Consider the following 55,529-nt stretch of genomic DNA (forward strand, 5'->3'; position numbering starts at 1 on the left):
TTTAATCCCGTCGACGTGTTCGAAGCGTACCAAACGCTTAACCGTTGATCACGGTGATACGCGAACCCGCTTCACGCCAATTTGTCCACGCCACCTAGGTTAGGCTACCTTAGCCTGCTTCTCGAAGTCCATGGGGCTGAGATAGCCCAGGGTCGAGTGCCTGCGTGTCGGATTGTAGAAGCGCTCGATATAATCGAATACATCCGCGCGTGCCTGATTGCGGGAACGGTATGTTTTGCGAGCGATCCGTTCGGTCTTGAGCGAGGAGAAGAAGCTTTCCATCGCAGCATTGTCCCAGACGTTGCCGGACCGGCTCATCGAACAGGTGACGCCGTTGTGGGCCATCAGCCGCTGGAACTGCTCGCTGGTATATTGGCTGCCCTGGTCGGAGTGATGCAGGAGGGCATCCGGCTTGCCGCGCCGCCAGATCGCCATGACCAGCGCGTCGGTGACGAGTTGCGCGGTCATCGTGTCGCTCATCGACCAACCAACGACGCGGCGTGAGAACAGGTCGATGACGGCTGCGACATAGAGCCAACCTTGGGCAGTCCAGATATAGGTGAAGTCCGCCACCCACTTCTGGTTCGGCCCGTCGGCGGTGAACTGACGATCGAGCACATTGCCGGCGATCACCGATCGCTGGCCTTCGTCCTTGGGCAGGCCGCGACGCCGGGGGCGAGCCTTGAGACCATGCGCCCGCATCAGCCGTTCGACGCGGTGCAGCCCGCATGAAAGGCCTTCGGCCAGAAGATCGTGCCAGACACGGCGCGCGCCATAGGTGCGATAGCTGGAGATGAAGCTTGCACGGACCCGCGCGCCGACATCTTCGCCGCTGCGCAAACGCGCGCTCGGCGCACGCACCAGCCAGGCGTGGAAGCCACTGCGCGAGACCCCGAGCGCCTCGCATATCCACGATACCGGCCAGATCCCCCGGTGCTTCGCGATGAAGGCGAACCTCATATCGAGTCCTTCGCGAAGTAGGCCGCCGCTTTTTTTAGGATGTCGCGCTCCGCCTTCATCCGCGCCAACTCGCGGCGCAGCCGCTCAATCTCAAGCTGCTCGGGACGCAGGTTGCCGTGGCCGGGAAACGCCGATCCAGGGTCGCCTTCCGCTTCGCGGATCCACTTGCGCAGCACGTTGGCATGCACGTCAAGATCGCGCGCCGCCTCCGCTGCGGAAACGACCCGCTCCAATACCAGCTTCACCGCCTCGAGCTTGAACTCACGGCTGAACTTCCGTCGTTGCATCGTCACCCTCCGGTTCCAAAAACACCTTATCTCGGTGTCCACGAAACCGGGGGCAGCTCAATCAACCGTTAGTGGGACCAATAGCGATCTGGCTTAAGCGTCCAAGAACCGTTTGGAGCCGAGCAGCTTTTCTGCGGTTATGAAACAGCCATGCCGGCCCCACAGAAGGGGCCGGCATGGAAAGAATTAGAAGTTGTAGTTTGCGCGGATGCCGAAGTAGCGGCGTGAATTGCGCGATAGGACCTGGTTTACCGCTGTGGCGGGGCCGCCAATCAATCCACCCAAGTTCGACGCAAAGTTCTTGTCGAATAGATTGTTGGCAAACAAGGTAATGCGGTAGGCATCATCACGCTGGCGGATGCCGATACTGCTGTTCAGCACACCAAAAGCTTTCTCGACATAAAGCGGGTTCTGGAAAAGGTCGAAGTTGACACTTGTCTGGTAACGATAATCAAGCGTTACAAAGGCGTCGAAAGGCATCGATTCCATGAAGATGTCGTACATTGTCGAAGCCGTGAACATGAACCTCGGAGCATTGGACAGCCGCTTGCCTGCGAGATTCTGCGCCTGCGCAGTGCTTGGGCCTGCGCCGTCGATATCAAAGCATCCCTGACCGGCCGTTTGCCCGGTATAACAGTTGGCAAACGGGAATTCGGTTACCTTCGCATCAAGGAAGGTACCGGAAACATCAAACGAAAGGGCGCGGGTGGGCTTGGTCTGCAATTCGAACTCAATACCGCGCGAACGCAGCTTGCCCACGTTGTCGATCTGGAACTGGATCGATCCATCAGGTTGTACCACTGCCGATTGCGACTGGAAGTTGTTGTAGTCTGTCCAGAAACCGGTGATGTTGAACTGCACCTTGTTGTCGAGGAAGCGACTCTTCAGACCGATTTCATATGCTCGCGACGTTTCCGCTTTTACCGGATTGGCAGCGCGAAACGGTGTGAAGCCTGAGGACACGTCATAGCCTTGCCCCTTGTAGCCGGTTGCGAACGAGGCATAGACCATCACCCGATCTGCCACATCCTGACGCAGCGAAATCTTTCCGGTGACGGCATCATCGGAGGCGTTGCCGGTGCAGGTACTCAGGCAGGCGGCGTTGTTCGCGGGCGGGACTGCCGCTGGGTTAAGCCGCAGGAACGAAACGTCGATCTTCTCATGGTTGTAGCGGATGCCAGCATCCAGATGCGTCGTTTCGGCCAGATCGTAAGTGCCTTGCGCAAACGCAGCCAGCGTCTGAGTCCCAGAGTCGGCTACCCACCGGGCAAGCAGCGGACCAGAGGGACCGCGGTCGAATGAACGGTCGGTCTTTCCGTCGGCATAGAATGCACCAAGGATATACTGGAATGGACCAGGTGCCGTCGAAACCAGGCGCAGTTCCTGTGTAAAATACTTTGTGTCGTAGGGGCTCGTCTGGACAAGCCCTGTCGGCACGCCGAAAACGGGAAGGTTGATCTGGTCGGTATCGTCCTGCGTGTCGAGGCCCCACTTCTGGAAGCTGGTCACGGAAATCAGGTCGACACTGCCAAGGTCAATGCTGATCCGGCCACTGACGTTGGTCGACTGGCCCTTGGCGATGCCATCGTAGTTCTGGTTCAGGACATAGTTGTCCGGCCCAACGCGAACGCCGGCAAAGTTGGTCGCGATCGATGCACCGAAAACGGTGCCACCAGCCGGAAACGTGCGGACCGTGCGCGGCGTCGAGTTGCCTTCGGTCTCGGAATGTTCGGCCGAGATCGTGATTTTCACAGCGTCAGAAAGATCGGCGACAAGCTTGCCACGAATCCCCCAGCTCTCATCCGCGCCAAGATAATTGCCGGTGGCGAGATTCTTCACATAACCGCGGAAGTCACTGTAGAAGCCGTTGATGCGGAAGCCGACGTTTTGGCCCAGCGGTCCGGAAATGCCTGCTTCGACGCGGTATTCTTCGTCCGTTGTTGCCGAGGCGGCAATTCGACCCGACAACTCTTCAGTCGGGGCGCGCGTGACAATGTTTACGACGCCCGCCGACGCGTTCTTGCCGAACAGGGTGCCCTGCGGGCCGCGCAGCACTTCGATGCGCTCAATGTCAGTGAGAGTGGCAAAAGCCTGCCCTTGGTTGAGGATCGGCACATCATCGACGACGACCGAAACGGCAGGCTCAACGCCAATGCTGAACACAGAGGTGCCGATGCCGCGCACGTTGATGCTGTTGCCAGTGCGCTGCGTGCCCTGCGTGATGGTAAGGCCGGGGGCGACCTGCGCCAGATTTTCAAACTGGGTGATGCCCTTGTTGATAATGGCATCTGCTGACAACGCCGTGACCGAGACCGGAACCTGCTGCAGGTTCTGTTCACGCTTCTGCGCAGTGACGACGATTTCTTCGAGACCGGCTTCGGGCGCCTCCTGAGCATACGCTGCCTGGGCAAACGCCAAAGCCGACAAGCCAACAATCGTACGCGATTTCGTAAGCATCAGGAACCTCCCTATTTTACCGCTTTGGACAGGCCAATTGCACAACCGAGTTCAGCGTTCAACCGGAAAATTCATCTTACCGAATTTTGTACAAGTTTGTGGCTTGGGCGCCGACGCGTGTAGAGCGGTATGTGGTATAGACCGCACATTCTGCGCTAGTGATGTCGTCTACTCCAGACATTTCCCCGCGCATTCTCAATTGGATGGTTGTCGAGAAACGCTGATGACCTTCCCACTCCTTGTTGTGGTAAGGCCAAAACATCGCTAGTGGCCAATGGGCAGAGCAACTCCGAAAGACGAGGTGCAGAGGCGATGGGAATAGCAGAATGGAAATTGCAAAGCTGGCTGGCGTGTTTTTTGCAGTGCTTATTGCATTTGCCGCATCCCTTTCGCCAGCAGTTGCGCAGGCCGGTGGTGCGCAACATCAGATACTGATTGAAAGCGGCTTGATTGAGGGGACGGCCCTGCAATCGGGCGTAGAGGCCTATCTTGGCATCCCTTATGCCGCCGCCCCAGTTCATGAGTTGCGCTGGCGCGAGCCCGTGCCGCCAGCTTCATGGGATGGCTTGCGTCCTGCGGATACGTTCGCCCCGCAGTGCATCCAGCCGCTGCGCAACAGCAACGCCAACCAGTATTCCGGTGCGGAGACCATTTCCGAGGATTGCCTTTACCTGAACGTATGGACGCTTGCGAAACGCAAGAACGCGCCTGTCGTCGTGTTCATCCACGGTGGTGCGTTTTTTGTCGGTTCGGGCAGCACAGGAATCTATGAAGGGGAAGGCGTTGCCAGCCAAGGCGCAGTTTTCGTCAATTTCAACTATCGCCTCGGTCCACTGGGGTTTCTTGCCCTGCCTGAATTGAGTGCTGAATCGTCTGACGGCAGCTCTGGAAACTATGGCTTGCTCGATCAGATCGCGGCACTCCGCTGGGTTCAGCGCAACATCGAAAAATTCGGCGGCGATCCCGGCAATGTGACGATCGTTGGCCAATCTGCAGGATCAATGTCGGTACTGGCGCTTCAGGCCAGCCCACTGGCAAAGGGCCTGTTCCATCGCGCTGTCGGTATGAGCGGGGCAATGATCGGCGGACCGATTCGAATTCCGTCGCTCCAAAAGGCAGAGCAGGACGGAACCAAGCTCATGGCGGTATGGAAGGCGCAAGACCTTGCGCAGTTGCGGGCAATGCCGGCCGATCGGCTGGTCGTGCCGCGTGTACCGGGAGGTCCCACCACCGGCCCGGCGATTGATGGCCGTGTCCTATCCGCACCAATCCCCGAACTGTTTGTGCGCAAGATGCATAGCGATGTTCCGCTGATTTTGGGGTTCACTCGTGACGAGGCTCTTGGTGGTATGGGTGCGGTCAGTGGCCTTGCCGACTATCGCGAAAAGGCAAAGGCGCAATTCGGCAGCAAGGCGGAGCGGCTTCTCTTGCTCTACCCTGCGCACACGGATGCAGAAGCCATCACGCAAGCCCGCGCCGCAGATCGCGATGGGACGGTTGCTGTAAGCATGATGAACTGGGCATCGCTTCAAAGCACCTACGGCAGCGCACCGATCTATTCCTACGAGTTTGCGCGGCCACACTCATATGCTGAGGGCGTAAAGTTCTCGGATCTCGAACCGGCCACCGCGGGCGCATACCACACATCCGAAGTACCGTTCTGGCTCGGCACGCTCGAAGCATTCAACCGCTTTCGTCAAACGCGCAACTGGAGCGACGCCGATCGGGAAATGAGCCAGGCGATGGTGCGCGCCTTGGTGGAATTCGCGCGGACCGGCATGCCTGTCTTGCCGAAAATGGCATGGCCAAAGCTCACACAATCAAGGCCGCGCCTTGTCGAGTTTTCAGACTCTGTCGTGCAAAAGCCATGGCCTGAATTAAAAAAGCTGGATTTTTTCAAGGATTTGTATTCGAATTTCGCAGAAGGATCCGTTCAAGGCAATTGAGCGGCAATCACGATCTCGACCTACCATGGCGGCTTTGGCAGGGCGACGACCTTCACCCGTTGCGATGTCTTCAGACTCGTGAGTGCCGGATCACTGTCCTCATGGAGGTCAGATGGCCGTAATTATGCTTTGCCTCAATGTCAGGCAAAATTCGCGCAAATCTATCTGACCAAAAAATTGCGCATCCCTTGCAAAATTTCCAGGATTCCTGCAAAAATCGGACTTACCAAATTGAATGACGCCCGGAGAAGCAAAGATGCCCACCACATTGTCAGATCGGCACAGAATCGCGATCTTGCTTGCCGCGTCCGGTTTGGCGCTGTCCGGCGGGGTCAGTCCGGTTCGTGCACAAGATGGGCGCGCGGTCACCCCGCTTGATACCGGATGGAGATTCATTGCAGGCGATGTTTCGCAGGGCGTTGCGCCAGAAGCTGCCGATGTGGCGTGGCAACCCGTATCAGTACCGCATACGTGGAACCGCGTGGGATACTATCACCACGAGCTGGGCGGCACAAACTCGCAGGCCAGCGTGAACAAGCGGCAAGGCGTGGGCTGGTATCACCTGCGCTTTGCCACGCCTGCTGGCAGCGCGGGCAAGCGGCATTGGCTTGAATTCGATGCGGCAAGCCGTGTCGCCAAGATTTGGCTCAATGGAAAGTATCTTGGCGAACACCGCGGCGGCTTCTCACGCTTCCGGCTCGATGCAACTGCGGCAATGCGTGCCAGCGGGGACAACGAACTGGTGGTACGGGTTGACAACACCCAGCCCACGGCCGACGGCCCTACGGCAGATGTTCTGCCGCTGACCGGGGATTTCTTCGTCCATGGCGGGCTCTACCGTCCCGTGCGCCTTGTCACCACTTCGCCGCTGCACATCGACCTTGCCGATGCGGGCGGTCCGGGCGTCCGTGCCACAACCGCTTCTGCGACAGCGAAGGAGGCTGTTGTCGGGGTCACGGTTCGCGTTGCCAATGACGGCGTGCGCTCCGCCAAAGCCATGGTCAAAATCGCGCTCGTCGATCGCGATGGACGCGAGGCAGCGAGTGCAACCCTGCCCGCCTCTCTCGCCCCGGGCAAGAGCGGCGAAGTAACGGCGAAACTTACCGTGCCCAACCCGAAGTTGTGGCAAGGCACCGCCGATCCGTACTTGTACGATCTGGTGGTCCAAATCCTGGAAGTCAACGGACAAGTCACCGACGCCCTGCGCCAGCCCTTCGGCATTCGCACAATGGCTTTCGATGCGACACGCGGCTTCTTGCTGAACAACCAGCCCTATCGCCTCAAGGGCGTCGGCTATCATCAGGATCGTGACGGCAAAGGTTGGGCGATTTCCCGGGCTGACGTCGCAGAGGATGTCGCCACGATCCGCGAAATGGGGGCCAATACCATTCGCCTGACACATTACCAGCACGGGCAGGATATCCATGACCTGGCCGACCGGGCGGGCATCGTGGTGTGGGACGAGATCCCGCTGGTTTCGATGTGGACGCTGGGCGGCAAGCGGGAGCCTGATCCGGCGCTGGTGGCCAATGCCAAATCGCAGATGACCGAATTGATTCGGCAGAACCAGAACCATGCCGCTTCGGCGATCTGGGGTCTGGCCAACGAAGTGGACTTCGGCAACTCGCTGCCTGCCTTCCTGACTGGCGGTGCAGACGGCAAGGACCTAGATCCGCTGCCGTTGCTGGGCGAATTGCAAACGCAGGCCAAGAAGGAGGACCCTTCACGTCCGACGGCGATTGCGACGTGTTGCGAAGGCCGCCTGTTCGGGTCCGAAATCGAAATTCCGATCACCGCGCCTGCCGCCGATCTTGGCGGTGCAAACCGCTATTTCGGCTGGTATTTCGGTGCAGCAAACGACCTTGGACCGCATCTGGACGGATTGCGCGCCAAGCGGCCTCAACAGCCGTTGGCGGTGACCGAATATGGCGCGGGCGGCGCGCTGACCATCCACACCGACAACGTGCTAGGTGCTCCTGTGGATTCACGCGGGTGGGCGCAACCCGAAGAGTACGAAAGCTACATTCACGAAACCGCACTGGCGCAGCTCGATGCGCGGCCCTGGCTCTATGCCACCTGGCTGTGGAATTCGTTCGATTTCGCCACGACGGTCCGCACCGAAGGCGATGCGCAGGACATCAACACCAAGGGCCTGGTCGCCTACGATCACAAGACCCGCAAGGACGCATACTACTTCTACAAGGCCAACTGGAACCCGGCGCCGATGGTTCACATCACGTCGAAGCGTTACGCAGAACGCGCGTACCCGGTGACGGACGTGAAGGTCTACAGCAACACCGCCAGCACCGAACTTCTGCTCAACGGGCGTTCGCTGGAGGTGAAGCAAGATTGTCCGCAAAAGATCTGCGTGTGGAGCGCTGTGGCGCTGGATGAAGGCACCAATGCGCTTGTTGCACGGGGCTCGCACGCTGGTGGGGTGGTGGAAGACCGTGCCGAATGGACCTTATCAGCCAATACACGCCGCCATATGGTAATAGACGCTGGCACGCTGGTGGCTGGCAAGGGCAAGGATAGGGTGCTGGGTTCGGACAACTGGTTCGAAGGCGGAAGCGTTGGCTCGCTCGACAGCGTCGCCAACTATGGCAAGCCTTCGATCCCAGCAGATATCAGCGGAACGCAGGAGCGCGAGGCGCTCGCGTCCTATCGCACCGGCACATTCTCCTATCGCGTGCCAGTGGCAAATGGCCGCTATCGCATAACGTTGTGGTTTGCGACACCTTCGACGCAAAAGCCCGGTGTCTTCGAGGTGAAGATCGGCAAGAAGGCCGTGCTGCGCAGCTTCCAGCCCGCAATCCCGGCAGCAGGCGCGGTGGCCGAATCGAAGGTCTTCACGGTCAAGGCCAAGGGCGGCCTAGCACTCGATTTCACAAGCGGCACCGGCGATGCGCGCGTTTCGATGATCGAGATCGAGCGCCTGCGCTGATCCCGACAAGCCACGGAAAACAAACATGTTGAAGAAGCTGCCACTGCGCTGGTGGATCATCGGGCTCGTTACTTTGGGCACGATCCTCAACTACCTTGCACGATCAACGCTGTCGGTTGCCGCGTCCACGCTGAAGACCGAATTTGCGATGACGACCGAGCAGTACAGCTGGGTCGTGCTCGCCTTTCAGGCGACCTATACCGTGATGCAGACGGTGGCAGGATCTATGCTCGATACGCTCGGCACGCGGCTGGGCTTCTTTCTGTTCGCGCTTGGCTGGGCGTTGAGCAACATGGGCCACGCCTTTGCCACCGGCTGGATGAGCCTTGCGGCGTTTCGGGCCATGCTAGGTGCAACTGAGGCCGCCGCCATTCCGGCTGGCACGAAGACGGTGGCAACGTGGTTCCCACCGCGCGAGCGGCCTTTGGCCACCAGCCTGTTCCAGATGGGTACGAGCGTTGGCAACATGATCGCGCCGCCGCTGGTGGCGTTTTGCATTCTGGCGTGGAACTGGCAGGCAGCGTTCATTGTAACCGGCGCGCTCAGCCTTGCCTGGGCCGGACTGTGGTGGTTCGGCTACCGCGATCCGGCCGATCATCCGCGCCTTTCCGATAGCGAACGCGCGATAATTCAGGCCGATATGGCCAGCGAGCCGACCGGCAAACCGGCGACCAAGCGCGATGTCTTACGCAGCCGGTCCTTCTGGGCGATTGCCGTGCCCCGGTTTCTGGCCGAGCCTGCGTGGCAGACCTTCAACTTCTTTATCCCCCTCTATCTCGTCGCGGTGTGGCAGCTTGACCTCAAATCCATCGCGTTGTGGGCGTGGCTGCCGTTTCTGGCCGCCGATTTCGGCAGCCTTGCCGCAGGACTTCTGCCGCCTTGGTTGATGGCGCGGGGAAGTTCGCTGCTGTCTTCGCGCAAGATTACCATGACGTTGGGCGCGATGTGCATGGTGGGCCCTGCCTGCATCGGCCTTGCCACCACGCCGGGCATGGCCATCGCGCTGTTCTGTGTCGGCGGATTTGCCCACCAGATGCTGAACGGCGCGCTGATCACGCTGTGCGCAGATGTGTTCGACAAACGGACCGTGGGCACCGCCAGCGGCATGGCCGGGACCACGGCGTGGGTCGGCGGCATGCTGTTCACCCTGCTGATCGGGCAGAGCGCGGATTCGTTCGGCTACAACCCGCTGTTCGTGGCGCTGGCGGCGCTCGATATTCTGGGGGCGGTCGTGCTATGGATGCTGCTGCGCGAACGGAAGGCGGCGGCCTGAGGCTCAGCCAGCGCGCGGGGGCGAAAAGGACTGCGCAGGCGCATAGGTTCCGGAAATTTTCGCCACCGGTCGCAGCTGTCCAAGCAGCGGGAGTGCTGTCTGGCCTAGTTCTTCCAGAGCATTCAGCGCCTGCAGACGCGGCGGGAAGGCCAGCGCTGTGTCGGTAGCGATCTGGCCAAGGGTTGAAAGACCCGCGGTCTGGTTGCCAAGGCGACACGCAGCTTCTGCCGCTACCACGCGCACGGATGGCCAAGCGTCGGTATTCGCGGCTTCAAGCAGGGCCTCCAGATGGCGGCTGGCCTCATCCCCGATGACAAGCAATCCGGTGGCCGCCCAATAGCGGGCAACGCCGTTGGGATCGGACAATCGCCGCGCGAACAGGCTTGCCTATTTGCGATCGCCCCTTGCTGCCGATTGCGCCAGTAGCATGATCGATTTCAACGGATATGCCTTCAGGTTTCGCGTCTTCTCGAATCCTTCGGCGTCAGATCCCTCGGGGATGAAGCCGTTGTCGTTGGTTTGTACGATGTGCTTGTCGAGCACTCGGCGCAACTGGCGCAAAGTGCCAAGATGGCGGGTCTGGCCGACAAGATTGGTCATCTGGTCTGGATCACCGGCGAGATCGTAGAGTTCCTCGTAGACCTTCGGCTTGAAAAAGCGCTCTTGCGCATCGTTCAATCGTCCGGCCAGATGCTCGCGCTCGAGCGACTGGTATCTCTTGGTGATCCATTCGAAATCCACGCGCATGCCCAGCATGCGATGCGGCATGTAGTTGCGGATGTAGCGATACTGGCCGTCGGTTGCCGTACGCACGAAATCATAGCGCTCAACCATCCGGTTACGCATGCCAAAGGCGTAACGCGGCGCGCTCTTGGCGTGCCGCCCCATGAGCGCCTGCCCACGCATTGATGCCGGAGGCTGGATTCCGGCCAGCGAGAGTAGTGTGGGGGGAAGATCGATCAGGCTGACAGGGTCTTTCGCCACCGAACCCGGCGCTTGAGACGAACGATGCTGCCAACGCGCGGGCACATAGGCGATCAGCGGGACTCGCAGGCCTTCCTCATAGCAATAGCGCTTGCTGCGCGGCAGCGATCCGCCGTTGTCGCAGCAATAGAACACGATGGTGTCATCGGCGAGGCCTGCGCGCGCAAGATCCTCCAGCATCGCGCCCATTTCAGCGTCCATCCTGGCGATCAGACTGTAGTAGTTCGCAAAATCGGTCTGAATCTCCGGCGTATCGGGCAGATACTGCGGTATCGTGAACGGGCCGAACTGATCGGCGTTGGGCTGGCGCTGGAATTTCCGGGATTCATGCGTGGTCAGGCTAGTGAACACTTCCAGAAATGGCTTTCCCTCGGGCCCGTTGCGCCAGTGCGCCTTGGGACTGCATTCGTCCCAGATGACTGCAGGATCGACATCGCAGTTATAGTCTGTCTTGTCGGTGTTCGGGCAGTAATACCCCGCGCGGCGCATCAGATCGGGATAGGTGGCAAGTGTGGCGGGAAGGTGCGCATACGGGGAAGTTGGCATAGGTCCGCTCGAGTCGGATGCCACGCGTGGCCAGTGCATCAAGATTGGGCGTTCGCGCCTGCTGGTCGCCATAGGCACCCAGAAAAGGATTGTTATCCTCGCTGATCAACCAGAGGATGTTCGGACGACTAGGCGACCTGGCACTAGCTTGGGAAACGGCCGTCGAGAGCGCAACGCCCAAGGCGCCTTTCAACACATCGCGCCGGTTGTTTCCTACAAACCTTGACCCTTATTCGCTGTTTTCGGGTTGGAACGGCAGCGGAATCGCGCCGCGATTCATCACGCACCATCCGGCTAAGCGATGCCCTGCCATCACGGACTCGGCCATCGATGCGCCCCCTGCACGCGCGGCAAGAAAACCGCCGTTGAAGGCATCGCCCGCGCCGGATGTGTCCACGGGCTTGAGCACTTTGGGCGGCGCAAGCAAGGTTCCATCGGGCGTGCGCGCGCCTGCTGCGCCCATCTTCACCACCACTTCCCTGCAGCCAAGATCAGTCCAGTGACGAGCGACTTGATCTGCGGAGGTTTGGCCCGAAAGCGCACTTTCATCGTCCAGGGTCGGTAATCCAACCGTTGCGACCGCGATAGCGGCGTCCCGCCAGTGCTGCGCCTCGGCGTGATCGGGCCAAAGGCGCGGGCGGTAGTTGCCATCGAAAACCACCATGTTGCCGCGATCGGCCACCGTTCGCGCAAGGTCGAAAAGGGCATTCCTGCCCGCTTCCGGCAGAATTGCGATAGTAATCAGCGAAAAACCGAGAATGTCGGCCTGTGCGGCATGGGCAAGTGCCTGATCAATACCGTCGCGATCGAACATGTGCCGCGCTGCGCTTTCGCCGCGCCAATATGTGAAACTGCGCTCACCCGCCGCATCACAGGAAATGGCATAGAGTCCCGGATTGCGTACAGGATCGGTAAGGACGAGGCTGGTATCAAGGCCCTCTGCCGCCCAGCGCGCCTTCAAATCTGCACTGAACGGGTCGGTGCCTAGCGCGGTGAGATAGGCTGTCTCGAGACCCGCGCGTGCCAGATGGATCGCACTGTTGAGTGTATCGCCGCCATAGCCAAGATGCCAGCCGGGGCCGTCCTGCGACAGCTCCAGCATCGCCTCACCGACGAAAACGGCTCTAGTCAAACTACCAGTTCCACATTGTGCCGTCTTCCAGCCTTGCGACGGGGAGATAGGCGGGTTTGTAGGGGTACTTGGCGGCCAGCGCCTCGTCGATATCGACGCCGTGACCCGGGGTTTCGCCGATGAACAGTTCGCCCTTGTCGAACCAGTAGTCATGGGGGAAAACCGCGTCGGTTTCTTCGGTGTGGCGCATGTATTCCTGGATGCCGAAGTTGGGCACCCAGGTGTCGAAGTGGAGCGCGCAGCCCATCGTTACCGGCGACAGGTCGGTCGCGCCGTGGCAGCCGGTGCGGACCTGGTACATGCTGGCAAGATCGGCAATGCGGCGCAGGTGCGTCAGGCCGCCTGCGCCGACCACGGTGGCGCGGATGTAGTCGATCAGCTGGTTCTGGATCAGGTCCTGGGCGTCCCAGATCGTGTTGAAGATCTCGCCCACGGCCAGCGGGGTGACAGTATGTTGGCGCACCAGCTTGAACGCTTCCTGATTTTCGGCAGGGGTGCAGTCCTCCAGCCAGAACAACTGGTAGGGTTCGAGCATCTTGCCCAGATTGGCTGCTTCCTGCGGGGTGTAGCGATGGTGCCCATCGTGCAGCAGATGATGGTCGAAGCCATATGTCTTGCGTAGTTCTTCGAACAGCTTGGGCACATAGTTCAGCGCCTTGCGCGTGTCCCAGCCGGTGACCGAAGGCAGCGCTGCATCGGCGGGTTCGTAGTAAAGCTTGCCTCGGCCCACGCCATAGGCGTCCTTGACGCCGGGGACGCCGGCCTGTGCGCGGATCGCCTTGTAGCCCATGTCGATGTAGTGCCCGACCGCCTCGACCGTTTCGGCAATATCCGAGCCGTTGGCGTGGCCATAGACCATGATGCCATCGCGGCTGCGCCCGCCAAGCAACTGGTAAAGCGGCATACCGGCCATCTTGGCCTTGATGTCCCACAGCGCCATGTCGACCGCCGCAATCGCACGCATCGTGACAGGGCCGCGCCGCCAATAGGCACCTTTGTAGAGGTACTGCCAGATGTCCTCGATCCTGCGCGGGTCCATACCGATCAGGCAGGGCACGACGTGTTCCTGCAAATACGCAACGACCGAAAGCTCGCGCCCGTTGAGTGTGCCATCGCCAATACCGTAGACACCCTGATCGGTTTCGATCTTGAGCGTTACGAAGTTGCGGCCCGGGCACGTGACGATGACGCGGGCGGCGGTGATTTTCATGGATCGGTAACTCGCGCTGACTTTGACAATGTGGTAAGACCGATTGACGCCCTCATTTCGGTCTGTCAAGTTCGGCGAATTGGTATTACCAGAAAGTTTCCCTGAATGGCGCTTGCAGCTAACCTAAAATCGAACGATCGGCTTTATCAGGATCTTGCCCGTTCTTTGCTCGCCGAACTTTCCAGCGGACGATATCCTGTTGGTTCGCGCCTTCCGGCCGAGCGTGACCTTGCCCTGCGTTATGAAGTGAGCCGCCCCACCGTGCGTGAGGCGATCATAGCGCTTGAAGTGCAGGGGTTGGTCGAAGTGCGCATTGGTTCAGGTGCCTATGTCAAGCGCCTGCCGGGCGAGGAAGATCGCCCGGGCTTCAACGTTACCGCTTTTGAACTTACCGAGGCCCGGTTGCTATTTGAAGGTGAGTCCGCAGCACTTGCAGCGACGCAGGTGACTGATGCAGATATTGCGGAAATCGAGGTGCTGGTACAGCGCATCGCCGAAGAAAATCAGGACCCGAACGGCACGGAAAGTGCTGACCGTGAATTCCACCTAGCCATCGCGCGGGTCACACGCAACGTCGCAGTGTTCAACGCAATCGAACGCCTATGGGACTTGCGCGCATCATCGCCCGAAGCTGCGCTCCTGCACGAAAAGGCGCGGCACGCGAACGTCAAGCCGGTGGTCGAGGAGCACTCGGCGGTGCTTGACGCCCTGCGCGCGCGTGATCCCAATGCGGCCCGCGCCGCGATGCGCGCGCACCTGTCCGCCGTGCTCGAAGGCCTGCTTTTTGCCACCGAAGAACGGGCACTTGCCGCAGCGCGCAAGGCAACGCAGGCCCGCCGCGAACGATACGCGCGCGCCACGGCTTGAACACTCCCGTTATCCAAGCCAGAAATACGCGAAAGACTGACTGATGCCCCGCAATCTTGATCTTCATCCCGACCGGTTGCTGCCGGTCGAACCATCTGTGCGTGCGTTGGCGCGTGAACTCTATGCGCAGATCAAAGACCTGCCGATCATCAGCCCGCACGGCCACACCGATCCGCGCTGGTTTGCAGGCAACGAGACTTTCGGCAACGCCACGGACCTGCTGCTGGTGCCCGATCACTACGTCTTCCGTATGCTCTATTCGCAAGGCGTGGCGATGGAAGACTTGGGTGTGCGCAACAAGACTGTCGATCCGCGCGCGGCGTGGCGGTTGTTTGCGGAGCGCTACTGGCTGTTCCGCGGCACGCCCTCGCGCATGTGGCTCGATTGGGTCTTTGCCGAGGCGTTCGGCATGGGCGTGCAGCTTTGCGCAGAAACGTCAGACCTCTATTTCGACACGATCACCGAGATGTTGGCTTCGGACACCTTCCGCCCGCGCGCCCTGTTCGAGCGCTACAATCTTGAAGTGCTGGCCACCACTGAAAGCCCCGTTGACACGCTGGAGCATCACGCCGCCATCGGCGCCTCAGGCTGGAAGGGCCGCGTCATCACCGCCTATCGTCCCGATCCGGTGGTCGATCCTGAATTTGAAGGCTTCCGCGCCAATCTCGATACGCTGACCGAACTGACCGGCGAGGATTGTCTCACATGGAACGGTTACCTCGCCGCGCACCGCACCCGCCGCGCTTTTTTCAAAAGCATGGGCGCGACCAGCACCGATCATGGCCACCCGACCGCTGCCACCGCCAACCTCTCCGCAGCAGAAGCCGCAGCGCTGTTCACCCGCGTCATCGCAGGCGGTTGCTCTGCCGCTGACGCCGAACTGTTTCGCGCCCAGATGCTGACCGAGATGGCAGGCATGAGCATCGACGACGGGCTCGTCATGCAAATCCACCCCGGATCGTTCCGCAACCACAATTCTGCGGTGTTTGAAAACTTCGGGCGTGACAAGGGCGCGGACATCCCCACCCGCACCGATTTCGTTCATGCATTGAAGCCCCTGCTCGACAAATTCGGCAACGAGCGTGACCTCTCGATCATCCTGTTCACACTGGACGAGAGCGCCTATGCCCGCGAACTCGCGCCGCTCGCAGGCCACTATCCTTGCCTCAAGCTCGGCCCGGCATGGTGGTTCCACGATAGCCCCGAAGGCATGAAGCGCTTCCGCAGGATGACCACCGAGACGGCGGGGTTCTACAACACGGTCGGCTTCAACGACGATACCCGCGCGTTCCTGTCGATCCCCGCGCGCCACGACGTTGCGCGCCGCATCGACTGCGGTTTCCTTGCCGAACTGGTGATCGAGCACCGCATCGAGGATTGGGAAGCGGCCGAACTGGCGCAAGACCTGTCCTACAACCTCGCCAAGAAGGCCTACAAGCTGTGAGGCTTTCCGCAGCAGCGCTGGCCAACCTGCCTGCAACGGTCGCGCGTCCGCTCTATGACCGTGACGCCCAAGCCGTGGGCATCGTCCATTTCGGCATCGGCGCTTTCCACCGCGCACATCAGGCGTGGTATACCGATGCTGCGATGAACCTTGGCGACCGCGGTTGGGCCATCACCGGCGTTTCGCTCCGCTCCCCCGGCGTGGCGCGGCAGATGAACCCCCAAGGGGGCCTCTACACCGTGGCCGAGCAATCGGGCGAAGGCTCTACGCTGCGCATCGTCGGCGCGGTCCGCAATGCCCTCGTTGCCAGCGAGGAGCCGGACGCCGTCATCGCCGCCGTGGCCGCACCCGCCACCCACATCGTCAGCCTCACTGTCACCGAAAAGGGCTATTGCCGCACCGCCAGCGGCGATCTCGATTTCGAACAGGCGCATTCCCTCAGCTTCTACTACTTCGTCACGCAGGGCCTGCTCCGTCGCCGCAATGCAGGCCTTCCCGGCGTAACTTTGCTGCCATGCGACAACCTTGCCGACAACGGTGCCAAGCTAGAGCGCCTGATGCTGCAATACCTCGCCCGCCACGAACCCGATCTGGTCGCGTGGTTCGAGGCCCACTGCACCTGCCCATCGACCATGATCGACCGCATCGTTCCCGCCACCACCGACGAAGACCGCGTAATGGTGGCTGAAGCGCTCGGCCTGCAAGATGAAGCCTGCGTCGTCACCGAACCGTTCAGCCAGTGGGTGATCGAGGACAAGTTCGCAGGCCCCCGCCCCCGCTGGGAAGCCGTCGGCGCGCAACTGGTGACGGACGTCGCCCCATACGAAACCGCCAAGCTGCGCATGCTCAACGGCGCGCATTCACTGCTGGCCTATTGCGGCCTCAAGGCGGGTTACACCTACGTCCACGAAGCCGTGGCCGATCCCACCCTGCACCATCTGGCCGAAACGCTGATGCGCCACGACGCCGCGCCCACCATCACCCCTGCGCCAAACCAGAACCTTGCCGCTTATGCCGACGCGCTCATCGCCCGCTTCGCCAACCCCGCGCTCAACCACCGCCTCAGCCAGATCGCTATGGACGGCTCCCAGAAAATCCCCCAGCGCTGGCTCGAAACTCTCGCCGAAAACGCCGCGCAAGGTAGGCATTGCCCCGCGATACTGGACGGTATCGCGGCATGGATTCACCACCTCACCGATGCAAACGGAACGGTCGATGATCCATTCAGCTGCGAGCTTGTTAGTGCGATCGCTACTGGCGATCCGGTTGAAGCGATTTTTGGCCACGGGGGCTTGATGGCGGGGCAATGGACCGCAGCGGTCAGAGCACGCCGTGAAACATGAGAAACGGTCTTCAGATCATAAATCTCCGGCCGCATATGAAAGGGCAATATCACGATGGGTTTGCAGACTTTTCTAGCTACTCCAAATTGATGTTTTCCGTATTGGAGTGGCAAAACCGGGCAATCCGCAGCATCCGACTAATGGCGTTCACCCCACATTTGCTGACGGACGACAACTTTTTGTCTGAAAGCGGCCTTTGCCACGTCTGCTGTGAATGACGGCTAAGTCGAAGGGTTTCGGGCGCCGGCAGGCGTACGAAAGTCTTACAAGTACGACCCGCGTGGGGATCGGCGATTAGCTATGGGAATTTCGGGTTGGTGCCGTTGCGCTGGATTTCGCGACCGTCGGTGGTGTACGCCGCATAGCGACCAAATGGCGGACCGTTTGTCCGGAGTACGCAGCTTGGCCGGTGCTTTTTGCTGCCTTTCTGACGAACTGCAGGAGTATGATTGCCGTTGAGCGCAGACGCTCTGGTTTCCTGCCACGCTGCTTGGCAGGATGGATGATAAGCAGGCCATGCCGGATCATGGCGTGTTCTCCCGGGTCGGCGGTGCGGGCTGCGGCGGTGCACGCGGTTGGCTCCAGCGTGCGAAGTTTTCGTTGATGGTCATGTGCCCGCCACAACATGGGCATGGCGGACGATGGTCGGGCGGTTCTTCCGGTTCGGGTTCCACGGCCGGCACGGCAACGCCCAGCAACCTACGGGCGAGCGCCATGGCCTCCTTGTGTGTTGAACTGGCAAGCAAGCCGTAATGCCGGATGCGGTGGAAGCCACGCGGCAGGACGTGGATCAGGAAGCGGCGGATGAACTCGTCCGTCGCCAGCGTCATGACTTGCTGGCGTTCAGCACCATCGCGGCGGTAGTCCTTGTAGCGGAACGTTACACCGGCCTCGTCGAAGCCGATGAGCCGCTGGTTTGAGATGGCAACGCGGTGCGTGTAACGCGAGAGATAGGCCAGCACTGCCTGTGGCCCGGCGAAGGGTGGCTTGGCATAGACTACCCAGCGCTTTTTCCGGATCGGCGAGAGATGCCGCAAGAACGCCTTGCGCACGGCTAGAGCTTGCGGGACAGATCCGGGCGATCGATGGTGTGAGTGAAAAAGAAACGCAGCGCAGAAACGATACTGTTCATGGTCGGGATACCAATGCCCGCCTCGCGCTGTTCGACCTGGAATTGCCGGAGATCTTCTACGGTTGCAGTATCGGGAGGGCGCCCAAGATATGTGGCGAACCTCGCGACATGCCGCACGTAATCGAACTGGGTCTTCCGCGTGAACCGGCGCATGTTCATGTCTTCGATCATGCGCTGACGCAGGGAACTGGCTGGGGCATCAAGTTGAACATCGGCCATCATACGACTCCTTGGTTGAAAGGAGCCGAAATCGTCTGCCTACTTGGCCCAGACCTCAACTTAGGCTCAGGCCGCCGATCACTTGCCAAGCCTCAAAACAAGCGCCACTCCCGCGCCACCGGGTTCGTACTTGTCCCACTTCAAGGCATTCGACCGCAAGCGCGTCGCCGCGTTTGACGTGGTTTTTCCCCTTCGCCTCTCGTCGAATTTGGCAGTCGGCCCTTAAGACGAGGTTGCGAGCTAATTCTGATGCTGGGCTTCGAAACATTGGGCGCGTCACAAGGTTCGCGCTTCCGTTCGATTGTAGCCCCAAGGCAACCAGCAGCAACGGCGCAGAGCCGCTCACGGTCCGGATCCCTGATGCCGTGCGGATGACCGGGATCGGCCGGTCGAAGCTCTACGAGTTGATCGCCTCGGGCGACGTAGAGACGATCAAGATCGGTAGGCGCACGTTGGTGAAGGTCGATCTGGTATATGCGCTCAAGCAGGAAAAGGCGGCGAGTAAGGCTGGCCAGACTGCCGATCGGTTGCTCAGACTTGATTTAAACCGCAGTTTCATTGTCCAATCAGAGCACGTACTTCAACCTTAAAGCCTTCGAGATTGCTCATACCAGAGATTTCTTCAGCACTTTTCGGTCCAGCAGGTACGATCGAATTCAAGTTCGCACCTCCAGCTGTTCGGGCCCTTTGCCACCGTCCGTCGTGTCCCCAGCCATGGGGATACGCGACCACGCCCGGCAGGAGATCGTTGGAGATCTCCACGTCGACCACTATACGGCCCTGGGAAGTCGAAAGCTCAGCCTCGCCACCATCCTCGATGCCGCGTTTCACAGCGTCTTCGGGGTGCATCAGAAGAACTGCCCGATCGTTTCGGACCAGCCCGTCGACATTATGCATCCATGAATTGATCGAACGCAGCTTGCGCAGATTAATCAGTCGAAGCTGCGCCTTATCCGGGAAAGGCGTATGGCGAAGCCGTGCAATCTCGGTTGCGATCGACGAGTTCCAGAGATGAATTTTTCCGTCGACATGTCCAACGCGCTTGGTGAAATCGAAATCCCAACGGCTCCTCTCGATCAGTAGGCCATGCGGAGCATCGCGCAGACGAGCGAGGGATAGACCATGCTGTCCTTCGACCCCAGTACGTAATGCCGCATCAGCCATTTCGAACGGAGATGCCTGATCAAACGGATCGGCGCGGCCCATCCGCCTCGCCAGATCTCGCAGGATGTCGAATTCCATTCGCGCTTCGCCGACGGGAGGAATGACAGCATCAACGTGCTGAGCAAACGGCCTGACCATATGGTTCATGAAGAACAGATTGATGTCCTCGCGCTCAAGAGCAGTCGTTACTGGCAAAACGAAGTCTGCGTGGCGAGTGGTCTCGGTGACGTACAGGTCCAGCGCGACCATCAGGTCAAGTTGCGCGAAGCCCTTGGGTAGGTCGGGGCCGCCAGGCATGGACATAACTGGATTTGCCCCGACAACGAGCAGCGACCTTATCTGCCCTTCGCCCGGAGTAAGCATTTCCTCGAGAAAGGTCACGCTCGCCTGCGCGCCCCAGACACTGGGCAAGCCGCTGACGCGAGAGGGTATTGCCCCATGCCGGGCGCCCGGCGATATGCCGCGATACTGGGTGTCGCTGGCCGTGCCGCCATGGCCCCAACCATAGCCGCCCGGACGATGGAACTTGCCAGCGATCACGTTCAACATGTGCAAGAAGAGGTTCGTCAGAGTGGCGAATTCTCCGCGGCAGATGCCGATCCGACCCATCGCTGCAGCACGCGGGGCGGTGGCAAAGTCGCGTGCCATCGTCCGGATCGTCTCCGCCGCGATGCCACACCGTGCCGCAGCAACTTCGGGCGTGAGCCAGTCCATGGCTGCGGCCAGTTCGTTCATTCCGCTTGCGTGCGCTGCGATGAACGAACTGTCGATGAGGTTCTCGTCAATCAACGTGTTGAGCATGGCCCCGATTAGCCAGACATCACCGCCCGGGATCATCGGAACGTGTTCATGCTTGCGCGCGGTTTCAGTGTGGCGCGGGTCAATCACCAGCACCCGGCCCCGCTTTGCTATCTGGTCAAGATCCTCCTTGAAGCGGGGCGCAATTACCAGCGATCCGTGACTTACGAGCGGGTTGGAACCGAAGATCAAAAGGTGGTCGCATTCGGCAAGATCGGGAAACAGGAATGCGTGAGTGCCGAACATGAGTTCGGTGGCGAGAACGACCGAACTGATATCTTCTGACGCGGGGGAGTACATCCGGCTTGCTTCCATCGCGGTTTGGAAGAATGGCGCGGCAAGCGAACTTGGCCACCCCATGCTCGGCGGATTTCCGGCATTGACGGCGAAGCTGTTGGTACCATGACTTTCGATTGAGGCCGAAAGGCGCTCGGCGATTTCGTCTAGCGCTTCGTCCCAGCTGACTGCAGTAAACTCACCCGGCCCACCGACGCGCTTCAGCGGCACTGTCACGCGATCGGAATCATAGGCCACGTCTGCCAAGGCCGGGCCCTTCACACAGATGTGGCCCCTGCTGTGCGGATTGGCACGATCGGGCAGGATCTTGACGATCTTGCCGCCTTCGACCCGCGCGATCATGCCGCACAGAGCCTCGCAGATACGGCAGTAGGTAACATGATCGCCGTCCGCTCCGGGGACCCGCGTAATGCTTGTGCTAGCAGTCATAGACTCTTCCCAACATAATCCATCACTTTATCTATGTATCATAGATTCACAAGCGCGGTCGGGAATCTGAATGTAGGAAATTCGCGTGGTTGCCGGGAGGCACCTTTGCTGGCCTGGACCACTGAAGGCGATGACTGCATCTTGCGTTCTGGACAGGGGCTGCCCAAGGGGGGCATCATGGCAACGATGAAACAAAACACGCCTCGATCCCGGAAGGTCTCGATACGCGGCAAATCGCGCTCGACTGAAAAGGCTTCTCCTGCGCAGTCCAATCGCGCTGGACGCCCGGCTTCGCCTCTGATCACACGTGATGCAGCGGCAGAGGCGGCGCTGACCATCGTTGACGAAAAAGGCCTCGACGCCCTCAGCCTGCAGGCGGTGGCGCAGAAGTTGGGTGTGCGTGCCCCCTCGCTCTACTATCACTTCCGCGACAAGGAAGAGTTGCTCGTCAAAGTCTCGCGGTTGCTGCTCAAGAAGATTTCCAGTGAGCGGGACACCTGGTCCGACGACTGGGAGGCGCGTACCAAGGAACTTGCGTTGGCAACCTATCGGGTCACCATGCGCCATCCTAATGCCGCCCCCATTGCCCTGCGGTTCTTCCCGCGCGCGGTGGTGCAGCCGGCCTATGAGCGCACGCTGGCAAGCTGTCCGTACAAGCCGGAGCACCATATCGTGGTGCTGGAAGCGATCGAGCGGTTCACGTTTGGCTACACGATCTTTGCGGCAGCCGCTGCGAGCTTGCACACGCCGGCAACGCCTACGCCCGATCCCGAGACCTACCCGTTTCTGGCGCAGGCGTTGAAAGTGGCGCCAGGCAGTGACGAGGAGATCTTCACAGAAGCCCTGCAGGTCATTCTCGATGGCTTGCGGGTACGTTACGGCAAGGGCTGATCTGCCGAACAACGAAGGGCGCGCCGCCTGGCGCGCCCTTGTTGATTTGCGGCAGGTCAGAACTTGAAGCCAACTTCCACGAAGATTTCCCGCGGGTTGTCAACGAACGCCGACATGTCGGCCAAAGTGCCGCTCGTCGTCCCTGTGCCGGTGCCGCCCACGAACGGAATGTCGTTCGCAGCAGTGACGACAAGACGGTTGGTCAGGTTCCGGCCGATCACCGAGACAGTCCAGAGATCGTCCTTGCCCGACAAGCTCACCGAGGCGTCGACCTTGGCAAAACCCTTCTGGAAGGCGTCGGGACGAAGCGCGTCGGTGAAGTTGTACTTCGAGGTATAGCTGACGTCGCCATTCATCCGCAGTGACATCGTCTCGCCGATCGGTGCTTCGTAAGTGAAGCCAGCCCGTCCGGCAAAGTGCGGGGCCTTCGGCGGAGTACGGCCACTGTAGTTCTGGCCATTGAATACGCCGCCTGCAGGTAGCAGGTTGCACCCGTTGGCAATGGTCTGGCCGGGATAGCACTGACCGATGAAGTCACGATATTTTGCATCGTTGTAGGCCGCTGCACCGCGCAGGCTCAGCCCATCGATGCCCGGAACGCGCAAGTTGAGATCGGCCTCGACGCCCTGCGTGCGCAGCTTGCCTGCATTGCCCGCTGTCAGCGATACGGTGGTCGGATCGAAGAACTGCACCTGCAGGTCAGAATAGTCATAGCGATAGGCCGTCAGATTGAAGCTCAGGCGACGATCGAGCAGCAGGGCGCGCAGACCGATTTCGGCGCCTTCAGCAGTTTCAGACTTGTAGCGGCCTGCCGCGACATTCGAAACCGGCGTCAGGACCTGCGAGATGTTGAAGCCCCCCGCCTTGAAGCCCTGCTTGTAGGCGGCATAGAGCGTCAGGTCGGTGGAGGGCTTGTAGCGCAGGGTAACCTGCGGCGAGAGGTTACCTTCGTCATACTTGTCGTTGAGGGCAATTCCTCCTGGGAAGGCTGCGGCGAACCCGATGTGCGCAGGCAAGGAGCGCTGGTAGCTCTTGCGGCTTTCCTTGCTGTAACGTGCCCCGCCCGAAAGTTCGAGCTGCTGCGAGAGGTTCAGCGTTCCTTCGGCAAAGAACGAGAGCGAGTCGGTGGTAAAGCCATTGTCGCGCTTGAAGGTGGTGTAGGTGTTGTTGATCGGATCGAGCGGCAGCGGCGCGATGTAGGCATCGGTATTGAAGACGAACTTTCCGTGGGCGTAGAACGCGCCGAACAGGATGTTGAACGGACCGTCAAACTTTGACTGGAAGCGCAACTCCTCCGAGAACTGCTCGAAGTCGGCATACTGCGAGAATCCGGCGGGGTAGGACTCGCCGCTCACGTTGTTCAGGTCGGTCTGCCTGAAGTGATAGTAGCCGCTGACCGAGGTGACATCAAAAGGATCGCTTTCGATGGTCCCGGTGAGGGCCACGAACTGCGACTTGAAGTCTGCATAGAGCTTGCCGTCACGGGCAAAGCGATAGCCGGTTGTTGCCACCTGAACCGGGATGGCAGAGCTGTCGGCGCGTCCGTCGATGCGGCAATCTGTGTTGGGGCTGGTCGGGAAGACTGCGCCTGGAGCGAGCGTGGAGGGCAGGGGTGTTGTCCGCCCGCCGCCGCAGATGCGCTCCAGCGTGTCCGTGGGCCCGCCATCGACCACGCTGCTGAGACCCGCCTTGAGTTCGATCTTGAAACCGTCGGAGACCTGCGCATCGACAGTGCCTCGCAGGCCATAGCTTTCTGCAAAACCGCGCCGATCAGAATTGCGCGTGCGGAACTGGCCCGGGATGTAGTTGGTGTAGCTGGCCGCAGCCGTGTTCACGAAGGCACCGTCGCTTTTGGAATAGCGACCGGCCAGGCGGGCGCGAACGGTGTCGGAAACAGGCCCGGATACGAAGGCCTCCACATAGCGCTCGCGCGCCTTGAACCCGTAACCGCCCTTGATCCCTGCATGGAATTCGTTGGTCGGACCGTTGCTGGTCACGCTGATCAGGCCGCCGGTCGTGTTCTTGCCAAAGAACAGGGCCTGCGGTCCCTTGAGCACTTCCACGCCCTTGATGTCGAATTGCGGCAGGCTGATCTCGCGGCCGCGGCTCATGGCGATGTTGTCGATCACGAACGAGACCGACTGGTCGAACCCGGCGCTCAACGCGGTCGAGCCGACGCCGCGCAGGAACACGCTGGCCGAGGAACCCGAGGCGGCTTTCCCCGCGATCAGCGAAGGCACCAGCGTTGCGATGTCCGAAACGCGGGTAGCCTGATACTGGCTCAGCGTGTCGCCGGTCACGGCAGTGATCGCCACGGGCGCGTCGATCAGGCGTTCGGCGCGGCGACGCGCGCTCACGACGATCTCATCGGTCGTGGCTGCGTCCGCTTCTGCAGCAGCACTGGCTGCGGGTTGCGGTTCATCAGCTGCAAGCGCTGGAACTGCATGAACCAGCATGAGCGTTGAACCCATGGCCGTTCCAAGCTTCAGGGCAAGCAGTGCATTTCCGTATTTCATCTCAATTCCTCCCCAGTGTTCTTGATGATGGCCTCATCGGGCAATCGCTGATTGAAAACTAACAAAAGTAGATTTTAGGGCGTGGTTGGTACCTTCGGGTTGATGCCTCGTGTTCAGGCTGCGCGAGCCAGTCGGTCTTGAAGGATCAGATCGGCTGCGCGCCACGCCATGGCCATTGTCGGCCCCTGGGTGTTGCCCGCCGGGATGATCGGCATGATCGAGGTATCGACGATCCTCAGCGCCTCGACCCCGCGGACGCGCGTTGCCGGATCGACTACCGACGCCGGGTCCTTGCCCATCCGGCACGATCCCACGGCGTGGTATCCACAAGTGCCGAAGCGGTCGTAAGCCGCGAGGATATCGGCATCGCTGGCAAACGCCGGGCCGGGCATCGTCTCTTCCTCGATCAGTTCTGCAAGCGAGGGCTGTTCGGCCCAGCGCCGGACCATGCGTACGGCGTTGACCATCGCGCTCCGGTCTGCCCCGTTGGCGCGGTAATTGGGCTGAAAAGTTGCAGCCGTATCGGGATCGGCTGTCGTCGCGTGGATTGATCCGCGCGATGTGGGACGCAGGGGATAGACGACCACGTGCATTCCGGGAAAGCGTTCCACGTCCTGCCGGCTCTTGGCAAAATCAAACGAGAACGGAGCAATCAGCATTTGCGCGTCAGGCCGGTTGAGGCCCGGCATGGTGCGGAACCAGGCACCAAGTTCATATGCAGCCGACGACATCGGGCCGGTACGCGTCAGGTAATATTGCAGGACCGAGCGCAGCAGGCGCCAGCCTTTGAATTGCTTGTTCTGCGACACGTCCTTGCGCAGCTTCCACTGCAAGATCAGGCCCCGGTGCTCGATCAGGTTCTCGCCCACTTCCGGGCTAGCGTACACCAGCGGCACGCCGATTTCGGCCAACACCTCGGGTCGTCCTATCCCTGATCGCTCAAGGATCGCCGGGCTCGCCATCGCGCCCCCGCACAGGATCACCTCGCCGTGGCAAGGCACGATGCTGCGCAGGCCGCTTTGCATGATCTCGACCCCTCGCGCGCGCGCGCCGTCGAAAATCACGCGATCGACAGTGGCGTCGGTCAGTACGGTCAGATTTGGACGACTTTCAGCCGGGCGGAGAAATGCAGTTGCCGCACTTTGCCGCTTGCCCTTGTAGATGGTGCGCGGCGTCAGGCCGATGCCATCGCCGTTGTCCGGACAGTTGACGTCTACCTTGCGCGGAAGGCCGATTGCCTCACCAGCAGCGATCTGCGCTTCGGACAATGCATCGCGGATGGTTGGCATGGAGACACGCAGCGGACCGCTATTGCCGCGCATCTCGCCCGGGCCCAGTTCGTGATTCTCCAGGGCAGCATAGGCGGGTCCGATTTCGGCCCAGCTCCAGTCGCTGCTCGTCAGCTCTGCGAGGGCGTCGAAGTCTGCAGGCTGCCCGCGCACGTACATCATGCCGTTGATCGAACTCGATCCGCCAAGCACCCGCCCGCGCACCCAGGTTTCGGACTCACCGCCGGTGCACGCGTCCGGCTGGCTGGCGTAGGCCCACAAGTGCTTCGGGTCAGCCATGACTTTGGCGAGGCCCTTTGGCATGGCGATAAAAGGGTGAGTGTCGCGCGGGCCGGCTTCGATCAGGCAGACCCGGATTCGCAGATCGGCAGACAAGCGGTTTGCCAGCACGCATCCTGCTGCTCCGGCTCCTGCAATGACGTAGTCAAAGCTTTCCACTCGATCCTCTCACCTCGATGACCGCTTTGGCGACGGTCTATCTAATGGCAATAGGTTGCCACCACCGAGCGCTTTGTGCAAGGGTGTTTAAGCGCTCGGTTAGAAAATCTATTGTCATTAGGTTTATTCGCCATTAGCGTGAGCACCGACGCTAGAGAAAGCTGGCGAGGACCGGCTTCGGGGAAAGGGAGATCATGTCGCAGACAGTGTCCAGCGCCATCGCATGGTGGGCCCGCATGCGGGGGGATCAGCCTGCCGTCGTGCTTGCCGGCGAAGTTCTCAGTTACCGTACGCTACAGGACTGGTCCGATCGCGTGGCGGCGATGCTTGTGGGAGCGGGGGTCGAGCCTGGCGATCGCGTGGCCATCTGCTCCACCAACAGCCTTGCCTATGTTGCCCTGATCTTCGGCACGATTCGTGCCGGTGCGATCGTGAGCCCTATCAATTTCCGCTACAAACCGCGCGAGATCGCCGAGTTGCTGGAAACGACCGAACCGCGTCTTGTCTTCGCCGGGCCGGATCAGGTTGCCGCTTTGCGCGAGGCGGGGGTCTCCCCGCGCGACATGTCGATGGTCGAGGGCCTGCGCGAAGGGCGTCGCGCGACGGCTGCCTACGATCCCGAACCCGATTGGCCCGTCGTCATCATCGCCACCTCGGGCTCCACGGCCAAGCCGAAGGGGGTTGTCTTCACCAACCGGACGATGACCGCCTATGCCGCCAACTGGTCGATCGAAGAGCCATCCGCGCCGGCCGGGTCCAAAGTCATCACGATGGCCCCGCTCAATACCTCTGCGGGATTCGTCCAGCTGGTGCACTACACGATCGCCGGGTGCACGCTCTACATGGAGCCGCAATTCGATCCGGCGCGCGCGCTTGATCTGATCCAGCGCGAACGTATCACCTGTTTCGCCGCCGTGCCCGCGTTCTTCGAGTTCATCGCGGCGCGGCCCGAATTCGCGAATGCAGATCTTTCGTCGCTGAAGCTCGTCACCGCAGGCGGCGCACGGGTGAGCCGGCAATTGCTGGAAACCTACCGGGCCAAGGGCATCGTGATCCGCCAGATCTACGGCCAGACCGAAGTTGGCGGCAACGCCACGATCATGCCTGCACATCTTGCCATAGACATGCCGGAAAAGTGCGGTTGGGGCGGTGCATTCATCGACATTCGCGTGGTCCGCCCCGATGGCAGCGACTGCGCGCCAGGCGAACAGGGCGAGATCCTGATGCGCTCGCCCGGCATGATGATCGGCTACTGGCGCAATCCCGAAGAGACGGCGAGGGCCCTGCGAGACGGCTGGCTTTGGTCCGGCGATATCGGCGTACTCGACGAGAACGGACTGCTGACCTTCGTTGATCGTTTGAAGGACCTCATCATTTCCGGTGGGCTGAATATCTCCGCCGCCGAAGTGGAGCGCGTGGTCTGCGAATTTCCCGGCATACGCGAGGCATTGGCCATTGCAGCGCCGGACCCCAAGTTCGGCGAAACTCCGCTCGTCGTCTATCACGGCGACGCAGAAGTCGATGTTGCTGCGCTCATCGCTCACTGCGACGCCAACCTCTCCAACTACAAAGTGCCACGCTACGTGGCGTTTTCCGCCGATCCGCTGCCCCGGCTCGCCACGGGCAAGCTGTCCAAGCCCGCAGTTCGCGAACTCTACACAGATGCGCACCTGCGCCTGCCCAAGGTTCGTTGAACGCAGAACTCCGAGGAACCCATGACCAAAGCACCAAGCCAACTGCGAGTGATCCCGCCGCATGTTCCCGCCCATCTCGTGTTTGATTTCGATATCTATGCGGACGCGCGCGTAGGCAGCGATGTTCACCAGACCTATTCTGCCGCAATCGCCGATGCGCCGGACGTCTTTTGGGCCCCGCAGAATGGCGGGCACTGGATGGTCCAGCGCATGGACGCCATATCTGCCATCGCGACGGACCCGGAACATTTCTCGGTGCGCGAGATGCAGATTCCACGCGTCCCCAATCCGCCGTTCTTCATTCCGCTCAGCCTGGATCCGCCAGAAAATCTGCCGTACCGACGCGCCATGGCGCCGATGTTCGGCCCGGTAGCGGTAAAGGCGATGGAGCCGCGTCTGCGCGCATGGGCTGGTGAAATCATCGACGCGGCCCTGCAGAAGGGCACGTTCGACTTCATGGCCGATGTCGCCAAGGTTTTCCCCGTCAGCGTTTTCATGGAACTGATGGGCATGGATCTTTCGCGCCTGCATGAGTTCCGTGATCTTGCCGAGCGGTTCTTTGAGAACCAGAACGATGCCGCGCAGATAGAGGCTCTGAGCGGCCAGATTCTGGGCGTCATGAAGGCGTTGATAGACGAGAAGCGCAGTACGCCGGACGACAAGCTCATGAGCCATTTCATCCAGGCAGACATGGGTGGCGGGCGCACGATGAGCGAGGACGAAATCCTGGCGATGAGCTTCGTGCTGTTCCTCGGCGGCATGGACACGGTCACCAACGTGACCGGCTTTGCCTATCAGCAACTTGCACAGATGCCCGATCTGCAGGCCCGACTTATGGCCGACGCAGAAGGTCTCTCGGGTGCTTTCGCCGACGAGGCGGTGCGCATGTTCGGCGTGGTCAATACGCCGCGCCTTGTGGTCAAGGACATCGACCTCATGGGCGTTCCGTTCCGCGAAGGCGACATGGTATTGAACCTGCTGCCCATCGGAAGCCGTGACGATCGCAAGTTCGATCAGCCCCACGTGCTCGACATCGATCGCAAGAAGGTGGCGCACGTGACCTTTTCCACGGGCCCGCACCTTTGCATCGGCCATGTCCTCGGCCGTGCCGAGATCAAGGTGCTGACCGAGGAGTGGTTCAAGCGCGTGCAGTCGTTCAGCCTCGCGGCAGACAAGCCGCGCCCCTTCCGTACCGGTACGGTGATGGCGCTCGAGGCGCTGCCGGTTTCCGTGAACGCAGCATCATGAACCATCGCCTTGACGGCGCGGATGCGCCCTATTGGCAGGGCCTCGAAACAGGGCGGCTGCAACTGCCGCGTTGTGCGTCCTGCAGGCGCTGGCTCTGGCCTGCCGGGCACCGCTGCTCCACCTGTGGCTCGATCGGGATGGTGTGGGAGGAGAGGCCGTTGCGCGCCACGGTCTATTCGTGGACTCGCACTTGGCATCGCTTCGCCCTGACCGAGGCGCTCGATCTGCCCTATGTCAGCATCGTCGCCGAAATTGAAGATTGCGGCATTCGCCTGATGGGCCGGATGGATGACGCTTCGCCAGATGACCCCGCCATTGGCGAGGCGGTGGTAGGTCGGATCGACAGGACCCGCGTTGGTGATGATGCCATCCCCACGATCATCTGGAGTCGCGCGGCATGACCCATCCGCTTTACGGGACGACGGCAGTTGCCGGTGTGGGCCTCCGCCAGTTCAAGCGTGGCGCATCGCCGCTGCCAGAGCGCAGCCTTCTGGTCGAAGCGATACTCGACGCCTGCCTGGAAGCAGGATTGAATCCTGCCGAAGTGGACGGCTTCGTCTCCTATGGTGACGACAAGAACGAGCCGGTGCGGCTGATGGGGGATCTTGGCACGCGCCGCCTTGCGTGGTCGGCTTCTGTATTCGGCGGCGGCGGCGGTGGCATTGCCGGTGCTTTCGGCCTTGCCGCCAGTGCAATCATCAGCGGGCAGGCCAAGGCGGTCATCGTGTTCCGCGCGCTCGCCGAAGGGGCGAGCGGGCGCATGTCCGCTGCCGTGATGGCGCACCATCTCAACGATCATCTTCTGGCCGCCGGGCTGGTGTCGCCCGCGCAAATGTGCGCGATCCGTGCACAGCGACTATTCAAGCACTACGGCGTGCCGCAATCGATCGTCGAGGATCTGGTTCGAGCCTCATACCACCATGCGCGCAACAATCCCGACGCGGTGGGCTTCGGCCAGGACTTCGACATCGCGGCCCTGCGCACGAGCCGATGGATCGCCGAACCGTTCCGTCTGTTCGATTGCAGTCGCGAGAACGACGGTGCCGGTGCGTTGCTGCTGGTTTCGGCAGAACATGCGCAGGACCTCGCGAAGCCGCCCGTCTACCTACTGGGCTGCGCGCAGGGGACTGAAGCAGGCTGGGGCGATCTGCTGGAGAACGATGCGGACGACCTATACGCCACGGGCGGCTTCCGGCCCGTGGCGCGCGATCTCTATCGGCAGACCGGCCTCTCGCCTGCCGACATCGATTGTGTTCAGCTCTACGAGAACTTCGATGCGCAGGGCGTGATGTCGCTTATCGACCATGGCTTCTGCACTTATGAGAACGCAGCCGAAGTGATCCGCTTTGACAATCTGATTGCGCAGGGCGGGAAGCTTCCGGTAAATACCGCAGGTGGCAATCTCGCGCAGGGCTTCATTCACGGTATTGGCCTGCCCATCGAAGCCGTGCGCCAGCTGCGGGGAGAAAGCGCCAATCCGGTTTCTGGTGTGCGAACCTGTCTTCTCGCCGGCGGACCGGGAGCCCCGACAGTGAGTTCGGCTATCTTTGCAAACAAGGTGTTATAGGGCGAGGGGGCTGGGTCCGTTTGGGATCTCAGCCCCCATCGCACTTTCAGCCGACCTGCAGGCAGGTCGGCACGCGCGGCAGGAACACGCTCTTCGTCTCGCAGAATGCTTCCAGCCCTTCCACGCCACCCTCGCGGCCGACGCCGGACTTCTTGAAGCCACCGAATGGGTGGGTTAGGTCGAACTCGCGCCCGTTCTGGGTAAAGGTCCCGGTACGGATCGCGCGGGCGATGGCGTAGGCGCGGTCGGTGTCCTGCGTATATACCCCGCCGGAAAGGCCGAACTCGCTGGCATTGGCGATGGCGATGGCTTCCTCCTCGGTGGCATAGGGGATCACCGCAGTAACCGGGCCGAAGATTTCTTCCTGTGCGATCGTCATGGAGTTCGAGGCATCGGCAAAAACGGTCGGCTCGATGAAATAGCCGCGTTCCATCCCTACCGGACGCCCACCTCCGGTTGCAATGCGCGCTCCTTCGGCTCGTCCGCGTTCGATGTAGGAAAACACCTTGTCACGATGTCGCGCCATGGCGAGCGGCCCCATCATCGTCGCGATGTCCTCAGGATCGCCCACGGTCACTGCCTGCATCGCGGATGCCAGACTCTCGACGTAGGCATCATAGCGCGCGCGGGGGACGAGGATGCGGCTGAAGTTGATGCAGGCCTGCCCGCAGAGCATCGTGACGAGCGGCGCAAGTGCCGGGCCGAGCTCTGCGGGATCATAGTCATCAAGCACGATGGCTGCCGACTTGCCACCGAGTTCCATCGTGTATCGTGCCATCCGGCTGGCACAGACTTGGGCGATATGAAGGCCGACTCCGGTCGATCCGGTAAAGGCCACCTTGTCGACGCCCGGGTGATGCACCAGCATATCGGAAGCCTCGCGATCGGCGGGGAGCAGGTTGATCACGCCGGGCGGAAGGTCTGCCTCCTCAGCAGCCTCGGCCAGAACGAAAGCCTCCAAGGGGGTTTCCGGCGCGGGTTTCAGTATGACGGTGCACCCTGCAGCCAGGGCAGGCGCGAGCTTGACCAGCAACGAGGCAAGCGGTCCGTTCCACGGTGCGATCGCGGCGACCACACCTACGGCCTCGCGCACGACAACGGCGGTGTCGCAGGCGATGCCCTGCGCCGGACCGATCCGCTCGAAGGGGTAGGTCTCGGCCATCGCAGCATACATGTCGAGCAATCCGGCTGCTCCCGCGCTTGCTCCGCGAGACATCCAGACAGGAACGCCGACCTGCGCCAGCCAGCAGCTATCTGCGGTCGTGGCGCGCCTTTGCAGAGCGGCGGACAGGCGGCGCATTGCAGCGGCGCGTTCAGATGGGGCCATGCGCGGCCACGGTCCGCGGTCGAACGCGGCGCGCGCGGCTGCCACCGCACGTTCCACTTCCGCAGGGCCTGCTGCGGCGACATCGGGCAAGGCGGCTTCGGTGGCGGGGTTGACCGGGCGCAGCCGGTCCGTGCCTTCGACATCTATCCAGCGTCCGCCGATGAAAAGGCGATCAGGCTCGGCAATGCGCACGAGTTCGACGGATGGTGCGTTCATGATCTCTCCCAACAGATAAATCTAATCAACAAAGATTTGGCATTGCGAAAGCGCTTTTGCAATAAAATCTATTGGCAATAGATATAGCCGATGTTACCCCAATCACGAATCTGGTTAGGAAGAGGATCACGCCCGATGAACGCGCCCGCGAAGACCGCGGAGGCAGCCGCATTGCCTCTGGTGCAAACCTTCGACATGCTCAGCACGGGCCAGCGTGCCGCGATGCAGCGCATTGCCCGGCACGATGAGGCAGAGGTGCCGCAGATCGATTTCCAGACGCCTGCGTCGATGTTCACGTCGGCCGAACGCTTTGCCCTTGAGCAGCAGCACCTTTTCCGAGCGCGCGCCGTGCCGCTTGCGGTTTCGGCTCTTATTGCGGAAAACGGCACTGCGATGGGACATGACGCGCTCGGCATCCCGCTGATCATATCGCGCGACAAGCAGGGCCAGGCCCACGTTTTCCTCAATGCCTGCCAGCACAAAGGTGCCAAACTGCTGGAAACCTGCGAGCCGATGAAGGCAGCGCGGATGACCTGCCCTTACCACGCATGGACGTTCGGGCTGGATGGGAAACTCCTTGCGGTCGCGCGGCCTGAAACGTTCGTTGGCCTCGACAAGTCCTCGCGCAATCTCGTCGAGCTCCCTTCGCGCGAACATGGCGGCATCATCTGGGTCATGCTCGACCGCAATGCGGAGCCTGACTTTTCACCGCTGGTGCCGGAACTGGCCGAGGATCTCGAGGCGCTCGATCTTCCGCGCCTCCATGTCTATGGGCGCAAGCGGTTCGAGATTGCGGCGAACTGGAAGCTTGTGCTCGAACCCTTCCTTGAAGGCTATCACGTCCAGCGCCTACACGCGCAGACCGTGGGGCCGATGTTTGCAGATGTTCCCAACGTGGTCGACCTGCTCGGGCCCACGATCCGTCAGATTTCGGGGAAGGCAAACTTCACGCCCGATGACCTGGCCCTGCCTGGCGAGAACATCCACAAGACCGTGACCACGGTCTACAACATGTTCCCCAATTGCGTGGTCATAACCAGCCCCTGGTACATTTCCGTGATGCTGCTGCACCCGCGCGCTGCCGATCACACCACCGTCGAATACCATATGCTGACCCGCAGCGTGCCGGACAATCCGAAAGCCGAAGAACTCTATGCCCGGTCTTACGAGATGGTCCTCAACGTCTTTGGCAACGAGGACTTCCGCGCAGCCGAGATTAGTCATGCCGGGCTTGCAACCGGTGCACTCGACACTTGCGTCTATTCCGGCCTCGAAGCGTCGATCGCTACCTATTACGGCGTTCTCGATGGTTTTATGCCAGGCTGACGTGCACTAGAAGCAGATGCGTTGGCACGTGCGATGAACAGCAACCAAGTAGAGCGCCCGCTATGGGGCATCCGTATTTTCGAGGCGGTCACTGGACCGCTTGTAGCTATCAGTCGACTCCTCGCGGATCTCGGGGCTCGCGTTGATCGTTTTGGCGAGGCGGAGACTGTCTCGTCGGGGCCCGCCATTGCCGCGGCACGACAAGCGCATGTCGTGATCGCATCTGCCGCTCTCTGGCCCGATCTGGCCCACTTGCGCGAAGATCGTCCCGATCTTGTCTCTATGGCGGTAAGCGATTTCGGCAGCGGAAACAGCCTATCAGACTGGAAAGCCACCGGTCCGGTGCTCGATGCAATGTCGGCCATGCTCTCCCGCTCGGGCATTCGTGGGCGTGCACCGCTGCTTCCGCCCGGAGACCTGGCCTATCAATGTGCCGCAGCGCAGGCGGCGTTTGCCTTGGCCAGTGCGCTTTACCGCGCGTTGGGTAGCGGGCATGGAGCGCATTTCGATTTTTCTGCGCTCGAAGGAGCAGTGCAAGCGCTGGACCCAGGCTTTGGCATCAATGGCAGCGCGACTTTGGGCAAGCCGGTGGGCCTGCTTGATCAGGGTCGTCCTCGCAAAGGTTTCCAGTACCCCATATTCCAATGTGCCGATGGCTATGTCCGCATTTGCCTGCTGGCCAAGCGGCAGTGGCGCGGCATGTTTGAATGGATGGGCCGGCCTGCACAGTTCGCCGCCCCCGAATTCGATGCGATGGCGCCGCGGTACGCGTCGCCCGATCTCAATCCGGCGCTCGCTGCGTTTTTCTCAGGTCGCATGCGTGAAGATCTTGAGCGGGAAGGGCAGGCCCACGGGGTGCCGATTTCAGGCCTGCGGACGTTTGCAGAATTCATTGCGTCCGACCACGCCATGGCGCGGCAGGCGGTGGCCGAAAGCGCAGACGGTCGCCGCCTGCCAAACGGAATTCTGACAATCGATGGCGCGCGCATGGGCCCTGTCAGCGAAGTGCGTGCCAGTCCGTCAGGTAGCGTGCAAGAGGCGACGTCACCGGACCTGCCCTTCGCCGGACTCAGGGTGCTTGACCTTGGCGTGATTGTGGTCGGGGCAGAGCAGGCGCGCCTCTTGGGCGATTACGGCGCCGACGTTCTCAAGATCGAAAGCAACGCCTTTCCTGATGGCAGCCGCCAATCCTACCTCAAGCACGGCATGTCGGTCAGCTTCGGCGCGGGCCACCGCAACAAGCGCAGCGTCGGGTTGGACCTTCGCTCCAAGAGGGGCAGGGAACTGTTCCTTGATCTGGTCAGGCAGGCTGACGTTGTGTGCTCGAACTTCAAGCCAGGCACGCTCGAGAAACTTGGCTTGGGTCGTGAAGTGCTGCGCGACGCGAATCCGCGTATAGTGCTTTCGGAAAGCTCAGCCTTCGGCGACAGCGGGCCTTGGAGTGGACGGATGGGCTATGGCCCCCTGGTGCGTGCGGCAACGGGACTGACGCTGGCCTGGCGCTACCCGGACGATCCTGAGAGCTTCAGCGATGCCATAACCGTCTATCCAGATCATGTTGCAGGGCGGATCTGCGCGCTTGGCGTGGTTGCTCTGCTGATACGACGCCTTCGTACCGGAAAGGGTGGGCTATCCTGCGTATCACAAGCCGAAGTGATGCTTGCGCATTTTGCCGAGGCCATTGAAACCGGCGAGATTGGGGGGGAGCGCGATGCGCCATGGGGCGTTTACCCCGCCAGAGGGGACGACCAGTGGCTTGTCATCACTGTCCGGTCGACAGCGGACTGGCTCGCGCTCGCCAAACTCATCGATTTTCCAGATCCTTGCCAACTTGATTCCCCAGCGAAACGCCTTTCCGCAAAGCCACGGATCGACGCCCATGTCGCTCGCTGGGTAGCGCAACACGAACCACATGCGGCAGCGCAGTTGCTGCAGGCACAGGGCATTCCCGCTGCTCCGATGCTGCGCCTTGCCGAACTGCCCGGTCAGCCGCTTTACCGCGAACGGGGCTTCTTCCGCAGCGAAGGTCACCCGTGGATGCGCGAAACGGTCATGGGGGAGAGCTTCGTTGCCTTCAGTTTCGACATGGCGCCGCCGCCAGGGCGCCCCGCCCCATTGGCAGGGGAGCAAACTCGCGAGGCGCTTGCCGAGTGGCTAGGACTGCACGATGCGGAGCTTGATGCCTTGCAAGCCGAGGGCGCAATAGAACCGGTCTCGCCGCATATCCTCGCAGCCGCGCGCGATCACATCGCTGGCGTGAACTGAACCGAAACCGGGTCAGCCTGCATTGCGGGGAAAGGTCGTTTGCCCGGCCGGCAGTTCTACCCATGGCATCTGTGAATCCGTCCACACGCTGATGCCTGGCTTGAATGCACCGGGATTGTCCAGCGTGCCCGCCTTGACGATGATCAGCGCAGGATTGCTGCGCGTTTCAGAAAACAGCGGTGAGCCGCACGTGCTGCAGAACTTTCGCACGACAGCATTGCCTGACTCGGTGTCTGTATCGTCATAGGCAGCAGGTTCTCCCGAGACCGTAAGCGCCGCCGCTGGCAGGAGCAGGTTTACCGAGAACGCACTGCCCGATTGTCGTTGGCAGTTCCGGCAGTGGCATTGCGCAACTGCGATAGGCTTGGTCTTACAGGCATAGCGTACCTTGCCGCAATTGCATCCACCTTCGATCATCAAACCCTCACCCAAAGCATCACAGACCTAGCACTGCCTTTGCGATGATGTTGCGCTGGATCTCGTTGGAGCCGGCGTAGATGCTGCCCGCTCGATCGTTGAGATAGTGCAGCGGTGCAATGGCCGCATCGCGCTCGCCAAGCCAAAGTTCATCCCTGTGCGGGATGAGGTTCGGCCCCCCGGCCATGCCTGCCTGCGGCTGGAACACCGCCCCGTATGGTCCGGCAGCATCCAGCGCCAGTTCGGTCAGATGCTGGCTCAGTTCTGTGCCAATCACTTTCATAATCGAGCCGGAAACACCGGGGCGACCACCCGCAGCAGCTGCTGCCATCGCCTTGAATTCGTAGACTTCCAGGACATCGATCCGCGCCTGCGCCTCTGCCACGCGCATCGCGAACAGGGGGTTCGCAATCAGAGGACGCATCCCGACCGAGGCCAGCTCGCGAATTCGTTCGAGCCGCACCTGCAGTTCAGGCGCATAGGCGCTGCCGCCACGTTCGAATTCCAGCAGATACTTGGCGACGGTCCAGCCATCATCGACCTGCCCGACAACATTTGCAGCGCTGACGCGAACGTTGTCGAAGAAGATCTGGTTCTGGATATGCTCGCCCGATGTCATCATGATCGGCGTGACGTTGATGCCGGTGCTGTCCATCGGGATCAGCAGGAAGGTAATGCCTCGCTGCGGACGGTCCTGCTTGCTCGTTCGTACTAAGCAGAAAATCCAGTTCGCCACATTGGCGTGTGTCGTCCAGATCTTGGTCCCGTTGCAGATGAAGTCATCGCCGTCGCGCTCTGCCGTCATGGCGAGCGCGGCAAGGTCGCTGCCCGCCTGCGGCTCTGAATAGCCCTGGCACCAGAAATGCTCGCCCGAAAGTATGCGCGGCAAGAAATGGGCTTTCTGCTCCGCTGTGCCATGGCCAATCAGCGCCGGTCCACACATGGAAATCCCCATTGGCGAAACGGGCGGTGCTCCTGCCCGCACACGCTCGCGCGTAAAGATATAGCGCTGCGTGATCGACCATTGCGCACCGCCATATTCGCGGGGCCACGCCGGTGCCGCCCACCCCTGAGCATGCAGCCGTTTTTGCCATTCCATGGACCGTTCATGGTTAGCATAGACGCTCGTCATCCAGCGGCCCGCTGCCCGTAGTTCGGGCGTAAGCTCGCGGTCCAGAAACTCTCTTACCTCCTCTGCGAAGGCGAGATCTTGGGCGGTCCACTGCATGTCCATGGCACGAAAGAAGCACGATGGCGCTTGCCTTGTCAATTATCTAATGCAATTCGATATAGCATCCTTACGGGATTAGGAACTGGGCAAGACGGGAGGAGCCAGCGATGGATTTTGATTCAGATTTCACCTTGACCATCAATGGCCAGGGGATCTGTACCGCACGGGAAATGGACGTGGTAAATCCCGCCACCGGCCTGGCATTCGCTCGTGCCCCGTTGGCAGAAGAAGCAGAACTTGATGCTGCAGTCATTGCGGCGCAAGCGGCATTTCCCGCGTGGAAAGCGCTCGGGTGGCACCGTCGGCGCGCCTTGCTGCTGGCTGCCGCAAAGGCGCTGGAACCGCACACCGACGCGCTCGCTCAGTTGTTCATGCGCGAACAGGGCCGGCCGCTTGCCATGGCGCGTGGAGAAATTGACCTTGGTATCCACTGGATCAAGGCAGTGGCACGTCAGTCGCTCGAAGACGAGACGGTCGAGGATTCCCCGGCGCGCACGGTTTTTGTCAGGCACGAACCGCTGGGAGTCGTTGCCGGTATCGTTCCGTGGAACTTCCCGTTCCTGCTTGCCATCTGGAAGATCGCACCGACTCTAATCAGCGGGAATACGATGGTTCTCAAGCCTTCTCCATTCACACCGCTTTGTGCGCTGAAGCTGGCAGAAATCTGGCGTGACATCCTGCCTGCTGGCGTGTTCAACGTCATCAATGGTGAAAACGAACTCGGCCCGATGATGACGGCTCATTCGGGCTTTGCGAAGATCAGCTTCACCGGATCTACCGCAACCGGCAAGCGCGTGATGGAGGCTGCCGCGCGTGATCTCAAGCGTGTAACTCTTGAACTGGGTGGCAACGATGCCGCGATCGTCCTGCCCGACGTGGATGTCAAAGCTGTGGCACAGAAGCTTTTCTTCGGCGCGTTCTACAACAGCGCCCAGATCTGTATTGCGACCAAGCGACTCTACGTGCACGATGCCATCTACGATGCGATGCGAGACGAATTGGCCAGACTGGTCCTGGCAAATGCGGTAGGTGATGGCAGCACACCTGGCGTGATGTTTGGTCCCGTCCAGAACAAGCCACAGTACGACCGGGTGAACTCATTGATCGCCGACGCGCGCGCGCAAGGGCTGACGATGATTGAAGGGCCAGCGCCAAGGGGGCAGTCAGGCTATTTTATTCCTCTTACGCTTGTCGACAATCCCCCCGAAGACGCCGCAGTCGTGCAGGAAGAGGCGTTTGGCCCAGTCCTGCCACTTTTAAGGTACTCCGATATCGATGACGTAATCGCGCGAGCAAATGCGTCCGAGTATGGTCTTGCCGGAGCGGTATGGACCGGTGATGTTGCGCGCGGCATCGAAATAGCGAATCGGCTCGAAACAGGCACGGTGTGGATCAATGATAACCTGCAGAACGCTCCGCACATACCGTTCGCAGGAGCAAAGCAATCGGGCCTCGGCGTCGAGAATGGCCTTGACGGCTTGCGCGAGTTCACATGGCGGCGCACGGTTTTTGCTCCCAAGCCGATCGAAAGGCATGAAGGCGCGTGAACTTCGAACTCGACGACACGCAGAGAATGCTGCGCGACACGCTCGCGCAATTTCTCGCACAGCGCTACAGCTTCACCGATCGCGTTAAAGCATCGCGCAGTGAGCCAGGCTTTCGTCAAGATACCTGGCGTGCGTTAGCTCAAGATCTTGGACTGTTCACACTTGTGGAAACCGGTGATGCGGTCGAACAGATGATCGTCATGGAGGAGATCGGGCGCGCATTGCTACTAGAGCCTGTTGCAGAAACACTCTTCCAAGGCGGCTGGCTTATCAATCGCGCTAACGCAAGCAAGCATCCACTCCTGCCCTCGCTTATGCGGGGTGAGGTGCGACTGGCGCTTGCTATTACAGAACCAGATGCAGCCGACCTTCTGCAGGATATCTCCTGCACAGCAGCACGCGATCGAAAAGGCTGGCGCCTCGACGGAAATAAGTCGCTTGTTGTCGCAGCGCCATGGGCCGACTGGCTGATCGTCGCTGCCCGCACAAGCGGCCGGCGTGGAGATCTCAGCGGGGTCTCGCTGTTTCTCGTGGAATCCAGCGCTGCCGGTGTCGAGCTACGGTCTTGTTCCCTGATCGATGGCCGCCGTGCTGCAGACATTGTGCTTTGCGATGTGCGCCTTCGTCCAGACGCGCTGATCGGACAGGCAGACGCGGCTTTGCCCTTGCTTGAAGAACTGAGGGATCGGGCGATCGCCGGTCTCGTTGCTGAAAGCTGCGGCGTGCTTTCCAAGATGGTCGATGACGCCGTAGACCACTGCAAGCAGCGACGACAGTTCGGACAGGCAATCGGATCCTTCCAGATAATACAGCATAGGCTGGTCGACATGCACATTGAACTTGAACAGGTGCGTGCGGCATCGCTGCTGGCAACCCTGTCTCTCAATGGCGATCAGGAAAGGCGGGCGCGCGCCGTCTCTGCCGCCAAAATCGCTTCTGCTAGAGCCTGTCGCTTCATCGGTCAGAATGCTGTTCAATTGCACGGTGCCATGGGTATGACCGACTATCTCGCAGTAAGCCACTTCTTCCGTAAGGCTACGCAAATGGAACGTGAATTTAGTACACCTGATTGGCACCTACAACGTCTGGACAGGCATAGATAAAATCGACCTGTGTAGATCAAAGCTCAGAACCTATTGAATTGCTCGCCGGGGCAGTGCGGCATGGTTTCAATGGCCATACTCAGAAGGGTGCTCCATGGTGCAAAAGTGGCAAGAAGAAATGCGCGACCTAAGCTGAGAGTGCAACCATGCTGGAGCTCGTGCGGTAGCTCGATAGCAATCCAGGTAGCCATGCGCCTAACCGAGCATAATTCTGGCACACCGCGGGTGCCGTAACGGCGCGAGCACCTTCTTTAAATCACCACTTACGAACCAGTGTCTCACAATGACCTCCATCAAGCGTGTATGCGCCTCGCTAACGGGCTGACCCTGCGGAAATTTGAGAGGAACCAATGTCTGGAGGTCACTGAGTAACACGCGCGCTTTCATCAGACTCCGCATCATTCAGCTTTGGTTTAGTAAAATAGGCCTGCCGAAATTGACATAAGCTTCGATTGCTTAACCGGGCCGAACGAATGTCTGCTTCATACGCCCAGAAATCTGAAATCTGCCATTCAGCGAGCTGAGCTGCACCCCATTGCCGGCCAGGGCCTGCCGATCGGCAATCGGCCCATCTCCAGACTTTACCTTAATACTACCATCGTTTCGTCGTGGATTCAGAGTGGGACCGAAATTTCCCCAATGATTTGAGTGCCCATCTTTTGACTCCAAGGGGCACCACTTTCTGAGAAACGCGCATTGCGGCGCTTTTCGTCTCCTATCATAGGTGACGCCTGCGAACTGCTTGGCTCCGTAGCTGCGGGCGCGCTTTCGACCATTCAGCGCAATCTCTTGGGATCGATTCCTCGTCAAGCGGATCGCAGGGTGTCTGCAGGTCGGCGCTTCACTCCGTTTCCACGGTCGACCTGGCCATCGCCGTTGGCGGAACCGGTCAGAAAGTTGGCAAATGCAGACGTGGCCTCTCGCCCCTGTTCGGGGTGAACTGCGGATTGAAACATCAGTCCCGCGGTAAGTTCGCTCTGCCGCGTACGGCAGCAGAAACGAGAGGAAAACAACCGTGTCCGATGTACTTGAAGCGACAGCTGTCCAGACGCAAGGCGAAACGGAAACATTTGACGTACTCATCGTCGGCGCCGGTATTTCCGGGATTGGTAGCGCATATCACCTGAAAACCCAATGTCCCGGTAAGAGCTTTGCCGTGCTTGAGGCCAAGGAGAGCTTCGGCGGCACATGGCATACTCACCGCTATCCCGGCGTGCGATCCGATTCCGATCTCTATACCTTCGGCTATCGGTTCAAGCCGTGGGTCGGGGCACCGATCGCGTCGGGAGATGAGATTCTCAAGTACCTGTCCAGCGTGATCGCGGAGAACGACATCGATCAGCACATCCGGTACGGGACGCTCATTGTCCGTTGCTCATGGTCAAGCAGCGAGCGGATGTGGACCGTGGAAACGCGCGGTTCCGTCGGTGGTCAGCCCAAGACGTACAAGTGCAACTTCCTGTGGATGTGCCAAGGATACTACGATCACGAAAATCCTTTCCTGCCGCAATGGCCCGGCATGGAGGACTTCAAGGGTACGCTCGTCCATGCCCAGAAGTGGGACGGCAGCGTTGACTACGCCGGCAAGAAGGTGGTGGTCATCGGTTCGGGCGCCACGGCGGCCACCGTGATCCCGGCGATGGCGGACAAGGCCGGGCATGTCACGATGCTGCAGCGTTCGCCGACTTACTTCTACTGCTATCCAAACCTTTCCGAACTAGCCGATCGCTTGCGCGAGATCGGCGTCGACGAGCAAACCGTCCATCGCTGCGCCCGGCTGGACTACCTGCACAATCTCAAGACACTCGATCGGCGTTCCCGCACCGAGCCTGACGTGGTCGTGGAAGAACTGAGGGCGCTGGTCAGGCTCTATGCGGGCGAGGAATTCGAATTCGCACCTCATTTCGTGCCGCGCTATCGCCCGTGGCAACAACGCCTGGCTTTCATTCCGGATGGTGACATGTTCGTGAAGATGCGGGAGGGGAAGGTCTCCGCGGTGACCGACAAAATTGCCCGCTTCACCGCCAGCGGCATAGCGCTGGAATCGGGCGAGCATCTTGAGGCGGATGTCGTCGTGGCGGCGACGGGCTTCAACCTTCTGGTGATGGGCGGGATCGAATTCGAGGTCGATGGCAAGCCGGTCGACTGGAGCAGCACCCCTACGTTCCGAGGAATGATGTTCGCCGATGTCCCCAATCTCGCCTGGGTCTTCGGCTATTTCCGTGCGGCCTGGACGCTGCGGGTAGACCTGTTGGGCGACTTCGTCTGCCGCCTGCTGCAGCATGCCGATGCGAAAGGCGCCAGCGAGGTCCGGATCGTGGTTCCGACCAACCTTGCCGACGAGCCTCTGACCCAGTGGATCGAAGACGACAACTTCAATCCCGGCTACCTGATGCGCGACATCGACAAGCTGCCCAAGCGGTTGGGTGATCGTCCCGAGTGGCGACATTCGCAGGATTACTGGATGGAAGCCGAGGACATTCCTTCCATCGACCTCGACGGACCGGAATTCGTCTATCGCTGACCAAGCCGGGGCCCGGCGCCGCAGGGAAAATGTGGCCCGGGCCTAATTGGTTCTCGATCCCAAGCCAAGCAGGTTGCGGCGGTATTCGAGCGCTCCCATGCCGGACCAGCGTTTGAAGGCCCGCGAAAAGCTGGATGGTTCCGCAAAACCAATAGTGAAGGCAATGCTTTCCACCGTCATCCTGGGATCGGAGAGCAGCTGGCAGGCGCGATCGTAGCGGGCCTTGTCGACGATCGCGGAAAACCGAGTGCCCTCATCGGCTAGTCTGCGGTGCAGAGTTCGCTCGGAAAGCGCCAGGCGTCGCGCGGCATCGCCTGCCTGCAACGCGCCGGCATCCGGACACGAGCCCAGAAGCATGGACAGGCGATGCGATAGTGGCGCATCGGAGCGCGCCTTGCCAATGGTCTGATCACAGCGTGTCAGATAAAGCGTCTGCAGTTCGACATCCCCCAGCGGCAGCGCCTTGCCCACGGCGTTCGGCAGGAAAACCCACCGGGTCCGATCGGCATTGAACTCGACCGGGCAATTGAAGCTGCGGCGCAATTCCGACCAGTTACGGGGCGCGTCCACTGCGATCATCACGCGTTCGAGCACCTGCTCATTCCCCATCAGGTCCCGGATCAGGGTGTTAACCGCGCCCAGATCGCGATGCTGGGTAAACTCGTAAAGGTCGGGGGCAATGCCCTCGTGATCGGCGACCAGGACAGCGGCGCCGTTTTCGCTGGTCTGGAACCGGTAATGGATCAGGGAAAAGGTCAGCGCCTGATACTTGCAGGCGATCTGCAAGGCATCGCCCAGCGTTCCGGCGGTCATCATTGCCAGCCCGAGTGCGCCGTACTTGATCGAACGGTACCGCTGGCCGATGTCGAACCACAGGTCGGTCTGTCCGGTGGTGAGCTGGACAAAGCCTTGCTGTATGATCAACTCTTCCTTGGCCAGCACCTCTTTCGGATCATCGTCAAGTTTCAGGGACTTGATCTGATTGTGGCGGCAAAAGGAATCCCAGTTGGCGTTGAGCGTATTCACGACGGCCGACTGGATGATGCGCGCGCTGAGATCCGGCAAAGCGGCGTAAAGAGCCTCGGGGTTCATGGCATCCAGTCTCCCAACTTCGCCGATATTTTCACGGTCTTGTGCCGAGGATACGGCGCGGTGGCAGACTGCGTCAATAACTTGGCGCGCCACGCCATGGCCGGGTTTGGCAGTTAGAGACACATTCTTCCCCAACATAAAGGGGAGAGACCGTGTCGAAACTCGCGCGAATGGCCGCACTCGCGGTCACGACCATTGCCATTTCCGCAACCGCATCATCGCAAATCGCACCGCCGCCGCAGGCTTTGCAGGACGCTGCTTGGCAGAAGCTGCTGGCGAGCTCGCGCCAGGCCGGAGATTGGGTCACCTATGGCGGCACGTTCAAGGAGCAGCGTTTCAGCAGCCTAGCGCAGGTGAACACGCAGAACGTGATCAACCTGGGTCTCGCATGGTCCTATGAATTCGACACCAATCGCGCGCAGGAAGGCACGCCGATCGAACACGACGGCGTGCTTTACGTGACGACAGCCTGGTCCAAGGTCTATGCTTTCGACGCAGTAACGGGCCGCCAGCTGTGGCACTTCGATCCCGAGGTGCCGGGCGAGTACGGCGCAAAGGGCTGCTGCGATGTCGGCAACCGGGGGGCGGCGCTCTTTGACGGAAAGCTGTACTTCGGCACATTCGATGGACGCCTGATCGCGCTGGACATCAAGACCGGAAAGCCGGTGTGGTCGGTCGTTACGGTGGACCAGTCCAAGACCTACACCATCACCGGGGCGCCACGCATCGTGAAGGGGCGGGTCGTGATCGGCAATGGCGGTGCGGAACTCGGCGCGCGCGGCTATGTGACCGCGTATGATGCGCGCACGGGCAAGCAGGCTTGGCGCTTCTACACTGTGCCGGGGAACCCGGCGGATGGGCCAGATGGCGCGGCCTCCGACAGGATTCTGGCGCAGAAGGCGCAGTCCTCCTGGTTCGGCGAATACTGGAAGCAGGGCGGTGGCGGAACGGTGTGGGACTCCATCGTGTATGACGAGGAACTCGACCAGCTCTACATCGGCGTGGGCAACGGCAGCCCCTGGAACTATCGCATTCGCAGCGAGGGCAAGGGCGACAACCTGTTCCTTTCTTCGATCGTGGCGCTTGATCCCGATACCGGCGCCTATCGCTGGCACTATCAGGCAACGCCCGGCGAGACCTGGGACTACACCAACACCCAGCAGATCACGCTCGCCGACCTGACCATCGATGGTCAGCCGCACAAGGTGCTGATGCAAGCGCCAAAGAACGGCTTCTTCTTCGTGATCGACCGCACCAACGGCAAGTTGCTGTCTGCGAAGAACTTCGTCGATGTGAACTGGGCCACCGGGTACGACATGGCCACGGGCAGACCGGTCGAGGTTCCTGCCTCGCGCTTCGAAAAGGCACCGGCCGTGGTGATGCCGGGCGCGCTGGGCGCGCACAATTGGCAGCCGATGGCCTTCAGCCCCATGACCGGCCTTGTCTATATTCCGGCCAACAAGGCGCTGTTCGCCTATGAACAGCCGTCGGACTACGCCTTCCGCCCCGGTCGGTGGAACCTGGGCCTGGAAACGCAGCGCACGTCGCCGCCCGATGATGCTGCGCAGGTCGCCGCGACGCGGGCCCTTCTGGGTGGTCGACTGATCGCGTGGGATCCGGTCCGCCAGAAGGAGGCCTGGGGCTTCGACTATCCCGAGCCGTGGAACAGCGGCGTGCTGGCGACTGCTGGCGGGCTGGTCTTCCAGGGCGATACCCGGGGTAATTTCCGCGCCTTTGCTGCCAGCGATGGAAAGATCCTGTGGAGCACCAACCTTGGCATGGCGATCATGGCCGCGCCGATGACATTCGAATCCGGCGGCCACCAGTATGTCGCCGTGCTGGCCGGCTATGGCGGCGCCTATGCCCTGACATCCTACTTCAATGACAATCCCGGCCCCCGGCCCAATGGCCGCATCTATGTCTTCCGCATCGGGGCCAGGACCAAATTGCCTGTGGTAGCGAAGATTGAAAGGGCCCCGGCCAATCCGTCCGCAGAGGCGTTTCCGCCAGCCATCGTGGCGCGCGGTGAAGCCCTGTTCCAGAGAGATTGCTGGGCCTGCCATGGGCCGGGCGCAGTCTCGAGCGGCGTGGTGCCCGACCTGCGGCGGTCGGGCGTGCTGCCCAGCGCCGAGGCGTGGAACGCTGTGGTCATCGGCGGAGCGCTGAAGGACCGCGGCATGATCAGCTTTGCCCAGACCTTGTCGGGCGAAGATGCCGAGGCCCTGCGCGCCTATGTCTCCTCCAGGGCGCTGCTGCTTCAGCAGCAGGAAAAGGGAGGCGCGAAATGAGCGCCCCCTTCATCCTGCCCGAAACGGCCGCCGTTCTTCAAGCGCTTGCCGCGATGGACGGCCCTCATTTGGGCGATCTCCCCGCACCCGCTGCGCGCGAAGTATATCACCAGCTTGGCGATGCATTCGAAGAGGCTACCGACCCGGCCGTTCGCACGGTCGATTTCGAGGGCGAAGGCGTGACGATGCGCGCCTATTTCCCCGGCGATGCGCAACCGGGGCCGGTCATCGTCTATTATCACGGCGGTGGCTGGGTGATTGGGGACCTTGATACGCACAACGCTCTCTGCGCCCGCCTTGCTTCCGTGACGGGGCTGCGGGTAGTGGCAGTGGACTACCGCCTTGCGCCCGAACATCCCTACCCGGCTGCGCACGATGATTGCCTTGCTGCCGCACGGTTCGTGGCGCAGGGCCCCTCGGTGCTTGAAGCCCCGGTCAAAGGGATCGCGCTTGCCGGAGACAGCGCTGGCGGCGCCCTCGCGCTGGCGGTCAGCGGAAAACTCGAAGCTGCTCAGCGCCTGGCCCAGTTCCTGATCTATCCGGTGGGCGATTGTACCGAGCCTGAGGAAGGCTCCTATGCCCAGTTCGCCGAAGGCTTCCTGCTTGATCGCAAGCTGATGCACCGCTTCATCGAAGACTACCTGCCGAATGTGGCAACCCGGCAAGACCGCGACGTCTCCCCATTGCTCCACGAATTGCCGGCCAGCTCGCCACCGACCGTGATCGTGGCTGCGGGCCTGGACCCCTTGCGCGACCAAGGTCGTGCCTTGGCCGCACGGTTGATCATGCAAGGGGCCGAATGTCACTATCTGGAGGCCGCCGGCCTCATCCATGGCATGGCGACGATGCGTCGCGCCTTGCCGAGCGGCGACGCCCAGATCGTACGCGGAGCGCTTCTGCTCGCCGACCTGCTCAGAAATCGCAAGCCAGACTTGCAGGGGGAATCCTGATGCGCAACTACCTTGATTTCTACATTGATGGCACATGGGTGGCGCCGGCGCAGCCGCGCTCGCTCGAGGTCATCAATCCGGCAACCGAGGACGTGGCCGGAACCATAAGCATGGGATCCCGGCCAGACGTGGACCGTGCCGTGGCTGCCGCACGCCGCGCGTTCGAGAGCTTTGGACGGACCAGCCGGGCCGAGCGGCTTGAGTTGCTGGACTGCGTGCTGGCAGAACTGGTGGCCCGCAAGGACGACCTGGCCGCGGCGATAACCGAAGAAATGGGCGCACCAGCCGGGCTTGCCTCGGCCGCCCATGTCCCTTTCGGCATCGGCCATTTCCAGATCGCTCGTCAGGTCCTGGCCGAGCTCGAACCCGACCGCGCCATTGGATCAACCCTGATCACCGCCGAACCGATCGGCGTCGTGGGCATGATCACGCCATGGAACTGGCCGCTGAACCAGATCGCCTGCAAGGTGGCCCCCGCATTGGCGGTTGGCTGCACAATGGTGCTGAAGCCTTCCGAGGTGGCACCGTTCAGCGCGCAGATCTTCGCCGAAGCCATCCACGCCGCTGGTGTCCCCGCTGGCGTGTTCAACATGGTCAACGGCGATGGCCCCAGCGTTGGGGCGGCGATCTCGTCCCACCCCGGCGTCGACATGGTTTCCTTCACCGGATCGACGCGGGCCGGCGTGCAGGTAGCGTGCGATGCTGCCCCCACCGTGAAACGGGTTCACCAGGAGCTTGGGGGCAAATCGGCCAACATCATCCTGCCCGATGCGGACCTGGCCGATGCCGTGGCGCGCGGCGTCGAAGCGATGATGATAAACAGCGGGCAAAGCTGCAACGCGCCTTCACGCATGCTCGTGCCGATCAGCCGGATGGATGAGGCGAAGTCCGTTGCCGCAGCGACCATTGCGAGGCAAGTTGTCGGCTCTCCGACCGAAGCCGTGGCGCTTGGTCCCGTCGTATCGCAGGTCCAGTGGGACCGGATTCAGGCCCTGATCACGCAAGGCATTGCCGAAGGAGCGACACTCGTCGCTGGCGGCACCGGCCGTCCCGAAGGCCTGGACCGCGGCTACTATGTCAGGCCGACCGTTTTCGCGGATGTCACCAACGAGATGACCATCGCGCGCGAGGAGATCTTCGGACCGGTGGTGGTGCTGATCGGTTACAGCAATGTCGAAGAAGCTGTCAAAATCGCCAACGACTCTGTCTATGGCCTTGCCGCCTATGTGCAGTCCGCCGATCTCGAACAGGCACGCGCCATCGCCTCGCGTCTGCGGGCAGGACAGGTCTTGATCAACTATGCAGCGCTCGATCTGAACGCTCCGTTCGGCGGCTACAAGCAGTCCGGCAATGGCCGCGAATGGGGTGAGCACGCCTTCCACGAGTTCATGGAGGCCAAGGCGGTGCTCGGTTTCGCACCTGCCTGACCGCGCCAGCGGGCCACTGACTTGGCACCACGAGCCAAGAACTTGGCACGCGGCGTCATGGCTCGCCAAGCCAGTCTGACGCAATTTGCGAACCAGAAACGACCGTCCGGACACCCGCACCTCGCGGAATTGGTCCGGCAATAAGAATTGAGGGAGAGAGACACATGAAGCTTTACCTTGAGCTGAGGGGAATCCTGCTGTCCGGAGCTGCCGGGATCGGACTGTGCGCCGTGTCGGCGCAAGCCCAGGAAGCCGTGGAATCGAGCGACCAAGGCGCAGTGGCCGACATCGTCGTCGTCGCCCAGAAGCGCGCGCAGAATTTGCAGGACGTGCCGCTGGCCGTTTCGGCGCTAGCCGGCGACGAACTTCAGTCGCGGGGCGTGAGCGAGACGTCTGACCTGCAGGGCTTCGTGCCCAGCCTTCAGATCACCACGCCTTATGGTCGCACCCAGCCAAACTTCTCGCTGCGCGGCGTTTCCGTGGCCAACGAATTCTCCGCATCGACCGCATCGCCAGTCGGCGTCTATGTCGACGAAGTTTACCAAAGCTTTCGCGCCAGCCACGGCCAGCAGCTCTACGATCTCGAACGGGTCGAAGTTCTGCGCGGACCACAAGGCACGCTCTATGGCCGCAATACCACCGGTGGCGCGATCAGCTTCTTCACCAACAAGCCGAAGCTCGCAGGCACCGAAGGTTATGCAACGGTCGGCTACGGCAACTACGACACCTGGACTGCGGAAGGCGCGGTCGAGGCGACGCTCGTGCCTGATGTTCTTGGCATTCGCGTAGCCGGTACGTTCGCCAAGGGGGATGGCTGGCAGTTCAACCCTGCCCAGAACCGCCGCACTGGCACCACCGACACTTATGCCGGCCGCGCCAGCCTGCGCTGGAAGCCGACCGAGGCAATCGACGTAAACTTGAAAGGCTACTTCGCGCGCGACAATCCGCTGGCGCCAAACCCATATGCGATCGGTCAGTTGGCTGGCGACCGGGATGTGCTTGGATACTCCCGCTTCGACCCTGCCCAGAATGGTGGCCGCCCACTTGGCAAGGATGAAGTGGCTGCCGATACAGGCGGCAATTATTACACTGCGTCGCGCGGCTTCTCGCTAAGCGTCGCAGCGGAACTTTCCGACAGTCTGACGCTTACGTCGATCACCGGCTACGACTGGGGCAAGTACAGCAACTCGCCGTTCGATTGCGATGGTTCGCCCAATGATGTCTGTGCCCTGCGCTACAACTCGTTGAGCAAGAACTTCAATCAGGACCTGCGCCTCACCTTCCAGGCCGACAAGCTCAATCTTGTTGCGGGCGTCTATTACGGCAAGGACACGATCAAGACCCGCAACGAGATCGACTTCTTCGGTGTGCTCGAGCCTCTGCTTCGTTCCGCGGGCGTTGGCGACAGCTTCTTCAACGCGCCGGTATCGGCACCTCAGGCAGCAGCGATCATCCCGGCATTCGCGGTCAATCCGGCGCTTGATCCCACTACGGCTGCCGGTTGCGCACCCGTCGCGACAGGCAACCCGAACGGCTTTCTCGATGCCCGCTCGCTGATTGCGCTTCTGACGGATATCCAGCTCAACAACTCGGGCGGCGGCGGCTTTGGCGGTGCCATCTCGGCAGCGTGCCGCGCGGCTGGTGCGCCTCCGTTCGGCCCGATCAACGGCGAACAGCGCTTCACCGTGAGCAGGCCCTCGTTCGCGATCTATGCCGACGCAAGCTACGACTTCACCGATGCCCTCACTGTCAGCGTCGGTCTTCGCTACACGCGCGACAAGATCGATTATCTCGATGGGCGCACCGTTCTATATGACCTTGGCGGGCGGAACATCGTCGCCAGCACGATCCCCTATTCCTTCCCATACAACGCAAACCTGCCCGCGCTCGAACAGCGCGAGTCCGCGAACCGCCTGACCGGCCGCGTCAACGTGTCCTATGATTTCAACGATGATATCATGGGCTACCTCAACTACAGCCGAGGCTATCGCGGAGGCAGCTTCAACGGGCTGGCCTATCAGGGCACGAACCAAGTCTACTTCATCAAGCCCGAGTCCATCGACGCTTACGAAGGTGGCCTGAAGGCCAGACTGTTCGATCGGCACGTCCAGCTGAATCTGGCCGGGTTCTATTACAACTACAAGGGCCATCAGGTTACCCAGGTCATCGGCGCAACGACCTTCACCCGCAGTGCCGATGGTCATCTGTATGGCGGTGAAGCAGAGCTGACGTGGCAGATCACGCCGACACTCCGGCTCGATGCATCGGCCAGCCTGCTGCGCAGCGAGTATCGTGGCAATGTCGTCACCCCCGCCGATCCATCCAGCCCGACCCGCAACGTCAACGGCAATCCGTTCCCCAATGCCCCGCGCGAGACATTCTCTGCCGGCTTGGACTGGGATGCCTACAAGTCCGGCGATTGGCGCGTGAATCTGCGCGGCGATGCGGCATACACGGGGCGCTACTACTTCGATCCGTTTGGCGATTATGGCCTGAAGCCCTGCGATCGACCGGGCGCGCCGGGTGCCGTGCGGCCTGCCGGTATCGCCATTACCTGCGGCAATCCGGGCTACTGGCTCGTCAACGGTCGGATGACGGTGGAGAAGGGCAACTACTCGGCCAGCCTCTGGGTCAAGAACCTGACCAACAAGTATTACTACAGCTACGGCTTGAACATCGACATCTTCGGTCTCGATTACCTCAACCGCGGCACGCCGCGCACCTATGGCGTGGAGCTTACCGCGCGCTTCTGATGAGCCACCTAACTCGGGGCGGGCAATGCCCGCTCCTCTTTTCGTCGCCAGCAGGGGGACTTACCACGTGCGCCTGAAAGGGAAAGTTGCGCTTGTCACTGGTGGCAGCTGCGGGATCGGTAGCGCCGTCAGTCGTGCCTTCGCGCGGGAAGGCGCAAAGGTGGTGATTACCGACATACGAGTGGGCGAGGGGAACGCCTTGGCCCGAAGGCTGCGCGCAGATGGCGTTGAAGCCCTGTTTCTACGACAGGACGTGACGCAGGAGCAGGGCTGGCAGGAGGTGTGCGACCAAGTGGTTGAGCATTTTGGTGGTCTGCATATCCTGGTAAACAACGCCGGTATCGCTCTGACTGGATCGATCGAGACGCAGACATTCGCAGACTGGCGAACGACAATGGCGATCAATCTTGACGCAGTGTTCCTCGGCACGCGCGCGGGGGTGCTTGCCATGCGCGACGGCGGCGGATCGATCATCAATCTGTCGTCCATCGAAGGCATCGTCGGCAATCCACATGTGCCCGCCTATAATGCCTCGAAGGGCGGCGTGCGCCTGCTCACCAAGTCCGCCGCCATCCATTGCGCAAGGGCGGGCTACCGCATCAGGGTCAACAGCGTTCATCCCGGCTACGTCGGGACTGCACTGGTGCAGGATGCTCTCGCGCACTTGCCCGAAGATTTTGCAGACAAGACGCTGGAGCGAATCCCGATGCAGCGTTTTGGCGAAGTAGAAGAGATCGCTGCGACAGTCGTGTTCCTTGCGTCAGACGAATCCAGCTACATGACTGGCTCGGAACTTGTGGTCGATGGAGGGCTGATCGCATGACCTCGCTTCCGGTTGACGGCGCAATGCAGGACTGGAAGCTGCGAGTCACTCATCTGATAGATCATGCCGCGCGCGAGCATGGCAGCCGCGAGATCGTCAGCCATTGGGCCGACGGCAGCGAAACGCGGACCAACTGGTCCGAGATCCGCCACGATGCGCTGCGCATGACCCAGGCACTGCGCAAGCTGGGTGTGCAGCCCGGGGACCGGATCGCCACGCTGGCGATGAATCATCACCGGCATCTGGTTTCGTGGTACGGAGCAGTGGGTGTCGGCGGCATTCTCCACACGCTCAACCCGCGCCTGTTTGACGATCAGCTCGAATACATCGTCAACCACGCCGAAGACCGCGTGATGCTGTTTGACAAGGTCTGGGCGCCGATCGTCGAGCGGATGAAACCGCGCTGGCCCACGGTCGAACACTATATCTGCTTCGACAGCAGCGAGCCTGCCTTGCACTTCGAGGAGTGGATTGCGGCAGAGGATGGGCAGGCCGAATGGCATGACGGCGAAGAGCGCGATCCGTGCATGCTCTGCTATACCAGCGGCACCACCGGCAATCCCAAGGGCGTGCTCTACGAACACCGCTCGACCATGCTCCATGCGCTGAGCGCGATCAGCCCGCCCGTGTTCGGTATGGACTGCCGCTCGGTCATGCTGCCGATCGTGCCGATGTTCCACGCGGCAAGCTGGGGTCTGCCCTGGGCAGGCGCGGCGGCGGGGGCGAAGTTCGTCTATTCGGCGGTCAACGACGGCGCGGTGCTGTGCGACCTCATGAACCGCGAGAAGGTGACGTGCTCTGCCGGCGTGCCGACCGTCTGGCTGGCGCTGCTCCAGCATGTCGATGCCCATAATGGTGGTGAGATTCCTCCGACTTTGCAGACCATCGTCTGCGGCGGATCGGCCATGCCGCGCGCGATGATCGAGCGCTTCATGCGCGCCGGGCGGCGTGTGGCCCATGCCTGGGGCATGACCGAGACTTCGCCCATCGGCACGACCGGTGCCGAGACATGGAACTGGGATGAGCTTTCGTTCGACGAACAGGTCACCGTCAAGGCGATGCAGGGCCGTCCGCCGTTCGGGGTTGAAATCCGCTGCGTCGATCTGGGCGACCCCGAGAAGGTGCTGCCACGCGATGGCAAGACGTCCGGCGCCCTGCAGGTGCGCGGGCCGTGGATCGTCAAGCGCTACTTCAAGGCCGAGGCCGATGCGGTTGTGGCCGGACAGTGGTTCGATACCGGTGACGTTGGCCTGATCCACCCGGACGGGACGCTGCAGCTGACCGACCGGACCAAGGACGTGATCAAGTCTGGCGGGGAGTGGATCAGTTCGGTTGAACTGGAGAATGCAGCGATCGGCCATCCGGCGGTGGCCGAAGCCGCGGCGATCGGCATCTATCACCCCAAGTGGGACGAGCGGCCGCTGCTGGTGGTGGTCAGGAAGCCCGGGGTCGATGTCAATCAGGAGGAAATCCGCAGTTTCCTTGGCACGCATGTGGCAAAGTGGTGGGTGCCCGATGCGGTGGCGTTCGTTGATGCGATCCCGCACACCGGCACCGGCAAGATCAGCAAAAAGGACCTGCGCGATCAGTTCCGCGATTACGCCTGGGACAAGGTGGCTTGAGAGGAGTGCGACGCATGAGCGGGCAATCGATCTTTATTACTGGAGCCGCCTCTGGGATTGGCAAAGCAACGGCATCACTGTTTGCAGAAGCCGGCTGGCGAGTCGGGTTGTGCGACATTGACGCTGGCCGCCTTGCGGACGTTGCCACAAGGTTGGGCAACACAGCGTCGGTTCATCTGGCGGACGTGTGCGATCCGGAGGCGATGTCGGTCGCGCTGGAGACGTTCGCCAGGCACGGTGGCCTCGATGTCATGTTCAATTGCGCCGGTATTCTCGCAATGTGCGAGTTCGCCGATTGCTCGCTTGAGGCAATGCACCGAATTGTCGATGTCAACGTGAATGGAGTAATCAACGGCATCCACTTGGCTCTGCCGCACCTCCGCAACCGGACAGAGCCGCGCGTTATCAGCATGTCTTCGGTCGCTGCAATCCACGGCATTCCAGAAGAAGCGGTTTATTCCGCAAGCAAGACCGCCGTTCGCGCACTTACCGAGGCGCTCAATATCGAACTGGAGCCAGCCGGGATCTGGGTCTGCGACGTGATGGTCGCCTATGTTGCCACTCCAATGGTCCTAGCAGCGCAGGAAAGGGCGAAGTCGGTCGACATCCTTGGAGTGAACGTCGCCCCTGAACAGGTTGCCCAGACCGTCTGGAAAGCGGTGCATAACCGCCAGGTCCACTGGTTCGTCACGCCCGAGGACGAAGCCGTGGCTGCCCAGATCGATGTCACGCCATGGGATCAGAGGCGAGACATCATCAAACAGATTACCGGCTTTGCGTGATGACACAAAGCAGGGGTATGCGCAGATTGCTGCCGGAGGCTTCGGAGTTAAGGCTATTCCGTTAGCTCCTACTTGCCGCCAACTTGTAAGGGAGCACAGATTTCCAAATGATCTGAGTGCCCACTGGACCAGCTCGCCGCGACAATCGCGGCGGTAGCGGGGCTGATAGGGTCGCGGGCGACGAGCATAGCGATCCTTCCACAGACCGGCTTCGATCATCAATTTGCGCAGCGTCTCGCGCGAAATGGTGATCTGGTGCCGCTCGGCCAGATACTCGGCCGCCAAGGTCGGTCCGAAATCGGCGTAGTGCTCGCCCACCAGGGTGATGACCCGCTGACGAAGGGCGTCGCTATGACGCCGGTTGCTTGGGCGACCACGCCGCCGGGAAACAAGACTTTCGGGGCCTTCGGGCCGCAAACGAAGGAGTAATCGGCCGACCTGACGACGCGTCAATCCCAAAAGCGTCGCCGCATCTTCGACCCGCAGCTCGCGGCGCGTCACCCGAAGCAGCGTATCATACCGCGAAAGCTCGCCACGGCTCATGGCCACCACCGTCATAAGCGCATCCTCCACAGCAGAGGATGACCATGCCACCACGGACCGCGAGCACCTATTGCAATGGGACATCTCTATTTTGCGCTGTGATTTCTATTTGAAGTGCGAGCTGGACACCCGCAAAAACTCCTCGCGTTGAGGTCTTTGCTGTGATTCATTCGGGGCATTGGACGGAGAGGTTTGATGCACCCACGCAGCCTGTTTTC

General features: G+C 61.1%; 37 protein-coding genes and 3 pseudogenes. 23 read left to right on the forward strand and 17 right to left on the reverse strand.

Going from position 1 to position 55,529, the window contains the following annotated elements; genetic code table 11:
• Window positions 1-99: 99 nt before the first annotated feature.
• Window positions 100-1,247, reverse strand: a protein-coding gene (locus HGI47_RS19310) for an IS3 family transposase (RefSeq protein WP_168854413.1) whose coding sequence is annotated in 2 segments (ribosomal slippage) — window positions 100-986 and window positions 986-1,247 — 1,149 coding nt in all. Because the reading frame shifts where the segments join, the coding sequence is not laid out codon by codon here.
• Window positions 1,248-1,433: 186 nt separating this feature from the next.
• Window positions 1,434-3,704 (reverse strand): TonB-dependent receptor, encoded by a 2,271-nt coding sequence (locus HGI47_RS19315; protein WP_168854414.1) that lies wholly within the window; start codon window positions 3,702-3,704, stop codon window positions 1,434-1,436.
• A 326-nt stretch (window positions 3,705-4,030) separates the two neighbouring features.
• On the opposite strand from HGI47_RS19315, the gene HGI47_RS19320 reads away from it, so the two are divergent.
• The 3 genes from HGI47_RS19320 to HGI47_RS19330 all read left to right on the forward strand — a co-directional run bounded on the left by HGI47_RS19320 (window position 4,031) and on the right by HGI47_RS19330 (window position 9,867).
• A complete protein-coding gene (locus tag HGI47_RS19320) occupies window positions 4,031-5,650 on the forward strand; it encodes a carboxylesterase/lipase family protein (protein ID WP_168854415.1) in 1,620 nt (539 codons plus the stop codon).
• Between the two features lie 256 nt (window positions 5,651-5,906).
• Window positions 5,907-8,594, forward strand: coding sequence for a glycoside hydrolase family 2 TIM barrel-domain containing protein (locus HGI47_RS19325; protein ID WP_168854416.1), 2,688 nt, complete (start codon window positions 5,907-5,909; stop codon window positions 8,592-8,594).
• Window positions 8,595-8,619: 25 nt separating this feature from the next.
• Window positions 8,620-9,867, forward strand: a complete 1,248-nt coding sequence (locus HGI47_RS19330; RefSeq protein ID WP_168854417.1) for an MFS transporter — start codon at window positions 8,620-8,622, stop codon at window positions 9,865-9,867.
• Between the two features lie 3 nt (window positions 9,868-9,870).
• On the opposite strand, the gene HGI47_RS19335 is transcribed toward HGI47_RS19330, so the two are convergent.
• Genes HGI47_RS19335 through manD form a run of 5 tightly spaced genes read right to left on the reverse strand, consistent with a single transcriptional unit; the run spans window position 9,871 to window position 13,739 of the window.
• Window positions 9,871-10,233, reverse strand: a complete 363-nt coding sequence (locus tag HGI47_RS19335; RefSeq protein WP_168854418.1) for a hypothetical protein — start codon at window positions 10,231-10,233, stop codon at window positions 9,871-9,873.
• A 21-nt stretch (window positions 10,234-10,254) separates the two neighbouring features.
• Window positions 10,255-11,397: a sulfatase-like hydrolase/transferase gene (locus HGI47_RS19340; protein WP_240950308.1), complete on the reverse strand. Its 1,143-nt coding sequence runs from the start codon at window positions 11,395-11,397 to the stop codon at window positions 10,255-10,257.
• Window positions 11,291-11,593 carry a sulfatase-like hydrolase/transferase gene (locus HGI47_RS23155; RefSeq protein WP_370521797.1) on the reverse strand — a complete coding sequence of 101 codons (303 nt, stop codon included), beginning with the start codon at window positions 11,591-11,593 and terminating at the stop codon, window positions 11,291-11,293. The genes HGI47_RS19340 and HGI47_RS23155 overlap by 107 nt, the downstream gene beginning before the upstream one ends.
• A 33-nt stretch (window positions 11,594-11,626) precedes the next feature.
• A complete protein-coding gene (locus HGI47_RS19350) occupies window positions 11,627-12,529 on the reverse strand; it encodes a sugar kinase (RefSeq protein WP_255460942.1) in 903 nt (300 codons plus the stop codon).
• A 1-nt stretch (window position 12,530) separates the two neighbouring features.
• Window positions 12,531-13,739: a mannonate dehydratase gene (manD, locus tag HGI47_RS19355; RefSeq protein ID WP_168854421.1), complete on the reverse strand. Its 1,209-nt coding sequence runs from the start codon at window positions 13,737-13,739 to the stop codon at window positions 12,531-12,533.
• A gap of 105 nt (window positions 13,740-13,844) precedes the next feature.
• On the opposite strand from manD, the gene HGI47_RS19360 reads away from it, so the two are divergent.
• From HGI47_RS19360 to HGI47_RS19370, 3 genes are read left to right on the forward strand one after another with little or no spacing between them, the layout of a single operon-like run.
• Window positions 13,845-14,606: a FadR/GntR family transcriptional regulator gene (locus tag HGI47_RS19360; RefSeq protein ID WP_168854422.1), complete on the forward strand. Its 762-nt coding sequence runs from the start codon at window positions 13,845-13,847 to the stop codon at window positions 14,604-14,606.
• A 43-nt stretch (window positions 14,607-14,649) separates the two neighbouring features.
• Complete coding sequence (gene uxaC / locus HGI47_RS19365) at window positions 14,650-16,050, forward strand: glucuronate isomerase (RefSeq protein WP_168854423.1); 1,401 nt, start codon at window positions 14,650-14,652, stop codon at window positions 16,048-16,050.
• Window positions 16,047-17,393 carry a mannitol dehydrogenase family protein gene (locus HGI47_RS19370; protein WP_168854424.1) on the forward strand — a complete coding sequence of 449 codons (1,347 nt, stop codon included), beginning with the start codon at window positions 16,047-16,049 and terminating at the stop codon, window positions 17,391-17,393. The genes uxaC and HGI47_RS19370 overlap by 4 nt, the downstream gene beginning before the upstream one ends.
• 524 nt (window positions 17,394-17,917) lie before the next feature.
• Here HGI47_RS19370 and HGI47_RS19375 read toward each other — a convergent pair.
• From HGI47_RS19375 to HGI47_RS19390, 3 genes and pseudogenes are all read right to left on the reverse strand, one after another.
• Window positions 17,918-18,451: pseudogene (locus tag HGI47_RS19375) on the reverse strand (transposase); the annotation flags it as partial.
• Window positions 18,451-18,747, reverse strand: a pseudogene (locus HGI47_RS19380) (phage integrase N-terminal SAM-like domain-containing protein); the annotation flags it as partial. The pseudogenes HGI47_RS19380 and HGI47_RS19375, both read right to left, overlap by 1 nt.
• Before the next feature lie 552 nt (window positions 18,748-19,299).
• A complete protein-coding gene (locus HGI47_RS19390; protein WP_255460943.1) occupies window positions 19,300-21,432 on the reverse strand; it encodes a molybdopterin-dependent oxidoreductase in 2,133 nt (710 codons plus the stop codon).
• A gap of 177 nt (window positions 21,433-21,609) precedes the next feature.
• On the opposite strand from HGI47_RS19390, the gene HGI47_RS19395 reads away from it, so the two are divergent.
• On the forward strand, window positions 21,610-22,323 hold the full coding sequence (locus tag HGI47_RS19395; protein ID WP_168854427.1) for a TetR/AcrR family transcriptional regulator: 714 nt from the start codon (window positions 21,610-21,612) through the stop codon (window positions 22,321-22,323).
• 56 nt (window positions 22,324-22,379) lie between these two features.
• On the opposite strand, the gene HGI47_RS19400 is transcribed toward HGI47_RS19395, so the two are convergent.
• Together HGI47_RS19400 and HGI47_RS23160 are read right to left on the reverse strand one after the other, a co-directional pair.
• Window positions 22,380-24,794 carry a TonB-dependent receptor gene (locus HGI47_RS19400; RefSeq protein WP_240950309.1) on the reverse strand — a complete coding sequence of 805 codons (2,415 nt, stop codon included), beginning with the start codon at window positions 24,792-24,794 and terminating at the stop codon, window positions 22,380-22,382.
• A 158-nt stretch (window positions 24,795-24,952) separates the two neighbouring features.
• On the reverse strand, window positions 24,953-26,566 hold the full coding sequence (locus HGI47_RS23160; RefSeq protein WP_168854429.1) for a GMC family oxidoreductase N-terminal domain-containing protein: 1,614 nt from the start codon (window positions 26,564-26,566) through the stop codon (window positions 24,953-24,955).
• A gap of 194 nt (window positions 26,567-26,760) precedes the next feature.
• Here HGI47_RS23160 and HGI47_RS19410 point away from each other — a divergent pair, with 194 nt between their 5' ends.
• Genes HGI47_RS19410 through HGI47_RS19425 form a run of 4 tightly spaced genes read left to right on the forward strand, consistent with a single transcriptional unit; the run spans window position 26,761 to window position 31,075 of the window.
• On the forward strand, window positions 26,761-28,260 hold the full coding sequence (locus HGI47_RS19410) for a class I adenylate-forming enzyme family protein (protein WP_240950310.1): 1,500 nt from the start codon (window positions 26,761-26,763) through the stop codon (window positions 28,258-28,260).
• Between the two features lie 21 nt (window positions 28,261-28,281).
• On the forward strand, window positions 28,282-29,508 hold the full coding sequence (locus HGI47_RS19415; RefSeq protein WP_144905182.1) for a cytochrome P450: 1,227 nt from the start codon (window positions 28,282-28,284) through the stop codon (window positions 29,506-29,508).
• Window positions 29,505-29,909, forward strand: a complete 405-nt coding sequence (locus HGI47_RS19420) for a Zn-ribbon domain-containing OB-fold protein (protein WP_168854430.1) — start codon at window positions 29,505-29,507, stop codon at window positions 29,907-29,909. The genes HGI47_RS19415 and HGI47_RS19420 overlap by 4 nt, the downstream gene beginning before the upstream one ends.
• On the forward strand, window positions 29,906-31,075 hold the full coding sequence (locus HGI47_RS19425) for a transporter (RefSeq protein WP_168854431.1): 1,170 nt from the start codon (window positions 29,906-29,908) through the stop codon (window positions 31,073-31,075). Before HGI47_RS19420 ends, HGI47_RS19425 begins: the two co-directional genes overlap by 4 nt.
• Before the next feature lie 46 nt (window positions 31,076-31,121).
• On the opposite strand, the gene HGI47_RS19430 is transcribed toward HGI47_RS19425, so the two are convergent.
• Window positions 31,122-32,618: an aldehyde dehydrogenase gene (locus HGI47_RS19430; protein WP_168854432.1), complete on the reverse strand. Its 1,497-nt coding sequence runs from the start codon at window positions 32,616-32,618 to the stop codon at window positions 31,122-31,124.
• 135 nt (window positions 32,619-32,753) lie between these two features.
• Here HGI47_RS19430 and HGI47_RS19435 point away from each other — a divergent pair, with 135 nt between their 5' ends.
• Entirely contained in the window at window positions 32,754-33,944 is a 1,191-nt protein-coding gene (locus HGI47_RS19435; protein WP_206066309.1) for an aromatic ring-hydroxylating dioxygenase subunit alpha, read from the forward strand.
• 213 nt (window positions 33,945-34,157) lie between these two features.
• Entirely contained in the window at window positions 34,158-36,209 is a 2,052-nt protein-coding gene (locus tag HGI47_RS19440; RefSeq protein ID WP_370521798.1) for a CoA transferase, read from the forward strand.
• Window positions 36,210-36,221: 12 nt separating this feature from the next.
• Here HGI47_RS19440 and HGI47_RS19445 read toward each other — a convergent pair whose 3' ends face one another.
• Together HGI47_RS19445 and HGI47_RS19450 are read right to left on the reverse strand one after the other, a co-directional pair.
• Entirely contained in the window at window positions 36,222-36,626 is a 405-nt protein-coding gene (locus tag HGI47_RS19445) for a GFA family protein (RefSeq protein ID WP_168854434.1), read from the reverse strand.
• Between the two features lie 19 nt (window positions 36,627-36,645).
• Window positions 36,646-37,860, reverse strand: coding sequence for an acyl-CoA dehydrogenase family protein (locus tag HGI47_RS19450; RefSeq protein WP_168854435.1), 1,215 nt, complete (start codon window positions 37,858-37,860; stop codon window positions 36,646-36,648).
• Between the two features lie 104 nt (window positions 37,861-37,964).
• On the opposite strand from HGI47_RS19450, the gene HGI47_RS19455 reads away from it, so the two are divergent.
• The 3 genes from HGI47_RS19455 to HGI47_RS19465 all read left to right on the forward strand — a co-directional run bounded on the left by HGI47_RS19455 (window position 37,965) and on the right by HGI47_RS19465 (window position 43,031).
• Window positions 37,965-39,404, forward strand: a complete 1,440-nt coding sequence (locus tag HGI47_RS19455; protein WP_168854436.1) for an aldehyde dehydrogenase family protein — start codon at window positions 37,965-37,967, stop codon at window positions 39,402-39,404.
• Window positions 39,401-40,507: an acyl-CoA dehydrogenase gene (locus HGI47_RS19460; protein WP_168854437.1), complete on the forward strand. Its 1,107-nt coding sequence runs from the start codon at window positions 39,401-39,403 to the stop codon at window positions 40,505-40,507. Before HGI47_RS19455 ends, HGI47_RS19460 begins: the two co-directional genes overlap by 4 nt.
• Window positions 40,508-41,522: 1,015 nt before the next feature.
• Entirely contained in the window at window positions 41,523-43,031 is a 1,509-nt protein-coding gene (locus tag HGI47_RS19465) for an NAD(P)/FAD-dependent oxidoreductase (protein ID WP_168854438.1), read from the forward strand.
• A gap of 42 nt (window positions 43,032-43,073) precedes the next feature.
• Here HGI47_RS19465 and HGI47_RS19470 read toward each other — a convergent pair whose 3' ends face one another.
• Window positions 43,074-44,216: an AraC family transcriptional regulator gene (locus tag HGI47_RS19470; protein WP_168854439.1), complete on the reverse strand. Its 1,143-nt coding sequence runs from the start codon at window positions 44,214-44,216 to the stop codon at window positions 43,074-43,076.
• 59 nt (window positions 44,217-44,275) lie between these two features.
• On the opposite strand from HGI47_RS19470, the gene HGI47_RS19475 reads away from it, so the two are divergent.
• The 7 genes from HGI47_RS19475 to HGI47_RS19505 all read left to right on the forward strand — a co-directional run bounded on the left by HGI47_RS19475 (window position 44,276) and on the right by HGI47_RS19505 (window position 54,768).
• Window positions 44,276-46,411: a PQQ-dependent dehydrogenase, methanol/ethanol family gene (locus tag HGI47_RS19475; protein WP_370521799.1), complete on the forward strand. Its 2,136-nt coding sequence runs from the start codon at window positions 44,276-44,278 to the stop codon at window positions 46,409-46,411.
• Window positions 46,408-47,361: an alpha/beta hydrolase gene (locus HGI47_RS19480; RefSeq protein ID WP_168854440.1), complete on the forward strand. Its 954-nt coding sequence runs from the start codon at window positions 46,408-46,410 to the stop codon at window positions 47,359-47,361. The genes HGI47_RS19475 and HGI47_RS19480 overlap by 4 nt, the downstream gene beginning before the upstream one ends.
• Window positions 47,361-48,788, forward strand: coding sequence for an aldehyde dehydrogenase family protein (locus HGI47_RS19485; protein WP_168854441.1), 1,428 nt, complete (start codon window positions 47,361-47,363; stop codon window positions 48,786-48,788). The genes HGI47_RS19480 and HGI47_RS19485 overlap by 1 nt, the downstream gene beginning before the upstream one ends.
• A gap of 164 nt (window positions 48,789-48,952) precedes the next feature.
• Window positions 48,953-51,541, forward strand: coding sequence for a TonB-dependent receptor (locus tag HGI47_RS19490; protein WP_168854442.1), 2,589 nt, complete (start codon window positions 48,953-48,955; stop codon window positions 51,539-51,541).
• A gap of 25 nt (window positions 51,542-51,566) precedes the next feature.
• A complete protein-coding gene (locus HGI47_RS19495; protein ID WP_168854443.1) occupies window positions 51,567-52,364 on the forward strand; it encodes a glucose 1-dehydrogenase in 798 nt (265 codons plus the stop codon).
• On the forward strand, window positions 52,361-53,986 hold the full coding sequence (locus tag HGI47_RS19500; protein ID WP_168854444.1) for a long-chain fatty acid--CoA ligase: 1,626 nt from the start codon (window positions 52,361-52,363) through the stop codon (window positions 53,984-53,986). The genes HGI47_RS19495 and HGI47_RS19500 overlap by 4 nt, the downstream gene beginning before the upstream one ends.
• A 14-nt stretch (window positions 53,987-54,000) precedes the next feature.
• Window positions 54,001-54,768: an SDR family oxidoreductase gene (locus HGI47_RS19505; protein ID WP_168854445.1), complete on the forward strand. Its 768-nt coding sequence runs from the start codon at window positions 54,001-54,003 to the stop codon at window positions 54,766-54,768.
• A 231-nt stretch (window positions 54,769-54,999) separates the two neighbouring features.
• On the opposite strand, the pseudogene HGI47_RS22750 reads toward HGI47_RS19505, so the two are convergent.
• A pseudogene (locus HGI47_RS22750) lies at window positions 55,000-55,395 on the reverse strand (helix-turn-helix domain-containing protein); the annotation flags it as partial.
• Window positions 55,396-55,529: the final 134 nt, after the last annotated feature.

The organism is Novosphingobium sp. ERN07 (assembly GCF_012641335.1).
Taxonomy (GTDB): domain Bacteria; phylum Pseudomonadota; class Alphaproteobacteria; order Sphingomonadales; family Sphingomonadaceae; genus Novosphingobium.

Excerpts from the sequence above, each read along its gene's own strand:
- HGI47_RS19455 (WP_168854436.1), top strand. The coding sequence starts at position 37,965 with ATGGATTTTGATTCAGATTTCACCTTGACCATCAATGGCCAGGGGATC.
- HGI47_RS19325 (WP_168854416.1), top strand. The coding sequence starts at position 5,907 with ATGCCCACCACATTGTCAGATCGGCACAGAATCGCGATCTTGCTTGCC.
- HGI47_RS19505 (WP_168854445.1), top strand. The coding sequence starts at position 54,001 with ATGAGCGGGCAATCGATCTTTATTACTGGAGCCGCCTCTGGGATTGGC.
- HGI47_RS19360 (WP_168854422.1), top strand. The coding sequence starts at position 13,845 with ATGGCGCTTGCAGCTAACCTAAAATCGAACGATCGGCTTTATCAGGAT.
- HGI47_RS19450 (WP_168854435.1), bottom strand. The coding sequence starts at position 37,860 with ATGGACATGCAGTGGACCGCCCAAGATCTCGCCTTCGCAGAGGAGGTA.
- HGI47_RS19395 (WP_168854427.1), top strand. The coding sequence starts at position 21,610 with ATGGCAACGATGAAACAAAACACGCCTCGATCCCGGAAGGTCTCGATA.
- uxaC (WP_168854423.1), top strand. The coding sequence starts at position 14,650 with ATGCCCCGCAATCTTGATCTTCATCCCGACCGGTTGCTGCCGGTCGAA.
- HGI47_RS19415 (WP_144905182.1), top strand. The coding sequence starts at position 28,282 with ATGACCAAAGCACCAAGCCAACTGCGAGTGATCCCGCCGCATGTTCCC.
- HGI47_RS19500 (WP_168854444.1), top strand. The coding sequence starts at position 52,361 with ATGACCTCGCTTCCGGTTGACGGCGCAATGCAGGACTGGAAGCTGCGA.
- HGI47_RS19480 (WP_168854440.1), top strand. The coding sequence starts at position 46,408 with ATGAGCGCCCCCTTCATCCTGCCCGAAACGGCCGCCGTTCTTCAAGCG.
- HGI47_RS19320 (WP_168854415.1), top strand. The coding sequence starts at position 4,031 with ATGGAAATTGCAAAGCTGGCTGGCGTGTTTTTTGCAGTGCTTATTGCA.
- HGI47_RS19390 (WP_255460943.1), bottom strand. The coding sequence starts at position 21,432 with ATGACTGCTAGCACAAGCATTACGCGGGTCCCCGGAGCGGACGGCGAT.
- HGI47_RS19410 (WP_240950310.1), top strand. The coding sequence starts at position 26,761 with ATGTCGCAGACAGTGTCCAGCGCCATCGCATGGTGGGCCCGCATGCGG.
- HGI47_RS19400 (WP_240950309.1), bottom strand. The coding sequence starts at position 24,794 with ATGGGTTCAACGCTCATGCTGGTTCATGCAGTTCCAGCGCTTGCAGCT.
- HGI47_RS19495 (WP_168854443.1), top strand. The coding sequence starts at position 51,567 with ATGCCCGCTCCTCTTTTCGTCGCCAGCAGGGGGACTTACCACGTGCGC.
- HGI47_RS19330 (WP_168854417.1), top strand. The coding sequence starts at position 8,620 with ATGTTGAAGAAGCTGCCACTGCGCTGGTGGATCATCGGGCTCGTTACT.
- HGI47_RS19315 (WP_168854414.1), bottom strand. The coding sequence starts at position 3,704 with ATGCTTACGAAATCGCGTACGATTGTTGGCTTGTCGGCTTTGGCGTTT.
- HGI47_RS19425 (WP_168854431.1), top strand. The coding sequence starts at position 29,906 with ATGACCCATCCGCTTTACGGGACGACGGCAGTTGCCGGTGTGGGCCTC.
- manD (WP_168854421.1), bottom strand. The coding sequence starts at position 13,739 with ATGAAAATCACCGCCGCCCGCGTCATCGTCACGTGCCCGGGCCGCAAC.
- HGI47_RS19435 (WP_206066309.1), top strand. The coding sequence starts at position 32,754 with ATGAACGCGCCCGCGAAGACCGCGGAGGCAGCCGCATTGCCTCTGGTG.
- HGI47_RS19485 (WP_168854441.1), top strand. The coding sequence starts at position 47,361 with ATGCGCAACTACCTTGATTTCTACATTGATGGCACATGGGTGGCGCCG.
- HGI47_RS19490 (WP_168854442.1), top strand. The coding sequence starts at position 48,953 with ATGAAGCTTTACCTTGAGCTGAGGGGAATCCTGCTGTCCGGAGCTGCC.
- HGI47_RS19340 (WP_240950308.1), bottom strand. The coding sequence starts at position 11,397 with ATGCCAACTTCCCCGTATGCGCACCTTCCCGCCACACTTGCCACCTAT.
- HGI47_RS19445 (WP_168854434.1), bottom strand. The coding sequence starts at position 36,626 with ATGATCGAAGGTGGATGCAATTGCGGCAAGGTACGCTATGCCTGTAAG.
- HGI47_RS19430 (WP_168854432.1), bottom strand. The coding sequence starts at position 32,618 with ATGAACGCACCATCCGTCGAACTCGTGCGCATTGCCGAGCCTGATCGC.
- HGI47_RS19420 (WP_168854430.1), top strand. The coding sequence starts at position 29,505 with ATGAACCATCGCCTTGACGGCGCGGATGCGCCCTATTGGCAGGGCCTC.